Raw genomic sequence first — 57,671 nt, 5'->3', positions numbered from 1 at the left:
AGATTTCATTATACGGATAAATCGTAATTCCATCAACGACAAGTTTGCGGATGATTTCATTGTTTAAAATCGCATCATTGATATATAAACGGCAGGCTTCATCTGCGATCAGCATATATGACAGGAATACCGGATTACAGTCTATATCATTGCCCCGCAGATTCAGAAGCCACGCGATCTCGTCCAGCGCAGAGATCACCCGGACATCCGCGCCTGCGGATCTTATTGACGCTCTGACACGCGCAAGCTTATCCGCACGGGTTTCACCTGTGTATGAAAATGGTAATTCAAATACCGGCTCATGTGACAGCTCCGGTCTGTCCGCCCAGAGTTCATCGACCAAATCCAGTTCACCATTTAAAGTGACCTTTTTATCGCCCAGTTTGCCAAGCATCCTGTCAGCAAAATCCAGACTGACGGTTCTTCCGTCAAAGCCTACAACCTTTTCCGGTTCCAGATGGTCATACAAATATTCCTCGATCGTTGGAACGCTCGGCTGTCCACTCTTCATCAGTTCGATCGTACTGCCTGCAAGCTGTGCTTCCGCCTGAATGAAATACCGTCCATCTGTAAACAATGCCGCCGTATCAGGGAGCACAACCAGTGTTCCGGCAGATCCTGTAAACCCGGACATATATTCTCTTTCCCTGAAATATGCTCCAACATATTCGGACGCATGAAAGTCATCTGTTGTGATCACATAAGCATCTACACCTGTTTCATTCATTTTCTCACGCAGCCCTGCCAGCTTCTCTATTGTCGTCATCATATTCATATTCACCTTCTCATGTTCTATATATTCAGATCATTTTTTAAGTGTTCAAACAATGTTCTGTATATTTGCAACGGTCAAAACCATATCTCTGTCTAACGTTTCCGATTACTAATATCAAAATATCCAGGCATACACATGACCGTTCACGAATATCTAATCGACCGGTTTCAGGTAAATGCCGGAAAATGCCGGAAGGTCAAATCCGAAATCTCCATTTACACCTTTGATCGTCTTTTCTGTATCTTTTGTGCTTCCCCCAAATTTATTCCAGTCACTGTTGATCAGTACCTTCATTGTATCACCATTTCCATAATTAAAGTGATAATTTTTATATATAAGTCCCGACAGGTTTAATACAACAATCACCTTATCTTCATTTACTTCACGCTGAAAGATATAGACAACATCATTTTCCTTACCGCAAAGGATCCATGCAAATCCGTTCGGATCATCATCCCATGCAGATAATGCCGGCTCTTTCATATAAATCTTATTCAGTGCTTTCATGTACTGGTGGAAGGAATCATGGTTCGGATATTTCAAAAGATCCCAGTCCTGCCCGCGCTTCTCATCCCACTCGCGGAACTGTCCGATCTCATTTCCCATAAAGTTCAGCTTCTTGCCCGGATGCGCATACATATAAGCATATAACGCCTTTGCCTGTGGGAACTTTTCTTCATACATACCCGCCATCTTCTGAATGATCGTTGCCTTTCCATGTACAACCTCATCGTGTGACAAAGGAAGCAGATACCGTTCGTTATAGTTATACATCATCGAGAATGTCAGGTCATGATAATGCTCGCCGCGGACAAATGGAAGTGTACGGAAGAAATTCAGTATATCATTCATCCAGCCCATATCCCATTTGTAATCAAAGCCCAGTCCACCATATTTTGTTTCTTTCGTTGTACCCTTAAAGTCTGTCGAGTCTTCGGCACACAGGATGATCGAAGGATGACGATCCTTTAACCCCTGATTCATATTCCGGATAAAATCAACCGCCCGGTCATTTACACCACGGCTCTCATCGCCCATCCAGTAGATGATACGGCTGATCGCATCCATACGAAGTCCGTCAAAATGATACTCTGACAGCCAGTAATTCGCCGCAGACTGTAAGAAACTCCGCACTTCTCCTTTGGAATGAATGAAGTTCATGCTTCCCCACTCACTGTATCCCACATCGTTGCTTGGATATTCATACAATGCCGTGCCATCATATCTGGCAAGTCCATAGCCATCAAGTGCGAAATGAACCGGAACAAAATCAAGAATTGCGCCAATATTATGCTGATGCAGAATATCGATCATTTCCTTCAGGTCATCTGCTGTTCCATATCTGGATGTCGGACTGAAAAATCCGGTATTCTGATAACCCCAGGACTGATCGGACGGATGCTCGGAGAGCGGCATGAACTCTACATAATTATATCCCTGCTCTTTCACATATTCCGCAAGCATCGGAGCGATCTCCTTATAGGTATACCAGCTCTCCGCTACCCGGTTGCTCTCTGCGATCTCCTCCGATGTCAGCGGATTTCCCTGTTCATCAAAGACCGGTTTTGTGCGCCAGGAACCCAGATGAACTTCATAGATGTTAAGCGGACTGCCCTGACATACACTACGGTTCTTCATCCATTTGGCATCATGGAAACGATAAGTATCCATATCTCGGATAATGGATGCAAATGCCGGACGCAGCTCCATGCCGAAGCCATACGGATCACAATGCTCCATGCTGCTGCCGTCTCTGTGATAGATCTTATACTTATACATCATGCCCGGTCTTGCTTCCGGCACAAATACCTTGAAAAAGCTGCCGTCATAACAGCGTTCCATGACCGTCTCGTTCCAGTCGTTGAATTCACCAATCACATTTACCCCCAGTGCATTCGGTGCATATGTGACAAATTCCACACCACTGACAACTGTCTTCTTTCCTGTGACCTCTTTCTTCACATGCGCCCCCAGTTCTCTATATGCATCAAAACTTCTTCCGGAATAAAATTCGTAAATATCCATGTCATTCTCCTTTGTATTTGTACAATAGATGTTTCTTTATTGACTATAGTAAATTTATAGATTAAAATAGACATGTTTATTATATGAGATTACAAAAGCTGACACCATAGCCAATAATTGAATAACGTCAATTTATTGACCATAGTCAACAAATAGTAAATCAGGAGATCGCAATGGATTTAAGAATACAGAAAACCAAGAACAGCATTTTCAGTGCTTTTATAGAATTACGTGCGGCGAAACCGCTCGAAAAGATTACGATCCGGGAGCTGACCCAGAAAGCAAATATCAGCAAACAGACATTTTATCTTCATTTTAAAGATATCTACGATCTATCGGAATATCTGGAAAATGACGCGATCACGTCACTGGTTGCAGACATTCCAAATCCGGATCTTATCATCACAGATCCGGCTGCCGCAGCCAGACTGCTCTGTACCGCATTTATCACACAGGGACATCTGTTCAACATTCTTTTCCCGGATGATGACAGAAGCTGTGGCGTGCTCACCAACAAACTGGAAGCCCGCATTAAGGAACTGATCTTTATCACGCACCCGGAATTCAAAGACAATCTGGAGAAAAATATCACAATTTCTCTGCTGATTCAAGGAAGCGTACATACTTTCTTAAAATATAAGGAAGAAGATACCGAGCAGGTGATCGAGATTCTTGCCGATACCATCGGAAGGATTGCCGACCATTCTTAATATATTAACGATAAAGAGCTGCCACCAGTATATACGCCTATTATTCCGCAAAGCACTTGCGTTCTATTTTCACGTAACAGTACTAAACTCCCTGCCATTCGACAGATCGTTAAGGACTGACGTGAAAAAAGGTTTGCTTCATAATAGTATATATACTGGTGGCAATTCTCTATCTGTCTTATGAAATTAAACTAATTTTTCTAAAATTGTCTCCGTCGATTTCTTTACATCTGGTTGTATTATTGCTGTAACATTTGCTGTTTTACCTGCCATATTAAACACCACTCTTCAATCAAATTGCAATACAGAACAGTCTGAATAAACTAATACTTAATACCATATGTTATCCTTATTATCCACTTGTTTGTATCTAATATTTCTAATAAAACTCCTGGCGTCTGAGCTGTGTATACGGCTTTGATGCCCGTATCTTTTTTACGGTTGACAGATCTGCGTCTACATATACGATCTGCTCTGTATCATCAGCTTTTGTAAGAACATTTCCATGCGCATCAACCACGATCGATTCTCCGGAAAAGTGCATCTCATCCTCTGCCCCGACACGATTACACATAGCAGGCATAACACTGTTCTGAAATGCCTGAACCCGCAGCTCCCACTCAAACATCTCGGAAGTTTCTGCCTTTGTATTAACTGTCGGGATCAAAATAAGAACCGCACCTTGCCAACCCACACATGCTATTGTATATTTAAAATAACAATTTCTTGGAAATGGGGAATGATTATGAATTACGCATTTACAAACGGAAAAATCTTGAACGGAACAAAAGATATGAAGATACAGGAAGGGCTCTGTATTCTGGTACAGGAAGAAAAAATTACAGACATCGTACCGGACACAACTGATCTTCATGATTATACAGTCATTGATCTGCACGGACATTATATCCTGCCCGGACTGATCAATATGCATGTGCATCTGGCAGGAAACGGTAAGCCTCAGAAAAAACAGCGTGACAATGAGAAGCTGGTCAATACCATCATGGGCTCCTCTTTGATTCGTGCGATCGCTTATAACATGGTAGCAGGATTTGCACGCGATGAACTGTTAAGCGGTGTCACGACCATCCGAACCGTGGGTGGACTCGGTGATTTCGACACCCGTCTGCGTGATGAGATCAAAGCCGGAAAAAAAGTCGGTCCTCGTATTCTGGCTGCCAATCAGGGCATCTCGGTTCCGGGCGGACACATGGCAGGATCGGTTGCGATCGCTGCAGCCACAACCACGGATGCTTTAAAACATCTTGAAAAATCCGAGAAAGAAAACGTCGATCTGATCAAACTTATGATTACCGGCGGCGTACTGGATGCAAAAGGAAAAGGTGTACCGGGAGAATTGAAAATGGCACCGGAAATGGTTCGTGCAGTCTGCGATAAGGCGCATGCAGACGGCTACATTGTATCTGCTCATGTGGAATCTCCGGAGGGCGTTCGTATTGCTCTCGAAAACGGAGTTGATTCGATCGAACATGGTGCAAAGCTGGATGATGATATGATCCGTCTGTTCAAAGAACGCGGCGCCTTTCTGTGTACGACGATCTCCCCGGCTCTTCCATATGCATTATTCGACCGTTCCATTACGAATGCAACAGAGGTAGAACAATACAACGGAAATGTTGTTTTTGAAGGCATCATTGACTGCTCCAAAGCTGCCCTTGCAAATGACATTCCGGTTGTCCTTGGTAATGACGTTGGCTGCCCTTGGATCACGCAGTACGATTTCTGGCGTGAGCTTTATTACTTCCACAAATATGTCGGAGTATCAAACTCCTTTGCCATCTATACAGTAACCGGAAGAAGTGCGGAACTTGCAGGAATCGGTGATATCACCGGCTCTATTGAAAAAGGAAAAATGGCGGATATGATCGTTACCGCAAAGAATCCTCTGGAAGATCTGCGTGCTCTACGCAATCTGGAAATGGTTGTCACAGGCGGTACGATCATCGATCATCCAAAAATCAGGAAAAGAAAACAGGTAGAAGCCGAGCTGGACAAATTCCTATAGAGCATATGATTTCTAATCATTCCTCAAATATTTTGACCTATACTCTACCGCTTCATTGCCTTGAGCGCAGCTTTTTCCTCCGGTGTGATACGGAAGGATTCCTGCATCTTCTGGATTGCTTTGTTAAACGTGAAATCATCCAGATGGTTGTTATCTAAAAATGACTTTGTCTGCTCCGGACATTTTACATAAGCTTCTGCAAGTCCCCATGCAACACCCATTTTCAGATAATAGCCATCATTCTTCATATGATCGTATGCATATAACACCTTATCAATATAGGCATCATTCAGATAATAATTCAACATCATAACTGCTACAAACCGCAGTTCAAACTCACGATTTCTCTCGTTAGCAGGCTTACCATCGATTACTCCCTGCTCGTCCAGATATGGCATCAGGAAATCCCACACTTCCTGCTGATACTGGTTTGCAATCTTAAAGGTATTACAGCAGGTATCGCAGATCGACCAGTCATCGATCTTTGGTATGAACCGTCCCATGTATGTGAGAATGTCGTCGATCTTTCCTCTGGCATAGCCAAGCACGATGCCCTGTAGCATGACTTCTTCAAAGGTATCATCCCTTGCACCATCCAGATACTCCTTCCAGTTTACAGACGCGATCTCTTTCGCCATTTTGCGCAGCACCGGAATCCGAACGCCGATGATATTTCCTGCTCTCGGTGACAGACTTGCTGTAAATTTTCCATATTCAACATCCATATTTTTATACAACTCATCCCGTACCAGATCGTGAACTGTATATTCATTCGTATCTCCCATTTTTCCTCCTGCACCCATATCGTTTAGAATTTAAACACCTTGCCAACCTCCGGTGTATAGCCATCCAGATAAGAAAGGATCTCATCTATATCTGTCATCACCTGATAGATCTCGTTTGTTACATGATTCATAAAACCCTTCTCGACACATTCATCCATCATCTGAAACAAGGAATTAAAGAATCCATCCTGGTTATAGACAATGATCGCCTTGCCATGTCGTCCAAGCTGCTTTAAAGTCAGCACTTCAAAAAATTCCTCAAATGTTCCGATTCCACCCGGCACCATGATAAATGCATCACTCCGATCCTCCATGATCTGTTTCCGCTCACGCATCGTCTCTGTCCGGATCAGCTCTGTACATTTGTCATAGATGATACCATCCACATTAAAAAATGTCGGTGCAACGCCAACGATCTCACCGTTTCCGGCACTTGCTCCTCTGGCGGAAGCCCCCATAAGTCCTCTTGCACCCGCACCAAATACTAATGTGTGTCCTCTCTCTGCCAGCTTCTTTCCAAGATTAAAAACCGCATCCATGTATGCCTGATCAATGTCATTGCTGGATGCACCAAATATACATATATTCATACTGTTACTCCATTTTCCTTTTATCACTGTTCATCGCTCTGTGAGCAACCTTATCCTATAGTATGCTATAGAGTTCACTGAAATTCAAATTATATTCTTATAAACCAGTCCAGTTCTTCCACCCGGTCGAGATTCTCATCCGAATGTTCGATCTCTCTGGAATACCGGTACACCAGTTCGATCAGATCAGCCATCTCTAACTTCTCACTGCACTTTATCCATCTGGCGAGAAGCAGTAGGAAGATTACTGTCACATGACCCACCGCGGAATCTATTTTACCAAGAATATTCCCATCATAGACCGCACCTAACAAATAGATCGAGATAAAATAAACAACGATCTGCTCCAGCACGATCTCAAGTGAAGGCAGGCTGCTGTTTCCCCACCATGACAGAAATCGTTTCTTATTCTCTGTGAAACCGGATTCCCCCAAATCAAACAAAAGCACTTCGGATTCCACCAGCACATCATCCCAGTCCTGATATAACAGCTCCAGCTCCTCTGACAGGAATCTCATATGCTTCCGGAACAGTTCATATTCATCTTTCACGCAGACTTTATCTGTATCCTCACATTCATCCCAGTCGATCAGATCCCCTTCTTCATAATGTCTCTGTGCGGAAGCACCGATCTGCAATACTTTTCTGATCCTTGCTTTCAGACTTTCTTCCCGGTTCTGGGTAATCTTCAAAATCTCCTCCCGGATATCCTCAAGATTGGAAAACAGGAAATAATCATAATCCTCAAATACTTCTTCCTCATCGTCTTCTTCACAGACAAATGTTACCGGATCTGTCTTCTGCATCAATATCCTTGCCACCTCCGGGCAGGAAAGCGATAATGAAATCTCTCTTATATTTTCAAATTCTTCCGTATGCCTTGGATATTCCCGACAAGTCGTGCATAAGCTGTCTTTTCCCATATGCTTATACATGTCGCACAGTCCATCATCCCGCAAAAATGCACATTTGCCCTTCCGGTTATGTCCGAATACGCCTTCTTCCCACTGTATATTCCGGTGAAGTGTCTGCCTGTATTCTCCTGCGTAATTCCGATATTTTTCCAGTGATTCATCATCGATCACGATCTGCCAGTCAGAACAGCAGGTGTCCGGGCATTTGTCCGCTATACATCTAAACTTTTTATAATAATCCGGATAAGAATAAATCATATCTCTGCCTCACAAACATTTATTTATCGTCACTGAGAATGTTACTCTCCCATGTTCCCTTATGTCAGTGTTGAAATGCCAACGACCATTTTATCTATCCTTCAAACAAATGATACGAAACCTGAACACGGCAATTCCTATTATATTAGACCTGCATAAATGAATCAAGCTCGCAATCCAGAGAAATTATTGACAAACGATAATTTTAATGATATTTTGAAACTGTAATTATTGTTTTTCGATAATTTTTAGATAAAATTAGCTATCAGAAAGGATATAACCATGAATCAGATTTTTACAACTCCGTTTGAATGGATCGCAGTATGGCTTCGAAAGCTTTCATTATCCGGAAGCTCCGGTAACTGTATCGCGATCATACTTTATATCATTATCTGCTGTCTCCCGGCAATCGCATTTCTACTTCTTTGTCTGAGGAAAAAGAAGATCCGTGCAGACTATCTGTTACTCGTATGCTCCGTTGTCCTCTTTATCGGCATTTACCTGATGATAAATCCGGGGCTTATGGCCCCCTATTTTCGTTATTCGATACCTATGATCGATCTGGCAATATCGACAACCCTGTGGTCAATCTTTATCTGTTACATCATTCTCCGGGTTCTTGCCATGATCCGGCATGCAAATGAGATCAATCTGGCAAAGATCGCACAGGTTTTCATCATTCTTGTAATGATCATATCAATCATTAATATCTGTTTCATAAAGCTTCCAAAACTATGGGCTTCTGCAGATCAAACAGGTTCTGACCTGTATTCCCGGATCATATCATCAGAAGATGGTGCTGTTATGCTTGATAATGGCAGCATGGGATCATTTCAGCCTGACCGCATTCCGTTACTCCTCTGCGACCTGGTTCCATCCCTGTTATTCATCTGGGTATTGATCGCATCCTTCCGGCTGTGCCGTTCTCTGAAAGACAGTCATTTCTCCGATCAGACGATCCGGGATGCAGGGGCACTCTCCCATCTGTGTGTAAGAGTTCTCTGCATTACGGCAGTGCTTGAAGTTGCTCGGAACATCCTGCAGCTTCTTATGCTTCCGTCACTTTCAGATACGACCTTTACCGTACCTCTTCCTATTTTAGAGATCCTTCTGACCGTAACGGCATTTATCCTTGCAAAGAAATTCGAGACAGCACACACGCTGGAAGAAGAAAATGAAGCATTCATTTAACACGGAGGTTTCATATGGCAATTAAGATCAATCTGGAAAAAGTCTTAAAAGAAAATAATATGACTTCCAAAGAATTATGCAAAAAGATCGGCATAACCGAAGCAAATCTTTCCATTTTGCGAAGCGGGAAAGCAAAAGGTGTCCGATTTACAACCATCAATAAAATATGTTACTACCTGCACTGTGATGTAGGCGATATCCTGTCATTTGACGGAAATCTTGATGAGGAGGAAGAAGCATGAAGAAATTTTTATCTATAAGTATACTGACCCTTTTAGTTCTGACTGTCCTTTCCGGCTGTCAGCTTGCAAAGAAAGAAAATACCCCATCTGCAGTTACCAAGCATCTGGTTGGTATCTATTGTACAGCAACACCTCTGGATGATCAGGAAGAACCGATTTCCTGCACATATGATCAGAAAACAGATACTTTCAAACCGGATAATCCCGATATCTCCGGCTGCTATCTGGCTGCAATTAAAGTTGATGTATCCAAAGAAGAAGGAAATTTTTATTATTCGTTCTGTTCCGATATGATGGCTGAACCATCTATAAACATTTCCGGTTCCGATGGAACGAGCACTACCTCCTATGAGTCTTCATCCCATACACTAATCGGTCAAAGCAATTATATGTATCCACCCGATGGTACCACAGAAGCTTCCTTATCCCTTTCCGGCACTCTCTATGTTGATCCGGACAAAACAGATTATTCCACAGATTCAGATCTTTATTATATCTATCTGAATCTAATCTATCAGAAAGAAAATGGTGATCTCTTTATAACACCCGGCTCTCCTGTTTCAATCATGAGCGAAGGCGAATCAACGACTCAAACCTTCTCTGAAAGCTACACAGAATCGAGCATCGATTCCAATGCCACTACAACGAATACGATCTCCCTTATGGTACGATCCATTTCTGATCCTGTAGACAGCTACACCTTCTATGGTATGTCCGATGACAATACCGTACTTTGGAGCGACACACAAAAAGCAGCCACCCTCACCGATGAACCAATATCCTTAAAAGGTGCTTCCTATCTGCTCATAAAGGAAGTGTCCACCAAAGGCATCGTATCCTACGATGTCCTTGCTCATACGGATGATGACGCAGAAACCACAGATCCTGACTACCGCAACCGCTATATCGCAACCGACAGCTTTTACTATCAGCCTTCAGAGATCCATATAGTGAAATAGATGGGCGAAAAATATAGCCGACTGTCCGGCTCAGATACTTTTCATTCCGCAAGACGCTCCCGCTCTATTCTCATGTAACGGTACTAAGCTCCCACTTCCGTGGATCGCTAAGAACCGACATTTGAATAGGCTTGCTTCATGAAAATATCTGTTGCCGAACAGCCGGCTATATTTTATCCCTGAATTATGATATCATTCATAGCATAAACATAAAATTCAGAAAGGAGGATAAATAATGTTACATAAAGATTTTTTAAAATTATATTGGAAACAGTATCTCTCATTAGAAAAAGATCTCCTGCAGATGGATGATTATGTAACCATTGACAGCAAAAACTATGGATGCTTTTCCAATAACTTTGCGAAAATATTTATGATGGCATGTAGTGAGCTTGACTCACTGGTCTTAAAATTTGATGAAATTATCAGAAGGGATCTTTTTATAGAAAAGGCTTTGCCTAAAAGCTTTCCACAAAAATTAGATATGTTGCTTTACAAATATAAAAATTTACACAACATGAGAATTTCCACTAAAGCAGACATATGCGAAATAAATTTTGTTCCTTTTACAAATTTCACAGAGAATGAAACGGACGGCTGGTGGAAAGATTATAATCTCGTTAAGCACAACCGAACGGAAATCAATTCAGGCGGAAAATACAATTATGAAAAAGCCAATTTAAAGAATACCATGACTGCATTGTCTGCCCTGTATCTGGTTTGTTATTTATTTGATTCATACATATCTGAATCAGACGCTGAATTAATTCCAGAAAGCCGTCTATTCACTATTATGAAATAACTAGCTACAATTCAGCCACAAACAGAAAACACCACGGTATATATTCAAGGAACAGAACTCGGGCCGGGCTTATACTATTATGAAGCAAACCTTTCCGAGCGTCGGTACTTAGGCTGCGTCTTGCGCAGCCTTATGTACCGCTACGCCGAGGAATAGAGCGAAAGCGTTTTGCGTAATAATAGATATAAGCCCGGCCCGAATTCGTCCCTTAAACATACACCGTGGTGTTTTCGTCTGCTACTTTAAAGTCTCTCGACAACCTTGTTGAGGACCTCAATCTCTTTGGCCTTTGCGGTCATAATATACTTCTCAAAACGATCAAGGCAGTTCACATTTCCTGTGATGGATGTCTTGATCAGAAGGTTTCTTGCTGTCAGCATATTGTTGACAACCTCCATGTACTCGTCAAGAATCTCATTATCATAAGCCAACACACCTTTTGCCATCATATACTTCAGGCGTTCATTCATCAGAACCTTATGATCGTATAACAGGTGAAGTGCACGGATATCAAAATCAGGCTCATCTCCTGAAAGCTGCTTTTCGATCTGCTTATATACTGCATCGTATACATTTACACCGAATACTGTATCTGAGAAACGATTTCTCATCATACGGAAATGATTCTTGGAATCCTTTGCGTCCAGATATTCAATCAATGTATCCTTGATATATGCCACATCCAGATCATAATACATCTCAGCGGTATTCTTCTGGATCACATATAAACCACGTCTGCCTTTATAATCATCCTTAAACATATGATCTTCGGATGCTGTTATGATATCGTAACCCCGCTTAACATCCTCAAAGGATACAGTTGAATAAGAATAATGCTCACCAAACGTAAAATCACCAACATGAAATTCTTCCTTATCCTTATCATAGCCAAAGATAAATAACTCATGTGGGAATTTGTAATCTGCACCGGAATCGCACAGAATCTTTGCCTCGTCAAATACACCATAGACATATCCGTTCAGGTCGATCGTTTTAATAATGAAGTTAATGATATCTCCACAGTAGCTCTCTACCTGCTCTTTTGTCATCAGTGAGAACAGAAGATATGGACACTCCTTCAAAGAACTGCTTCCCGGCATCATATCTGCCAGAAGCATCTCATCTCCTGTGAAAATCTCCTCAATATTATAACATCTAAGCTGGATGTAATTGCTGAAGATCCAGTTCTTAGCCTTTTCGTCATCCCCCAGAATTGAGAATAATGTTGCATGCCACTGCCATGATGTAATCATTGGGTAGCTGACCGGCAATATCTTTTTATTGCTCATGATTATACCTCCCTTATCTTCTCTAGTTCAACTTGGCTGCAACAGCGGCAACCACATCATTCATATCATAATACAAACCCAATGCGAGTTCTGAATCCTGAAATTCAATATTGAAATCATTTTCAAGTTCTACGATCAACTGAATAATCGATACAGAATTAACCCCATATTCTTTTGTCAACTCGGCTGTCATGTCAAGCTTGCTGATGTCAATCTCCGGCATAACACAAGCTACAGCCTGTAAAACCTTTGCTTCCAAATCCTTTCTGTCCATTACTGACCTCCTATCTGATATTTTGGAACCCGAAAAATTATATCGTCAGGTTCTTTTTGTTAATATTTACCAAATACCGTTATAAACATTGTATATGTTTTAACATTTTTTTTCAATAACTTCTTATTATATTAATAGATTTTATTCTTTCCCTGCATCCAGAATCAACTGCCGGACTGCCTCAACTGCGGTCTTTACTGCCATGTCCGTATCGTATGCCAGTGGATTCTCAAGTCCCGCTGCTTTCCGCTCCTGATTTCCGACTACCAGATAACAGGCTCCGACCTTCACGCCCAGATAAGCCCCTACGATAAATAACGCCGCGGACTCCATCTCGGACGCCAGACAACCCATCCGCTTCCATGCCTCCCATTTGGCTTCCAGTTCATAGGACACCGGCTTGGTTCCCGGCTCATGCTGTCCATAGAAGGAATCCTTGCTCTGAACAACTCCGGTATGGTATCGGACTCCCGTCGTCTCGCAGGCTTTTGTCAGTGCCTGAATGACCGGATAGCTTGCAACAGCCGGATATTCGATCGGAGCATATTCCTTTGATGTACCCTCCATCCGAACAGCACCGGTTGCCACCACGATATCTCCTCCCATGATATCTAACTGCATCGCGCCACAGGTTCCAACCCTTATAAATGTATCTGCGCCACAATGCACCAGTTCCTCCAATGCAATCGCTGCTGATGGTCCGCCGATACCGGTCGATGTTACACTGACCTTCTCGCCCTCCAGATATCCGGTATATGTCACGAATTCCCGGTTGTCCGCAACCAGCTTTGCATCATCCAGATAAGCTGCGATCTTCGCTGACCGCTTCGGATCCCCCGGCAGGATCACATATTTTCCGATCTCGTTCTTCCCGGTCTTTATGTGATATTCCCGTCCTGATTCTTCCTGATAGATCATACTTCCACCTCCGTTTCTGTCTGCTTTTGTTCCGATCAATCCCTGTTTTTTTACAGCTATTTGTACAAAAGCAGATACATATCAACTGCTATTTACCTGTATTATACCGAAAATATACACCAAAATCACCAATTTCTCCTATTTTGTACAAATTTTTCATAGCAATTTGTAACACCATTACAGTTTTACTACATATAAATGAATATCCTTAACTAAAAAATGCCGATTTTTGAATTTCTTTAAGCTGAAATTTCTATTCACTTTAAAAAATTTTAGAAATTGGTAATAATTTTGCTTTTTGTTCACACTTTCATAATTTGACTTTAGCAAAAAAAAGGATTATAAATTGTTCAACAAATCAAGGAGGCGAGTTTTATGGCTAAATCAACTGACATTAAAGTAAAATTAAGCAGCGTTGATGAAGTAAAGCAGTTTGTAGATGTAATGAGAGGATATCATGGCGATGTCGATATATCAGCTACAAACAAAAACTATATGGTAGATGCAAAATCTATTCTTGGTGTTATCAGTCTCGATCTGAGAGATGAATTAACCGTAAAATTCTATGATGGTATTTCCGATTCATATATGTCAACACTGAAGCCTTTCATTGCTGAACCAGCAGTCGCATAAGGCAACTTACATTTAATAAAAGGAATATACGACAAACAGGAGCTATAAGAGCAGTCGTAAAAAAGGATATCCGGTCACAATATTCGGATATCCTTTTTTCATTTTCCTGCATTTTTTTGTGTAAAATAATAATCTCTTATCTGTTTTATATATTTTAAACGCACGGAGGCAAGTGTGCGTAAAACTCTTATTGACGTAGCCGGGAAACCATCATAAAATAAGTGCAGTTTCCAGTATAGTAGTAGTGTACTGCCACATAATATCAACAGTCTATTCTATAAGAAACAAATATAAAGAATGGTTTGGGAAATACAAATGAACTTATTAACTATGAAAAATATCCACAAGGCGTATACAGATAAAGTGCTTTTCAAGGGAGCTGATTTCTCCGTCAACAGTGGTGATAAGATCGGTGTAATCGGAATCAACGGAACCGGAAAATCAACCTTATTGAAAATGATCGCAGGCTTAGATACCTGTGACGCAGGGCTTGTAGTGCGTGGGAACAACATTGTTGTCAATTATCTTCCACAGAGCCCGACATTTGACGACAATGAAACAATATACGAACATGTTATAACCGCCAACAGCACGGAAGAAAATAAATGGAGCATTGAAGGTGATGCCAGAGCAATTCTTGATCAGCTCGGCTTTAACGATACCGGTATTCCGGTTTCCACCCTCTCCGGCGGTCAGAAGAAAAAAGTTGCACTTGCTGCCGCTCTGCTGTCCAACTGTGATATTCTGGTCTTAGACGAACCAACGAACCATCTGGACAACGATATGACGGAATACCTGGAAGAATATCTGAACAATTATAAAGGTGCGCTGGTCATGGTCACTCATGACAGATATTTCCTTGACCGTGTAACAAACCGGATCGCAGAGATCGATAAAGGATACATCTATCGTTATGAAACAAACTATGAAGGCTTCCTTGCCCTTAAGGCAGAACGGGAAAATATCGCTCTGGCCACTCAGAGAAAACACCAGACAATCCTTCGTAAAGAGCTTGCATGGATCCAACGCGGCGCAAGAGCCAGAGGCACCAAACAAAAAGCACATATTAAGCGATTTGAAGTTCTATCCGCCGAGAAACCGATCGAGATGGATAAATCCGTAACCTTAAATTCGATCACGACCCGGCTAGGGAATAAAACGATCGAGCTGCACGACATATCAAAGAGTTTTCCGGGAATGTCTCATCCGTTGATTGAGCATTTTTCATATAACTTTTTAAGAACCGACAGGATCGGTATTACAGGTCCAAATGGCTGCGGCAAATCCACACTAATGAAACTGATCACGGGTATTCTGGAACCGGACAGTGGCTATATCGAGGTTGGAGAAACGGTAAATATCGGTTATTTCTCTCAGGAGAATGAACCTTTAGATGATAATAAATGTGTATTGGAATATGTAAAGGAAAAGGCAGAATTCATCCGAACAATTGACGGATATATGCCTGCTTCTACCCTATGCGAAGAATTTTTATTTGACTCGACCCTTCAGTATCAGAAGATCGGTAAATTATCCGGTGGTGAAAAACGAAGACTCTATCTGTTAAAAGTACTTGCCGGTTCTCCGAATGTTCTGATCTTAGATGAGCCTACCAATGATCTGGACATATCAACTCTTTGCATTCTGGAAGATTATCTGGACTCATTCCCCGGTATCCTGATCGTTGTATCGCATGACCGTTATTTTCTGGATCGTGTTGTCAGACGTTTATTCGTCTATGACGGAACAGGACACATCAACCAGTTCGAAGGAAGTTATACCGATTATTATCTGGAACATGGTTCATTTGCAAATTCAGCGAAATCTGTAAGTGACACTGAATGTGCAGGCAAAGCAAATATTACGGCTTCACGAAAGAATACACCATCAGTCACAGAAAGATCAGATACTTCCAAAAAAGAAGCTGCACCAAAACGCACAAAGACCAAATTATCCTTTAATGAGCAGCGTGAATATGACAATATTGAAAACGATATCATGATCTGCGAAGAAAAGATAGACGGATTAGATCGTGAGATTGCAGCTGCCGCAACTGATTTTACAAAGCTGAATCACTTGATGGCTGAAAAAGAATCGGCTGAAATGAAGCTGGAACACCTGATGGATCGATATGTATATCTGACCGATCTGGTGGAATCCTTCAAAAAGTCGCCGGAGGATCACGCGTGATCACAGATCAGGCGCTCTCTCATTTCAGACTGCATCCGATTCTTATATAAAAAGCACACATTGTCTGATAATATATTTTATATATACTCCTTCAGCCAACGTGTGCTTTTCTTACATCTGCTTTCGAACTACTTTATATTCATCATCCAACTGGAAATACGGACAACTTTCATATGAACTGGTTATAAATCTGGCATAATCATCCTCATCCATATTCACCATACACTCTGAAAAATCATCTTCATCATCATACACGTAATGTGCACATAAATCACAACTTGATGCTCCCATATCAGTACTCCTTCTGTAACATACTCATTATTTTTACTCTATGTTTAGTCAATATTACACATTTTTCATTCCCATTTCAAGCGTTAGTCCGAAATCTATTGGGCAGGCTTACAGAAAAGCGTTTTTTACTGGTAATAGTTTCCACTCTGTGGTAAAATGACAAAGTATAAATTTATAATCTTTTCATCGTAAAAGATATGGATCGGGGTGTGTTTATGAGAAAGAAATTACTACTATTTCTGATGACAATTATCCTTGTATTACCGAATATGACCGTACTTGCCGCGGATAATACAACGGATGATACGACAGAAGAGACCAATACCTATGCAGATATTGATACAACGAAGTATTATTATAACAGGTTTGACAATGATGCATACAAAAATGTATATAATCAGTTACAAGAAGCAGCCAATGCTTACCACGAATCCAATCAGAATGCGGAGTATCGTGAATCAGGCGAAACTCATTATTACAAAGCATTCACGATTAATGTAACCAGTAAAAACTGGGAAGTTATTGGCGCATCCGGTATGCAGAGTGTTGTAAATGCAGTTCTTGCAGATAACCCAATGTATTTCTGGATGTCACCTGATTTCAAATGCAATGCTAAATCCCTAGATGGCGGTTCGGTTTGCTATGAAGTACAGATCATCTGCTATGATGATTATGCAAACGGGAATACCCGGGAGATTATCCGAAATAATGCAAATATTGTCATCTCCAATTATGCAGATAATTTAGATAAAGATCTTCCTGACTACCAAAAAGAATATCTGATCCATAATGCAATTATTGATGATACTTATTTTGATACGGAAAGCGAAGCTTCTCACTCCGGAGATTCATGGTGCTACAGTGTAGACGGAGTATTTAACTCCAAACATAAAAGTGCGACTTCATTTGGATATGCTAAAGCATTTAAAGCCGTTATGGACTATCTCGGTGTTAAATGCATCTATGTAGAAGGAAATGTGACATCATCTTCTGAAGAAGACAAGGATTCTGAAACCTATAATTCCCACGCATGGAACATGGTATGTCTTGATGATGGCTGGTACATTGTCGATCTTGCATATGATGATCCTGAGACAACGTCCGGTAAAAATGTCCTGATCTACGATTATTTCAATATTACAAGTGAACAGGCAAAGAATCTGACGCCAGCATCTGACTGGCTGCCGGGAATCCCAACCTGTAAAGGAACAATGCACAGTATAAACAGTATCCAGTCAACTCTGGAACAGGAGAATATCTGGCAGGAAGATAATTACAATCTTTTTGATAAGATTTTGGATCGTTATGGCTTATCTGTTGTTCTGATCAGTATCGGTGTTATCTTATTATTGATCATCACTCTGATCAAACATATCCATAAGCGTCGCCGGAAGAGACGTATAGAAAAAATCAAGAATACAAAGACGATCGCTATCGATCAGTCCGAACTGGACAACGAACTTCGTCGTCCACCATTATCATAATATATAAAAAAATATCAGGAGCGCAAAGCTATGGTCACAACCAGCCTGATGGTATATTGACATTAACGAAAATTTTGTTATGAAATACATATTGCCGGTAGATACGAGTGCATGTCTGAGTCCGAAGGACGAGTTTGCACAAAAGTATTTACCGGCAATATATATTGAATAGAAATTGCAGTACGTCAATATACCATCAGGCTGGTTGTGACCATAGCTCTGCGCTCCTGATATCTTTTTTATTTCAACTTTGGCATATAGTAGAATTTTGTAGTTGTATCTCTGGTCTTATCTTTTACTTCATTTTTCAATTCAAAGCCTGCCTTATCAAATAATTCACTGAATACCGGATGATAATATGCGATCCAGATATCACGGTTTCTTGTCTTCTGACTTTCCTTGATTTTCTCTATAACCTGCTCAAAAACGCTTCTCCCAAAAGGATTGTAGAAATAGAAAACATCGAAATCAGCATATCCGTCAAAATCCACAGCATTTGCATTTATCAATCTTACATCCATTTTTAAAATAGACATATTCTTCTTTGCGATACCTAACAAGTGCTTATCCAGATCCAGACCGGCAACCTTGCCATATCCGCTTTCAACCGCACATTTCATACAGATTCCTTTTCCGCATCCTACATCAAGGAATGAACATTCACTTGGATTGACCGGGATGGCCTTCAGCATACGTTTCATGTCTTTCTCATCTGTCATACTGTAGCCATGAAATTCTGCTACATTTTTCTGGATATCTCCGACATAGACCATACTGAAATCGAGACCACGCATTCTTTCTTTTATATAGTTAATTGAAAATCTGATCCATCTCTTAGTGCGCACTCCAAAACTATAGTTACTCATTTTAATTCTCCTTTGTTTTGCTTTTTATTTATCATCCATTTATCCGATCAACATCTTCAGACCGTATAACACCAAAAGGTGAAGCGGGTAAAAAAGATAATATCCATACTGTATCCATTTGCTTTTCTTACCAAGCTTGCCGTTGTACATCAGCAACAATGGGATTGCCAATAACGATACCAGTCTGATCCATGGTATTCCGTGTGAACTTATAACCCAGAATTCTGCAAGATAGCACAGTGTAACGATGAAAAACGCTGTATATTTCTTCCAGTTACTGTCTCTGAATACGCCAAATGCCATTATCCACAGGACAATAATGCAATTTAAGTTGCCGGGGAATGACAAAATGCAGCAAATACCGACACCGAACAGTCTTAAGATCAGTGGTATTTCTTTCTTATTAAATATCACTAATGCCAGCAAACCTAAAAACAGACACCACATAATACTTGTCACTTTCCAGAACTCATATGGTGAATATCCAAATGCCAGTGCATGAGGTATATGTGAGATCAAGGTTGCTACAAACAAACGCATCAAATACTTTTTGATATTTGATGTGTGATAGTATCCTTCTACTATCATGAAACACATAACAGGCGCTGTTATTCTTCCTACCGCATACAAGGTCCAATGTAGTGCGTTCTCTGTTGGATAGAACACAATCGTCGCATGCTGTATGACCATGGCTATTACCGCGATCAGTTTCAGAATATTTGCATTCAATCCGGTATTCTTTTGTAAATCATCTACTTTCATTTTCTCCTCCGCATTTTTCACTTATATGTTGTAATACTACACATATACAGGAACTTTTCTTCCTGCCATTATACAGTTATAGTTCCTGTTTGTCAATTTAAATAAGAAGTATAATTCCTATATATAGATTACAAGGAGGTAATTCTGTGATAATATCCGATTTTCATGTGATAGGAAACAAACTGCTTCAATTCAGAAAGAAAGTACATTTGACACAGATAGAAGTTGCTGAATTAGCAGGATTGTCAGATCGAACCTATGCTGATATTGAACGTGGAAATGTAAATATGAGACTTGATACTTTGCTGAGAATATGCAGCGTACTTCATATAACGCCAAATGATATTTTGACAGAAGAACCGCCGGCATTTCAAGAATATAAAGATGAGATTCTATCGCAGTTAAATGACAGCCCGCCTAAAGTGCAGGATACCGCACTTAAGCTGCTGAACATCTATATGTCATCTATAGAATAAAAAAATCAGGAGCGTGGGGCTACAGCCGCAACCAGCCTGATGGTATATTGACATTAACGAAAATTTCGTTATGAAATGCATATTGCCGGTATATACGGGTGCATGTTTGAATCCGAAGGACGAGTTTGCACAAAAGTATTTACCGGCAATACACATTGAATAGAAATTGTAGTACGTCAATATACCATCAGGCTGGTTGTGGCTGTAGCCCTGCGCTCCTGATATCTTTTTAATTTCCTATAATTAACCATGAAGTCAGAATTCCCAGCAGACGTTCGTCCGGGTGTCCTGTCTCGGTCAGGAAGATCAATCCGATACGTTCATGATCTCTCCTGCTTTCTTCATAGTATTTTTTAATATTGGATACCTTTTCGTCATATGCGACAAATCGGAAGCGTTCTGATGGGTGTTTCTCCAATTCGATATATTCCTGCAGATCTCGAAACCGAGTTTTCTCATCGATGTGGCAGTTTGTATCACCCAGCAGATAAGGAAAGATACAGTTATCACTGAAATCTCCCACCACTCTTTTATCCTTTAAGATTGGCACATGGGAAATATTTCTGTCATTCATGATCCGTATAACCGGCATAACCGGATCATCCAGAGATCGCCATACCAGATCATTAAATGGTACTGCGATATCCATACACCGTACAGGATTCTTGATGCGATCCAGAACCATATCCAGAAGCTCAATCATTTTCTTCCCCGGCTGCACGGCGAATTCCTCATCCAAGCGTTGGTTATGCTGCAGAAGATTTCGAACCTCTCGACAGTAGTTAAGTTCAAATCGAATATCTTTGAACTCACTTCTCTTTTCCAGCTTTGCAACCGCCGAACCATCCGGCGGAAGCTTGAATTCATTGATTGCCGCATTCTCAAGTTCCTTATATTTGTCTAAAAATAACTCTGTATTATCCATACGATACCCCTCCAAAAGAATACTATAGCGTCTCTGCCACCAATGATTATTCCTGTATATTGTAATTGAAGTAGGAATAGCCGCCTATCTCCATCCATGAACCATTGCTCTGGATTGACTGGATCAGATTCTCATCTGCCTCGATTCTGGTGCAGCTGTTATCAGCACCTGCTTCATATACATTATCACTTCCGATCAACACATAACCGGTTGTATCATCTTTTTCCATATAATATACACCGCTGTCTGTTACAGCACTGCTAAATTCCCGGTTATATTCCCTTACCGCCAGCGCCACAGCCCTCTGATCATCTGTAAAATCAAATACACCGATCGTAATCGTCTTGGATGCTGAATTATTTCCCCAGTCAATCACGCGGAGAGTATACTCTGCATATCCGCCTTCACTGGTGTCTATTTCCTGATCGATCGTGAGCTTATCTGCCAGATTCGGTTCAGAATCATTTACATTATAATATTTCAACAGATCGACCATCTCCCCTTTGAGCACGCCAATTTTCTCAGGTCCCGTTATATCCGGGAAATCATGATCCACAACCTCTATCGTAACTATATTATGTTTCTTTAGCCTGCCGCATCTAACTGTATATTTCACCTTATAAGGTCCGACCTTATCCGGCTGAAAATCAGCTTCATCACATTCTACTGTTGCTTTATCATTTACCGGCTGCACATAATTCTTTATATCAAACGGTGTTCCAAGTGCATATTCACTTCCTATCTTTGTCACCTTCATATAGCGATTCTGCATGATCTTACTGACTGTAAATACCAGAATGATTCCGACAACAACTGCCATTATCAATATAAACTGATTTGCCGTCATGCCTCTGCGTCTTTTTCTACCCGAGGATGGCCGCCTGCCGTTTTTTGCAGTGTTTTGATTTGCTTTCTTTTTTCCTGCTGCATTTGAAACTCGCTTTTTTTCTCCCATTATCATACTGCTCCTTTTCTTTTATATATCAATATCCCTTTGTTTTTAAATCATGAACCAGCTTCACATAAAATTCCCGGACATCAAATCCCGGAATATTTTCCCGGTTTAGATCAATCACATCTCCATGCGAGATTCCACGCTTCCCCTCCACAGTCAGGTATTTGAAATCTGCTCCCCATGGGAATGATTTTTCGCCTACCAGTCCATCATTTGCTCCATCAAAATATTTTACCAATCGATATGTATAATTCAGCGGAAATCTGCCATTTCCTGCCACATTCTGCCTCGAACCAACGCTCTGATATAACACGCCTTGTGCATCATGTAATTTATCATTTAGGGCTTTACATGCCGAAGCTGTCAGATCTTTTACTCCCAACAGAAAATCCGGCGAATCATCGCCCAGTTTTTTAAATACTGCATTATACGCTTTTGCCACGCCCTGCTGCTCTTTTTCCGGAACAATATTTAACAGATAATCTGCAAATTCACATCCCCGGTGCGGTGTATTTATCGTTGTTAGTGATGCAACATACCGATCTGTACCAAGTTCTGATAAGGCATAGCGCATATCCAGACCACCTTTTGAATGTGCGATCACATTTACTTTTTCACAGCCCGTTTCAGTTACGATCTCCCGGATTCTTGTATCCAGCTCCTGCGCACATGCCGGAACCGATGCTGCCGACTGGTGATTGCCATAAAAAAGAACTGCACCATTTGTCTCCAGTTCCTTTGGAATTCTTCCCCAGTAATTTAACAATTTGAAATCCCGGAAGAAGATACCATGCACCAGCAGAATCGGGTATTTTGTTTTGCAGATCTGCTCTTTATTCCGTTCCCGATTCAATCGAACCTTATCATTTTCAAATGAAACCTCTCCTATCGTCAAGCGAAGTATCTTCCCAAGTACGACCAAATTTACAACCGGTATCATGCCACATACAGCTCCGATCCCTCTCCATTTGATACCAAGCTGTTCTGACGTCAGATATATCCGGATCATTCCATTCCAGAACACAACTGCTTCCACAAGAATCGCTGTCAATATATGAAATACCCACATTTTCCCATTTGTCGGTATATATTCAGCCGGAAGAACTTTTGCCATACATAAAACGGTATATATAATTGTAAGCACTGTGGATACACAGAATACAAATAGCTGCATACAGCCGTTTCTGCATTTGCTAAGTCTTGGTGTTTCCAGTTTTCCGCACAATACCGTCGGTATTACACAGACCATCCCCGTAACAAGCCATGGAACAATATCGTACAACACGCTATTATAAACTCTGCCTGACAATACCGTACAGGCAGCAAGCCCGACTGCAAGGCTTCCAAAGACTGTAACAACCGCCAATCTCCCTTTTCTCATGTATATCCTCCGTTTTACACACTCTCCTTTTTTGTAACCATACTAATTATACCAAAGCATGTGCTGCCTTGCTACAATTATTTCATTGCATTCTCTATAAAAAAATGCGATAATGACTTTTAGTATTATCCTATTCACAGGAGGAAATTGAAATGTCAATTAATAATATCGGCCCTTTCACAAAGAGCCATCTGGATATGTGTATCAAAAACAACAGCATTGATGATGCCTTATATGAAAAATATGGTGTAAAACGTAGTCTCCGTGATTTAAACGGTATCGGTATCAATGCCGGAATCACGAATATCTCTCTCAGTAAATCATTTACAACAGATGAAAACGGCAATCGTGTTCCATGTGCCGGAGAGCTCTACTATCGTGGCTACGAAATTCATGATCTGATCAAAGGATTTTTCCTGGATAATCGTTTTGGTTTTGAGGAATGTACATATCTCCTGTTATTCGGCGTTTTGCCGGATGAAAAGGAGCTTCAGAACTTCAAGCAGGTTTTAAATATCAGTTATGATCTGCCGCATCATTTCATTCAGGATGTGATCATGAAGAGTCCGACTGCCGATATTATTGCAAATATGACAAAGAGTACACTGGCTCTTGGTTCATACGATAAAAAGATGGGTGACAACTCTCTGGAAAATGTATTACAGCAGTGTATCCAGTTGATCAGTATGTTCCCTCGTCTGGCTGTTTATTCCTATCAGGGATACCGCCATTACGAACTTGGCAAGAGCTGTTATATCCATAAGCCGCTTCCTGAATTATCGTTTGCCGAAAATATATTAAGTACCCTGCGTTCCAATCGGAAATACACCCGTCTGGAAGCCCGTGTACTGGATCTGGCACTGGTACTTCATATGGAACACGGTGGTGGAAGCAACTCAACCTTTACAACGCGTGTTGTAACCTCTTCCGGTTCCGATACATATGCAACAATGGCTGCTGCCCTCTGTTCCTTAAAGGGACCTTTAAACGGTGGCGGTGACTATCAGGTTATGGGTATGATGAAAAATATCCGTGACAATGTATCCGATATCACAGATGAGGAAGAAGTTGGCGAGTACATTCGTAAGATCGTCAACCGGGAAGCATATGACAAGACCGGTATCGTATATGGTATGGGACATCCATTCTATTCCATATCCGATCCCCGTGCTCTGGAATTCAAGAAATATGTAAAGCTTTTGGCAGCCGAAAAGGGTATGGACGAAGAATATGCCCTTTATGAGATGATTGAGCGTATTGCACCTGAGATCATTGCCGAAGAACGTAAGATCTACAAAGGTGTTTGTATCAATATTGATTATTACAGCGGACTTCTCTACAAAATGTTAAAGATTCCTGCTGAGATGTTTACTCCGTTATTTGCAATCGCACGAGTAGTCGGTTGGAGCGCACACCGTATGGAAGAGCTTGTTAATTCCTACAAGATCATCCGTCCTGCCTACACCAGCATTGCAGAGATTAAAGAGTACGTTCCTATCAACGAACGATAATATAAAAGAGACTGTAGCAGCTTACAGCTAATCAGTCCTGTCCAGGTGACTTTGAAACGAAATGGAAAATAGCATTACATATTATTCCGCAAGGCGTTTGCACTCTATTCTCACGTAGCAGTCCTAAATTCCCCACCTAACGGTGGCTCATTAACGACTGACGTGAGAAAAGGCTTGCTACATAACAGTAATGCTATTTTCCATTTCTGCTTAATCTGGCATTATCTGGACAGGACTTTATTAATTGTATGCTGCTACAGCCTTTTCTCTCTGTCGTTCATCTATCTCGATCCTATATTGTTATGAAGCAAACCTTTCCGAACGCCGGTACTTAGGTTGCGTCTTTTGCAACCTTATGTACCGCTGCGTTGAGGAATGTAACGAAAAACGGCGGTCACCTATGCGATACCAGATTCGGCCTTGTTTCAAGACATCAGCGAGGATTCCGTTATGAATTGCATATACCGGCAAATATGAGTGCTTGTCTGAGCCGTCAGGCGAGTTAGCACAGGAATATTTGCGAATCAGGTATATGCAGTTCATAGGAACCGCAGGGAGTCTTGGCACAAGGTCGAATCTGGCATCGCACAGGTGACCGCCGTTTAGACATTCTCTACCACTCGAGGACGATCGCGCCATAGGTTAAGCCGGCGCCAAATGCTGACATTGCAACCTTGTCGCCACGTTTTAAGCCGCCATCACGCACCAGACTGTCGAGCATGACAGGTACACTGGCAGCACTCATATTTCCGGTATATCCGAGTGTCATCGGAAACTTCTCGATCGGCGCTTTCAACCGCTTTGCTACTGATTCGATAATACGGACATTTGCCTGATGAAGAACAAAATAATCAATATCATCGGCTGTCATATCTGCCTTTTCCAATGCTTCGAGCAGGCACTTCGGGCACTGTCTGACAGCGAATTTGTATACTTCCTGTCCATCCATATGCAGATAATCATGTTCAATCCCGGCTTCTGTAAATATATTGTGAGTACGTCTGCTCTCGCAGTTCAGAACCATTCCCTTCTTACCGATTGATCCCTGTACTACACTAATAATTCCCTTGTCGGATTCTTCCAGATACGCTGCACCTGCTCCATCACCAAACAACACGCAGGTTCCACGATCGTTCCAGTCGAGGATCTTGGATAATGTCTCCGCACCAATTACCAGTGCATTCTTAACAAAACCTGTCTCGATATACATTTTTGCTACATTGAGTGCAAATACAAATCCTGAACATGCAGCATTTACATCAAATGCAATGGCATTGTCTGCGCCAAGTTCCGCCTGAACCTGACATGCGGCACTCGGTGTATAATAATCCGGTGTTACTGTTGCAAGCACAATCAGTTCTACATCAATTGCTTCTTTTCCTGCCATCTCCAAGGCTTTTTTTGCAGCCTCTGCTGCCATTCCTGCAGTTGTCTCATGTACTGCAATTCTTCTATTTTTGATTCCGGTTCGACTGGAGATCCACTCGTCCGAAGTATCTACATATTTCTCAAGGTCTGTATTTGACACATTTTTTTCCGGCAAAAAACTTCCGGTTCCCATTATTCTGATTGGCATAGGTTTTCCCCTTTGTATTTTTTAGTTGTGCTCACTCAATGCATTCGAAAAATCGACTCTTGCATGCAAGCGATTTTTCATTATTATATCATACATTATTATTTCCATCAATTTCCTTGTTCATTTCATACGCAAATTACATCTGTAACATTTTTCCTCGTTTTTAATGCCCATTTTGTAACATTTTTCCTCGTTTTTTGTTGTCTATCTGTAACGTTTTTCTTGTTTTAAGAAAAACAACTTGTTTTGATACATTCCGGCTCTTGCAACAAATGCTTACGATATCTTTCCTATATGCTGCAAAAAACTAAAAAAAGCTGCTGCTCTACGAATGATTCTTCGTAAAGCAACAGCCCCATTTATGATTATTCATATCTGACATTTCTATCAGAAGGAGACAAAATGATTTACTTTAATAATTTTCATACAGGAAGTGAAAGGATTATCCTTCAATTGAGATATATTTGCTTTCCTCAACCTTTGGCTTCTCTTCTTTCTTTGGTACGCTGATCTTTAAAACACCATCTTCGAATTTTGCCTTGATGTCTTCCTTTTCAATTGCCTTACCAACATAGAAGCTACGGCTGCAAGAACCACAATATCTTTCACGGCGGACATATTTGCCTTTCTTGTCCTGATCGCCTGTTTCTTTCTTCGTTGTACCTGTGATGGTCAGATAACCATCCTTCAATTCTGCCTTTACATCTTCTTTCTTGTAACCAGGCATATCAATATCCAGTTCAAATGAACCTTCGGTCTCTTTTACATCTGTCTTCATAATATTAGCAGGCTGTGTATAACCTGTTGTCACTTTATAAGGACGTGCAAAATCATCAAAAAAATCATCAAATAAATTTTCTCCAAAAATACTAGGCATCAACATAAGTCATTCCTCCATTCAAATACATACATTTTATTCTTTTGTGTGCTGACCATTGTCAGAACACGTAATTGTTATTTTTCCGGAACTCCGGAACCTCCATCAGTCTCTATCTGATGTCCTCTCCTTCGTTCTGATTATGTTATACCACTTGTATTAGCACTCGTCAATAGTGAGTGCTAATAATTTTTGTGAAAAATCTGTGAAGTCTTGTAGATTATTCTCCTGCACACATTCCCCGCTCTGCCTTAAGCTTTTCATTTGCCGTGTAAAACACACCATTTAACAATGTGTATCTCCTCCTAATTAACCCCTCACAAACGGTACCAGTGTGAAATCAAACCGGAACTCTTTTTCACTGAACCTGTATTCATCCAAGACAACCGGGCCACAGCTGTTCGAACCGATTCCATTCTGTGCATGATCAATACAGAGCACCGTACTGTCGGCTTCCGTAAGCTCATAATTGTGTTTCGTCTGCGTAAGCACTTCCTGAGTGTAATAAGAGGCATTAAATGAAAATGTATGTTCTGCTGCAACAGCCATTCCATATCGTTGATTTGTCAGTTCCACATAATCACAGTCATAGTGGCTTCCATTCTCCTGCGGCATGATATAGTCCTCATGAAGCTCCTGCACAGAACTTCTGAACAAGCCGTGGCTGGCAGCCCTGTGCTTGTCGCGGTAGCTTTCCTGTGGCCCCATGCCATAATAGGCAGCCTCAGAAAGCTTCTTATCCAGAAACATTCTTATACCAAATCTTGGAAGATCCGGGAGTTCTTCATCTTTTACTGCTGTTATTCCCGCAGCAATTCTGCCTGCGCCATCTATTTTCCACATAATCTCTACATCGATCAGCTTTTGAACGGTTGGAGCTACCACACCTGCATGGCACATGATCATTACTCCGAATTTGTTCTGAAGGATCTGTTCACTATATGCTCTTGTGTATGCCTCATCATAATGGGCCTTCTCCCATTCTGCCCGGATGTACATATCGTTATCTGTAGGCGCACGCCAGATGTTAAGCTCCATTGGATGATTCAGATATTCCCTGCCTGCATACTGAAGTCCGCTGAACAAGCCGGTACGCTTATCCAGCCGATATGTGAAGCCATCACCATTTAACACGATCCATGCATCGTCTTCCTCTACCCTGATATCGGATACTTCCACATCCGAAGCCGTCCATTTGGCAGCTGTCTGATTTCTTCCATCTTTATTCTCAAGCAAAAGTTCATCAAAGCCCAATACATGACCCGCAGAAACTAACGGAAGCTCTTTCTTTAACTGATAAGAAAGCTTCAGATATACTCTGCCTGCCGTAGGAACATCGATATCAAGCCCCACGGTGCAATCACTGTGCGGAGCAGCCGAAGCACCCACTACCTTGCCCTTCTGAACACTTAAGCCATTCTGAGTTACCTCATAACAGATATCCACAAAATCCTGAATATCATCAAAATCCATATAGTTATGAAGGGTAAGCGTTCCTCTCTCCTGATCAAATGACCGAACTCTGACCGGGCGGTAGACATTTTTGTATTCGAGCAGTCCGGTATGCGGAGTTCTGTCCGGATACACAAGACCATCCATACAGAAATTACCATCATGTATCGCCTCTCCATGATCTCCGCCATAGTAATACTTCGTCTTTCCGTTTTCCGCTTGATCATGCGCAACTGCATGGTCGCACCATTCCCATACAAATCCACCGCACATGCGGTCATCACTGTGGATCATTTGGAAATAATCTTCAAAATCTCCGGGACCATTTCCCATACTGTGGCAGTATTCAACCAGCAGAAATGGTTTGCTTCCGTCCTTTTCCAGATATTCCTCGATCTCTGACAGCGCTGGGTACATACGGCTGTACAGATCCAGATTCTCATAATTATAGGTCACATCATAATTTCTGTATCTTGCACTTTCATACTGGGTAATACGGGATGGATCATACTGCTTCGTCCATGCAAGTGCCTTTTCAAAATTGCAGCCATATGCACTTTCATTTCCCATCGACCACATCACGATACAGAAACGGTTCTTATCTCTCTCGACCATCCGCTTCACCCGGTCAAGAATAGCCGCCTCCCATTCCGGATTGTCTGCAATCTTCTCATTCCACTTTTTGAACCGGTTGTAGTCAGTATCCTCTTTGCGATATAACATATATGGGCCATGTGCTTCTATATCCGCCTCGTCGCATACCATGAAGCCATATTTGTCACACATCTGATAAAAATACGGTGCATTTGGATAATGACTGGAACGGATCGCATTGAAGTTGTGCTGTTTCATAAGGGTAAGATCCTTTTTTATCTTCTCCACATCCACTGTAAAGCCGGTTACCGGATCAGAATCGTGCCGGTTGACACCGCGGAATTTGATCTTCTGTCCATTGAAGTAAATAACTTTATCCTTTATCTCTATCGTTCTGACAGCGATATGATCAACGATCGTCTCATTTTCACTCTGCAAAATGAGGGTATACAGATATGGATTCTCGGTGTTCCAAAGTGTCGGCTGTATAATCTCAAATGTGAAAGCTCCGTCATGCTCTGCCTGTTCTTCCGCTACAACCACACCATTCCTGTCTTCGATCGTAACCTTAACCGCTGTCTCCTGATAAAAGCTCAGATCGAGCTTCACCTCAGCCTTTTCCTTTAAAACAGAGGTCGTGATACGGTAGTCGCGAATGGCGCACTCCGGTCTTTTCAGAATATAGACATCACGAAAAATTCCACTCATCCGAAATTTATCCTGATCCTCCAGATAAGAACCATCACACCATTTCATGACAAGGACAGCGATCGTATTTTCTCCCTCTTTTAAAATGTCTGTCACATCATACTCACTGGTCATATGGGATACCTGACTGTATCCGACATATTCCCCATTTATCCACACATAGAAGCAGCTATCCACACCTTCAAAATTCAGAAATGCCTTTGCCGCATCCACATCCTTTGCATAAGAAAAGGTATGCACATAAGCTCCACACGGTATATCCTGTGGGACATATGGTGGGTCAAATGGAAATGGATAGCGGATATTTGTATACTGGTGTGTATCATATCCTGCCATCTGCCATACGCCCGGAACCTCGATCTCGTCAAATGCTCCGGTGTCATATCCCATCTCATAAAAAGCATCCTTCACATCATAAATACTTTTAAAATATTGGAATTTCCATTTTCCATTTAATAACTGTAACCGATCTGATCCTTCTCTGTGCTCGACCAGATCATCCATCCTACAGGAAGCCGGTACATAGTATGCCCTTGCAGGCTGTGTATTCTCATGTAATACGTTCAAATTCTCATAGTAACGTGGCACTATCATAAGTTATCCTCCCTTATATGTACTTTTTTGTTTTCGACTGTTCTTATGTCTCTGATATTATTTGCAAATATTATCTTGTTATTTCGTTTTGTCTGTATTTATCATACACTTTAACAGCATTTCTGTCTATGAACCGGAATGGACAGAATATGGACAAAATGATACAATATCAATAAATCTTTTTAATTACAATCCTACAAATAAAGGAGAGCTTCATCATGTATATAAATACCGGATACCTGAATCATTCCTATCTTGATTTCAAGGACAAGCGCAGACCGCTTATTGTCGGAAGCTGCGGAACATACCGCTTAAGTGGCGACCCGAAGATGCCTACCTATCGTCCTAAGGGCAGACAGGACTACCAGATCATCTATATCGCATCCGGGCTTGGACATTTTCATTTTGATAAAACTGAGAATGAGACGATCGTTCCTGCCGGCAATATGGTACTCTACCGCCCGAAGGAACTACAGAAATATGAATATTACGATGCAGATAAAACAGAGGTTTACTGGATTCATTTCACCGGCTCCGATGTGAAGAATCTTCTGAGGAAATATGGATTTAAAGATAACCGGAGAGTATTTCCTGTCGGTTCTTCTCTGGAATATGAACATATATTTAAACAGATCATCCTGGAGCTGCAGCGTTGTCAGGATGATTATGAAGAAATGCTGGCTTTACTGCTGACCCGCCTTTTAATCGTATTCAAACGGGAGCTGTCACGCGAACATATCCTGAAAAATGAATATCTGGATCGTGAAATGGACTATGCAGTTTCCTACTTTAATGAAAACTATAATAAAGACATCAGCATAGAACAATATGCCGAATCAAGAGGAATGAGCGTGAGCTGGTTCATACGGAATTTCAAGAAATACACAGGCATGACCCCAATGCAGTTCATCGTGTCCCGCCGGATCAACAACGCCCAGCTTCTCTTAGAACAGACGAACTATTCCATAAATGAAATAGCCAGGATCGTAGGATATGATGATCAGTTATATTTCAGCCGGCTGTTCCGGAAACAGAAAGGCTTCTCTCCCTCTCAATACCGGAAAAGAGGGGCTGGTAATAAATGATCGCATCATCACACACCAGCCTACTAATAAAATACCGAATATAAAGCTGCGCCATCTGTACAGGTTCAACTGCTGTCTCTGCCTGTAATAAAATATTTCAAGCACGTCCTTATCAGCATATAATCTTCTCTCCGACATCTGCTTCCATTCACTGGACGCCTCCGCCCAGAAATCAAAGTCTGACCACTTTGCAGGCAGATTTATATTCGGTAAAATATTCAGGTAGTCCGTTACATAATAACAGTCCGAACTATAACCATGGTGTTCACCGACCTCCGCGGCATACTCCCCTCTGTAGTTCTCCTCCGATATATCGATCACCAAACCACTTATTTCTCTATGCTCAACAAGCTCCCAGTCTTCTCCACGTTCCTGTTCCGCCTGTATCAGTATAAAGTTATCCTCTGAATCCGTTACTGACCGCACAACATGATCAACACCTTGGACTGTCACAGTAAACCCTGTAGCATAAATACTTCCGAACATATGATATGCCAGCCCGCTGCTTATAATACATCCACCCATATCATTTTCTGCCAGTATTCCACTTATACCGAGCATATCCTCCACATCAAAATCTACAGTTACTATATCTGTCATGATCTGCTTATATACGCCATTACCTGTTACAGACACATCCCTGTCGATAAGATATGTGCCTTTTATATAGTCTTCATTTTTCATTTTGTTATATGTAACCTGTCCTGTCGTAAGATATGCATAATTTCTGTCATTATCATAAGTTTCGCTGATATATTCCGCATGTATGATATTCCACACCGCCATACCTGATAATAAAGCAGCTCCCAGTATACCAATCACAAATCGTTTCATCGTCAACCCCTCTACTTCTCCCGAACCGTATCTCCTGCTTCGATCTTCTTGTCCGAACTGGCTATGATCCTGTCGTCGCCTGTCAGGGAACTTTTCTTAATTCCCACTTCATAATTATTTGTATCTCCTACTGTCACATATACTTTTGCAGCCACAAGCTCTGTTCCAAGAATCGTATCCTTCGATCTTTCTACAAGCACATACGAACCTACAACATCTGCATATATCGCAGACACAGGAACGACAAAATCATATTTCTCAGACTGATGGGAGATATCTGCCAGAACACTGTCACCTACATTTACCAGTTCACCGGATATAACCGTCTCCACGATATGCCCCTGCTCATTAGTGGCATCACTGTATACTGCCGTTACCTCCGTATTCACACTGGTATCATTTATATGAAGAATAACTTTATCTCCCTTTTCTATATAACGCTTCTGCTCGCTCGTCACCGGGATTCGTACTGTATATTCATCCGAGCTCTCCATAACCACAAATGCTGCCTCCTCTGTGGTTCTGCTTCCTACATCCACCCGGATCTCTGACACAAGTCCCTCCACCTCGGAATATATGACACCCTCATTATCGATCAGCTTTTCCAGATAATTCAGCTGTCTGTCCACATCCGCAATATTTGCTTCCACTAACGCCCTCTCATCTCCCCATGCATACACATATTGTTCTTTCAGATTCTTTCGCTCAAGCTTTTTCGTCAGATATGTGGATGAAAGCTCCTCTGCCTTGATCTTCATAAGCTTGTCACCTTTCTTTACATAACTTCCCGTATGCACATATATTGCCTGAACCAGAAGATCAGGATAACTGTATACAGGTGTCCTGCTGTCGCTCTCGATCATCACATCCTGTACGACATCCCTTGATATACTGCCGGATGATGCATACATAATTTCTACCTTGGGCGTCAAGGTGTTGCTTGCAAATCTTGACATAACAGTTCCGGCAATAACGATTACCAGAAATATTATTATAATTCTTACGATCTTAAATCCTTTTTTCCGTTTCATATCATTTTCTCCCTGTAAATTACCCTGCGATCAGCCATCCGCAGATCCTATGGATATGCCCTCTGCCAGAATATCCTTTCCAATATAAAATATGATCAGAGAAGGAATACAGCTGAACAGGGCAAATGCAAATGTTTTTCCTGCGCATCCCTCAGTCACATCCGGCAGATATACCGACAGTGGCAGTAATGATTTGTCCTTTAAAAATACCACCGGCTGCTCCACGATATTCCAGTACTCAAGAAATCCCAGTATCACCGCTGCAAGAATCCCTCGTTTTGCTATCGGAACCGCCATATAGATAAAGATCTTAAAGCCACCCGCTCCATCCAGTCTAGCAGCCTCTACCACCGAATCAGGAATCTGTTCAAATGCACTGTACATAATAAATATGGGAAATGAAGAGAAAACAAATGGCAGTATGACCGCCCAATGTGTATTTATCATATTCATCCTGTTCAACACCAGATACTGGGATAACATCGTCACCTGAAATGGCAGGATCATGCAGAACATATATAAGCCAAATATAATCTTCGACAGTCTGTTCCGGCTTCTGACAAGTCCCCATGCCGCAGGAACAGCAAACACAAGCTGTCCGATAAGTATAACGCCCACGATCTTCACAGAATTCCAGAAAAGCACATAGTATTCCGGCGTATCAAACAACAGCTCGATTATATTCTTAAATGTCGGATATAACGGAATGAAATGCCAGGAAGCATAACCGGCCCCCCCGCTTATAACAGGAGATGCGATCTGTCCAAGCTCCGATTCTCCCATAAATGCGCCACTGATCAGAAATACCAAAGGCAGAACAGACAATACCGCACCTGTGAGCACCAAAAACTTTATCAGCAAATGCACACCCTTTGAAACCCATCTCATCTGCACCCTTCCCCTCTTTCTTGTTGCTTTGGTCTTCTTAATAAGAATCTTCTGCGGATTTTTAACCTCATACCATACCAGTCTGTAAGACACACACACCTTATGATCAGGATCACGCCAAAGAACACCAGCGCTGTCAGAACCGCGCCTGCTGTCAGCTTACTGATCTCCAGCTTCTCAAACCAGTTATTAAAGATATGCTGAATCTGATATATCGTCATATCCGGATATCCCCCTGCCATAAGATACTGTTCACGGAAGATCTTCAGCGAATTTACAACCGACAGCATAGCCACGATAAAAAACGGTCTCTTGATATTTGGAAGGGTGATCTTCCAGATCTGTGTAAACCTGCCAGCTCCGTCAACTTTTGCCGCATCATATATCTCCACCGGAATTGCAGACAAACCAGACAGCCAGATCAACATGTTATATCCAATATTTTTAAATATAAATGTGCATACGAACAGCCAGAAAACTGCCCTGCCGGAAAAGAAGCTTACCGGTTCGCCAATTCCCCACCTGACGATCATATTATTCACCACGCCCTGATCATCAAATAATATACTCCATACTACAGTGAGGGAATTTGACGGAATCGCCATCGGGATAAGAAATACAAATTTTATAATATTACTTTTCATCCCATGAACCTCTATAGCCACTACCAGCGAGATAACGATCAGCAAAGGTACACTCACAAGTTCAAAATGCAGAGAGTTGCCTGCTGCCAGCCGGAATGCATCATTCTCCATGACCAGTGCATAATTTTGCAGACCAGCAAAGTTTTCTGTTCCCGATTTCTGAAACGATGATATAAATACATCCACAAGTGGTACGATCACGAAGACCATAATACCCACAAAACCCGGTATGATAAATTCAGACGTTCCGTTCATTCCTTTTCTATGTATTCTCATGATTATAAAACTCCTCCCTGACCACATCCATTTCTATTCTTTTAGATATACATTCAACGATTTATCAATTATGTTCAGGGTGTCCTCAAGGCTCACATTACCTTCCAGATAGTCCACTGCATTTTCCCTTATCATGCCCCGGATTCTTGCATCCGGATTTGAAGGTACACAGAGCCTGCTCAACTTATCTATATAATCTTCCAGATACTCATCCGTCCGCCAATATGTCCAGTTCAGATAATTATTTCCACCGACTTCAACAGCACCTCCCGGCGTTCCCATACTGAGTGCATCCTCATTCCATGCCCGCACACCATCCATATTTACCGGATTTCCACATTCTGTTCCATAATATTTTTTCTGTACCTCTGCGCTGAATAACGCTTTTACGAACGCAACCGCACTATCTCGGTTATCCTTTTTGCTGTTGACCGCAAGGATTGTATTTGGCACATATATCATTCCCTCATTCATGCCCCACGGTTCATAGTCATAATCACGGTTTGCCGTGTTATCCTCCATTCCAACCATGGAATCTTCCTTTATGCTGTAAAACAACCATGCCTCGCTCATCGTCTTCATATCCACAAATGCCAGCTTCCTGCCAGACCATTCCCGGTTAAATAGCGGGCTCATATATCCTGAATAATTGTCTTTTATATTTTCCTCATAAGCTCCGAACCTTGCAGTCCAGTCACTGATCTGATCCTGTGTCGTCCTTGCCATCTCTAAGTCGTATAAAAGTCTGAGATCCTCCAGAAATTTCTTTAGCATTTCTCTGTCATAATGTCCCTCCATATCAACGATCTCTGATGCATACACCGGATACAGAGTATCAAAATAAGATTCCCAATAGTAAAATGACAGATCATTTCCATCGGCTGGTTTGTCCTGACTGTTTATATAAGCCACAAGGGATTGAACATCGATGACATCCCTTATCTCAGTCTCCGGCCCGATAACTGCTGTAAATGTCTCCATGGCAGGTATGGCATATACTGAACCATCCTGATTCTCATATGTATAAAGTACATTCTTAAGGCAGGATGTATTCTCCTTCTGTATATCATCAAGAACCTGTGACAGATCCATAAGTACTCCTGTACTCTCATAGCTTTTTACATTCAATCCATCCATGATAATGACATCAGGTCCTTCTCCTGCAAGAAGCTGTGTATTTAAAGAACTTATGGCATCCTTTTCTGATATTCCATTTTGGTCATCCACGCCCCATATGTACTGAACCGTGATATCAGAATGATCACTTTCATACCATGTAATCAGATTTTCATAACCCTCTGTGTAATAAAGAGAATATACGGTAACAATTTTGCTGTCTGAAGCTTCTTTTGTGCTGTTATAAGCTGCATATGCATCGGATGATGAGTATACTACGATCCTCTTGTTGCCACTCTTATCCCCTGTGACAGCCACAAATGTATCCGAATCCTCCACGACAAAGTCATATCTTATATCAGCACTTTTGAATGTCGTAAGTCTTATCCCCAGTTTGTCGGAAAGCTTATATGCAAATAAACCCGTTCCCAGCATAATGTATATCTGGTCAGACTTTTCATCATACTTCATTATATTGCTGCAGCTAAGTGCATCTTTTCCTTTCTCAGAAGCTGCATCTTCAAGCCCTTCCGTCATGGCATCATCAAAAGACGTAATCGTTTCCAGCACATGACCATCCGATATGTCATAGGTCTCTATATCCCGCACTGTGAGAACAACCAGTTTATCACCAGCTACACAGATATCCGTATAGTCAGAATTTTCTATTTCATATTTCATATGTCCTTCCATGGAAAAGCATTGCAGCATCCCGTCCGAGCATCCAATGATATATCCATCAGCAATCAGTCTGATATTTTTTACATTTTCTTCTATATGATCTGCCAGTATCTGAACTGTATCATCAGGCGTTACCTTCACAATCTTGCCCGTTATATCTCTTTTATCATCCATTCTGCTGACTGCCAGATACAGGCACCCGGCTTCGTCCATATCTGCTGCCGTGATCATATCTGTTTCATCCATAACAGAATCAATCTTAAGTTCTTCCTGCCGGAAATCTCCATCCGGCTTTTTCCCTGTCAGCCTAATATAGCCCCCATTATCAGCTTCTCCAATGCATACATATTCATCTTGAACCTTGCCAAATTCACAGATCTGTGCCATATCCAGCTGTGCCATCTTGTACTCCGGCAAACCCGCCTCTGTCTCTGTGGATTCTGTTATCTTATGGTCTCCACAACCCCAGCATAACATCATGCCAATAATCATTATTAGATAAAAACCGATACGTTTCATGTCTGCCTCCCTTATTACAAATACTTTTACAATCATTTTCACTTTCGATATATCGATTGTAACACCATCGATCTGCACGATTGTCTAAAAAACATCTAAATTACATATATTACTTTTAAACCTCTGGAAAATGAATTACTATACTTATTGTATTAACGATACTTTATACCGTAATAGGGAAATGGAGATTTATATGAAACTGCTGCTCGTAGAAGATGATACAGATCTTGGAAAAGTACTAAAAAGACAAATGGAATCACATGGTATCACCGTATACTTGTGTACAACCGGAAAACAATGTACCGAACTAATATATTCAGGTGTTGATATCGATATAATTGTGCTTGACTGGATGCTGCCCGATATGTCAGGTCTTGATATTTTAAACCAACTATATTTTGACAAAATCTCAATTCCCATCATAATGCTCACCGCCCTCGGCACACTTGAAAACAAAACAGCAGCTTTTTCACTGGGTGCTGATGACTATATTGTTAAGCCATTTGAATTTGATGAATTACTGGCACGAATAAATGCTCTTTACCGCAGATCCCACCAGATCCATTCATTTGACTATTCTTATGGTGATATCAAGTATCTCATAGACAGCCGTACGATCCAATGTGGCGACCGGTCTGTCCAACTCACAAATCGGGAATCCCAGCTATTTGAGCTTCTGCTCAGATCAGCAGGAAAGCTCGTCAGCCATGATGAGATTATCGAAGCTATATGGGGGCTTAATTCCAATGTTGGAAATGGAAATATTCTGAATTATGTTTATTTTCTAAGGAACAGGCTGAAAACGGTTCACAGCCGAATTACGATAAAGGGAGTGTACGGAAGCGGTTATACTCTTGTATATGAAAAGGAGGAATCACCAAAATGATAGAACAGCTCAGGAAAAAACTCACTGTATTCCTATCCTCTGTCATAGCTGTGATCCTTGCAACCATGTCCGTATTGCTGTTTTATGCTGTCGTGCAGGAATATTCAAACAGCACATATGCTTCCTACTCTAAAGATACAAATCTGTTATATTCCTATCTGAACCAGACAAATATTATCGACATGAACATTCTTAATGAATACAACACAAAAAACTTTAATATCGATATATTGCGAAATGATAAAAAGGTCTTATCGACAGAGGCTTTCAAAGAAGGTGATGCCATCTTTCAGTCCGCATCGCCTTATATGCAGCCTAAGTATTGGGATGACTATTACAGTACCATAAACAACGGAGACAGCCACCGCCGATTTTATACTGTCCGATATGACCATACGACTTATTGGAACAGCTACAGCATTATAAATATAGGCGGCACTTACTATACCATACATACGGTATACAACAATGCTCTCATCTCCGCATACAAAATAAAGATGAGTATTCTGTTTTTGATCGTAACGGTGATCGCAATTACCCTGTTGTCTATTGTATCATATTTTTTCACGAAAAAGATTCTTATACCGGTAAATGAAGCCTATCAGAAACAGGATCTTTTTATTGCTGTGGCTTCGCATGAATTAAAAACTCCCCTTGCCATTATAAAATCCTGTCTCAACGGACTATCCGGCAATCATCTAAGTCCGGCTGACAAAGACTATTTATCCACGGCAGACAGAGAATGTAACCGAATAACAGATATAGTAAATAATCTTCTCACATTTGCAGACATAAAAAAATCCGACCGGGAAAACTTTAAAGATACCCAGCCGGAGGATATTATTATTGAATGTTATGATCGTTTCGAGCCTGTCGCGATTCAGAAGAATCTCGACCTTATTGCTTCTCTGCCAGATGACCCGCTTCCTCTTTGCTATATGGATAAGGACAGAATACTTCAATGCATCTCTATTCTGGTTGATAATGCGATATCCTGCACAACAAACGGTCATGTCTCCCTGTCTGTATCCATGCAGAATAAACGGCTATGCTATACCGTGGCAGATACGGGTCCGGGCATAAGTGATGAAGATAAACCGCACATATTTGAAACCTTCTATTCAAAGCGCAACAATCACAAAACACACTTTGGTCTGGGTCTCAGCATCGCAAAAAGCATAGCAGATCTTCATGGCGCTGAACTTACAGTATCAGACAACTCCCCTCAAGGAAGTATATTTTCACTGACCTGGAATTACAGCTTACCTCCATATACCGGGAAACCACCGCTCTTACCATAGCTTTCGATATGCTTGAAATGCTTCAGAAGTTCCATGTCTTCTGCGCTGATCTCAAAATCTACCTGTGCATTGCTCTCCATATGTGCCGGATTTGCTGTCTTTGGTAATGAGATCGTTCCAAGCTGTAAGGTATAACGGATACAGAGCTGTGGAACAGATACATTGTATTTTACAGCCATAGCTTCGATCTCCGGTTCATGAAGGATCTCACCATGACCGATCGGTGAATATGCCTCAACTGCGATTCCGTTCTTCTGGCAGTATTCTAACAGTTCCAGTGAAGGCTTCTTCGTAGGTCTTATGTTCAGCAACGACCTTTGATACAACAAACAGCTTATCACACTGAATACCGCAGGTTCTGATTCCTTCCCCTACGCCTTGCTCGTTGCCATATGCCTGTGCTGTATCAAAATGACGATAACCAAGCTTCACAGCCGCCTTAACTGCATCTGCCATGTCTCCATCGTCTATAAACCAGGTTCCAAGATCTAACTGTGGAATTTCTACACCATTTGCCAATGTTAAAGTATTTGTATACATATTGTCTCCTTGTTAAACTTTATGCTAGACATATTCTACAACTTAAAGTGAACTTAAGGTCAAGCGTTTTTATATATCTTTTTAGTAAAATGTAAAACTTAATTTCCGATTATAAGACTTAATTCCTGATTATAAAACTTAATTCCCGATTGAAAGATTTAATTCTTTATAAAAACAGATATTTCTCTACTTCGGTCAGGGAATCCAGAATGACATCCGACAGCTCCTGCATTTCTTCCGTGACCGGTGCAAGATCCGGCACCATGATCGGATGCAGTCCCGCTGCATGTGCAGAACGGATACCATTATAAGAATCCTCTATGGCGTATGCCTGCTCCGGCATCACATGGATCTGTCTGCATGCTTCCAGATAGATATCCGGCTCCGGTTTGCTCCGCTTTACCATATCTCCGCAAATAACTCGATCGAAATACGGAAGGATACCTGCATCCCGAAGCTCCTGTTCGACAACTGCTTTCCTGGTAGAAGATGCCAACGCAACCTTTCTTCCATTCTTTTTTAATGTCTGCAACAGACCGGTAACTCCCGGCTTCATCGGAAGCTTTCCTCCCGCCGCCTGTTCATGGAACAGTGCCGACATCTCCGCCTTATACTCATCATAAGGAAAATCTGCTCCATACACCCCAAGCATCAGTTCTTTTGTAGCATCCTTATTCAGTCCCAAACATTTGTGACAGGTGTCTTCTATGTTCTTGATTCCATATTTATCTGCAACGACCTGCCAACACTTTATGACCAGCAGCTCCGAGTCGAATATAACCCCATCCATATCAAATATAACCGCTTCAAATCGTTTCATCATTCTCACCAAACCTTTTCAATATTTTACTCATTCCAGTAATCTAATGTTTCCTGCTGCACAGTCTCAATCCCAAACAATTTCCACATAAAATCTTCCCTTTCATGATAAAGATTAACTATACAAATACATTCATCCTCTATACGATAAAATACATAATTATGAGAAATAAAAAGGAACCGATAATCTGTATCTACACCAAACATCTGTGAAACTGCCGGTCCCTTTTTTTCATTCGTGCCAAGATCCCTTATAGCATCTGTTATTTTCTTAACTATTTCTATTGCTTTGTCCGCCCCATAACTTTGTGTAATGGCTTTTTTTAATTCTCTCAACTTGTCTGCTACGTCCGGCGTATATTTTATTTTTTTCAATCACGCACCCCCAATTCTTTCTCAAGATCATCTGCATCAATCCAGCCTTCCGCATCCGCACGAGCTTCTGCACGTTTCAAATCAAGCATTACCATAACCAACGCCTGTTCCTTTAACGCCTCCTTACTGTTCGTAGTCACGATAAATGGCAAACCCTCGACATTCAAGGACTGTTGAATAAATGTATTAAAAGCATCTGTCAGTGTCATACCTGTTCTTGCATAAATATCTTCAACGGCTCTCTTTATCTCAGAATTCATTCTCACCTGAAAGGTCGAATCCTTTGGTGCCATTGCAACATTTAAATTTGTATTCATATCATACACCTCCTTTGTTTCAACATATCACAGCTTTTATCATCTGTCAATACATTGTCATTACAGATTAAGTTTTATAATACCCAATGTAAATTTTCCTGTAACACAACGAAAAAAAAGACAAATATGTAAATCCTACATACTTGTCTGTTTTTCATTCGATCGGCAACAGATAATTACTGCGCCTTTGCTGTTTTCTTCTTCTCTACTGCTTTCTTATTGTTCTTGCCATTCGCAGCATCCTTCTTCTTACCAAATCCGGTCTTGAAGTAGTACCACAATGGACCAGTTACACAGATAGAAGAATAAGCACCGATTACGACACCGGCCATCAGAGTAAATGCGAACTCTTTGATCGCTGCTACACCCATTACATATAATACGAAGATCGTAACAAATGTTGTTAAGGATGTATAGATATTTCTGGTGATCGTCTGATTAATACTTAAATTAACAATCTGCTTGTAATCTTTCTTTGTTCCTGCATTTGCGATATTCTCACGGATACGGTCGAATACGATGATCGTCGCATTGATCGAGTAACCGAAGATTGTCAGCATACATGCGATACAGGTATTACCAACGGATAACCGAAGTAAGATATACAGAACAAATACCATAGCTACATCATGGCAAAGGGCTAATACCGCACTTACACCAAACTTCACATCCTTGAAACGGATTACAATGTAGATCAGCATCAGAACGGCTGCAAGTGCTACAGAAAGGAATGCATCCCTTGTCATATCGCTGCTGGCTGAACCACTGATATTATCGGAATTTGTTACTGTCGCACCGAGCTTCTCGCTGAGTGCAGCTGTTACCTTTGTCAACTGAGAATCATCACCCTGAGTCGTAAGCTCTGTGGTCTTGAATACGATCTCATTTGTACCGGAAACAGTCTGAACAGAGATATCTGCCTCACTGATGCCTGCTGCCTCAGCGATAACAGGAACAATGTCCTTCTCTGCCTCAGATAATGAATATGCTTTGTCAAATTCTGCTGTGATTGATGTACCACCTGCAAAATCAATACTTAAATTCAATGCACTTCCCTTTGTCTTTGCAAAGATCGGCATAAAACAGAAGCCGATCACGATGACAAGAACAGAAGCGATAATACAATATTTACCACCCTTTACGAAGTTGACCTTGCCTGGCTCTTTTGCCTTGCCAAAGAACTTCACATCATTTACACCAAGTGTAACAAGTGCATTTAATACAAGCTGTGAAACAACAAGTGCTGTGAATACGGATAATACGATACCGATTGCCAGCGTGATCGCAAATCCCTTGATCGTACCGGTTCCGAAGATACCAAGCACAAGTGCTGCGATCAGGGTTGTCACGTTACCATCGATGATCGCTGATAACGCATTATGGAATCCGGCTTTTACAGACTGCTTAACAGAAGCACCTGTTGCCAGTTCTTCTTTAATACGTGTAAAGATAACGACGTTCGCATCGACCGCCATACCTACAGAAAGGATGATACCTGCAAGACCCGGAAGTGTCAATGTAACATTGAACAGGTTCATAACAAGTAAGATCATAAATGTATAAAGTGTCAATGATAATGATGCGATCAGACCCGGAATTCTGAATACGCAGATCATGATAATGAAGATACAGATAATACCAATGATACCTGCTTTGATCGTTGTTGATACTGCTTCTGAACCAAGAGTTGCTCCGACGATATTAGAACGTACCTGCTTCAGTGTCAGTGGCAATGCACCGATACGGATCGTAGTAGCAAGGCTGTCTGCCTCTTCATATGTTGAAATTCTGTTGATAACAGCGTTTCCGTCTGTAATTGCCTGCTGTACAGTTGGTGCACTTACAACTTCACCATCATATATGATATAGACGATCTTTCCTACATTTGCTGTTGTTACATCTGCAAACTTCTGAGCACCTGCTGTTGTGAATGACAACTGTACTACATTGTCATCACCGGTCTCTGTAGAATCAATCTTGGCATCTGCACCCTTAATATCATCACCGGTAAGAGCTGGAGTATAATCCTTGCCCTGTGACCATAATTCATAATTCTCAGGATCTAAGAACTCTAACTTACCTTCGATACTCAGGTCTTCCAGAATTGCATCTGCATCTGTTACACCCGGAATCTCGGCAGTGATCTTACCATTTCCCTCTGAATATACGTTATGCTCTGTTGTATGGGAATCAATACGTTTCTGCAGCTTATAGATCGTATCCTGAACATCTGCATCACTGTAATCCTCATCCTGAATCTCATAGGTTACACTTAAGCCACCCTTCAGATCAAGTCCAAGGCTGATATACTTTGCTTTTCCTCTGTCGCCTACACCAAACAATGCAACGTAGATGGAACCCGCAAGCACAAGCAGGAACAGGATCAATACCCATATGGCTTTTTTTCTTGCTTTCTTCATCTTATTTACCTTTGTCCTCCTTATTGATTTTCTTCTTCATCTGCTAATGCGGCTTTGATCATGATCGCACATTCGATACGCTTTTTCTGAAGTTCACATCCGATATCATACGCATCTAATATATTCCCATGGAATTTATATGAGTTCGCCGCACAGCCACCGCTACAATAGAATCTTGCAAAACAGTCCTTACACTTGTCCTTTGCATAGACATTGCAGAGCTTAAACTCATCAACAAGTTCCGGTTTCGTAATACCTTCATTTACATTTCCGATGCAGAACCCATCCTCACCGACAAACTGATGGCACGGATAAAGGTCGCCCCATGGTGTAACTGACAGATATTCTGTACCTGAACCACACCCCGACAGACGTTTGGCCACGCATGGTCCCCCTGTCAAATCTATCATAAAGTGGAAGAAATTGAAGCCCCTTCCTTCTTTATGTCTTTTGATCATCTCTTTTGCAAGGATATCATACTGATCTAACAGATACGGAATATCCTCTTCCTTTATCGCATAAGGCTCGTCCGGCAGAGATACAACCGGCTCAATGGAGATCTGGTCAAATCCAAGATCTGCCATGTGTAATACATCCTTTGAAAAATCCAGATTGTTATGCGTATAAGTGCCTCTTACATAATAACTCTTTCCGGCACGCTTCTTTGCAAATTCCTGGAACTTTGGAAGTAACAGATCATAGCTTCCCTTTCCATTTCTGGTCGGACGCATGTAATCATGAATCTCTTTTCTTCCGTCGATGGATAATACGACATTTGCCATCTCTTTATTGGCAAATTCCATTACCTCATCATTTAACAACACACCGTTTGTTGTCAGTGTGAAACGGAATTTCTTATTATGCTTCTCCTCCAGGCTTCTTCCATATCGAACGGTCTCTTTTACGACATCCCAGTTCATAAGTGGCTCACCGCCGAAGAAATCGACCTCAAGATTTACACGGTTACCGGAATTGGCAACGAGGAAATCCAGAGATTTCTTTGCTATGTCAAGTGGCATCAGACCTCTGTCACCCTTGTACTCACCTTCTCCTGCAAAACAATATCTGCATGCAAGATTACAGTCATGTGCAATATTGATACACAGAGCCTTTACCACTGTTTTTCTCTTTTTAAAATCAATGATATAATCTTTGAATATGTCTTCTGTAAATAGTGTTCCGTCTTCTACCAGGCCGGTTACCTCGTCATAGGCTTCCGATACTTCATCCTTATCATAGGATGGCAGCAATTCCATTACCTGCTCTTTTGTATGATTTTCGTAATTTGCAATAATATCATACACAAGGTCATCCACTACGTGAACAGACCCACTACATACATCGAGTACGATATTATATCCATTACTTTTGTACTGATGTACCATACAAATTCTCCCATCTTGTGAATTAATTTTTCTGACACGCAACGAAAGAGGACTGCCATTTGTTTGACGGTCCCCTTTGTGGTTGTCTGTCTACAATGATCTCTTACTTGTTCTCAGCATTCTCACAGCTCTGATTTCCGACTGTGCATGATGTCTTACAAGCTGACTGACATGATGTCTGGCATTCGCCGCATCCACCTTTAACCATTGTGTTCTTCATTGTTCTGTTTGTGAGTGTCTTTATTCTCTTCATAGGTACACTTCTCCTTTTTATGTCATATAGCGAAATTATAACACAACATGCTTTAAAGTCAAAGTATTTTTACGAAAAACTTGTCTCTAACCTAGCATTCCGCCAAGCATTCCGGCTGCGAGACACAGGATCACATTCGTTAATGTTCCTCCGGCAGAGATGTGGATCGTACCGTTCATAATGAAAGATACAATACCGATCACCAGCACATAGCACACTCCGAGCATCAATCCCCAGATATACTTTTGCTCCTTCACCATCTTGCCGGTAAGAAAACCGCCAAGGAACACAGAGATGCCATGAATGATGATAATACTCAGATGAATCGCCGTTTCACCCAGCCCCAGCTTGTACATGAGGAGTGCCGTTACAAGCAGCAGGATCGCTGTTATTATGTAAGATACCGCAAGTGCCTTTAACAGGCTGAAAATTTTCTGTCCTGTAATCATAGAAAAACCTCCTGACACTACTATATGCCGAAAGGTTTCCTTTCATTCCAGAGATCAGCCTCTATTCTGCTATATCGATCATTTTCAGATGTCATTTTCGAAGTCAAACTGCTTCATCAGTCTTCAAATAATTCCGTCAGTTCAAATATATCGTTGCTGATACGGTCTGCTTTCTTCTTTGTTTCCTCATCCGGCTGGATCAGATCGATCACCATAAGGGTATACAGTCCTGCATCGTGGGAGGCTGTCACACCATTAATGGAATCCTCTACTCCAACTGTCTCCTCCGGCTTCGTACCAAGCTTCTCACAGGCTTTCAGATAGATGTCCGGGTATGGTTTTCCACGCTCGATCTCATCCCCACAGATCACATCATCAAAATACGGAAGCAATCCGCTTCGAATCAGTTTATCCTCTGCCCGTTCCCGATCCGTCGAGGTTGCAACCGCCATCTTGATTCCTCTTGCCTTTAAAGTCTTTAGTGTCTCGATCACGCCATGCTTTAATTCAACGCCATGCTCATTCAGATATGCTTCGACCATATCCACTGTGCGTTGTCTGAATGCAAGATAGTCAAAATCTTCGCCCATTTTTTCTTTCATCACATGCGCATTTGTCTTCTTGGTTCCACCTGCCATCCGGTCACAGATCTTCGACATCTCATTCTCCGGGATACCGATGGACAATCCATTCTTCAACCAGCACATTCTGTATACCTTCTCGGAATCGATCAGGACTCCATCCATATCAAATGCTACCGCTCTTAATGCCATTTATGTCACCTCATTGAAAGACCACGCCTGTTTGGGCGTGGTCCCTTTCTTTCTATGTTTTAATTTACTGCTGTGCTTTCTTGCGCTTTCTGAGTATGATCCAGATTATGATTCCTGCAAGAATAAGAACTGCAAGAATGATCAGAATGATAACAACCGGTGAAAGCTTCTGTCTTAGCTGGAAGGAGAATACTTCTCCCGTCTCAGCATCAAAAGTTGATGATACGTTACCGGCCGCATCTGCTGCTGTTACCTTCACTTCATATTTTCCATAATCAGATACCTGGAAGTCATATGAATTTGTATCCTTATACAACGTTGGATCAATAGTCTTGCCATTGATCACAATCTCCGTGATCGTATCATCCGGGTCTTCCAGTCCGATCGACATTGTAAATGGATTTCTTACAACGCTCTTATCGTCCACACCACTTATAATGATTCGAGGTGCAGTTCCGTCATAGGTGAAATCAAATGTATTCGTAGTCTTATGTCCGACCTCATCTGTTACTTCAATCATCATCGTATGATATCCGTCTGTCAGATCGGAGAAATCAACGAAGTCGATTCCATCCAGCTTAACACTTGCTGTAAATACAGAAGTATCATTTACAGTCCAGAATGCATCATAGCCTTTATCCTTGATATCCGAGAAATCTTTGCTGTTCAGCAACAGATCTCCATTCTCATTTCTACGGGCTGCAAAGCCTTCCATCTTCTCTGTATTCTCAACCGATGGCGGGGTATTATCTACCGTGAACGCCATACTGTAATCCTTTGCCTTATTACCAATCGCATCCTGTGCTGAGATCTCAACTGTATAGACACCATCATCTTCAAACCGCTGGCTGCCTCTGCTGACCTCAGAACTGCTGCTGAAGTTCTTAAAGTAGCCGGATGATACATCTTTACCATCCTTATGAACGGTGATCGATACTTTATTTGTAGCAAAGAATGTCTCCTTTACTTCCAGATTCATATCTACATAGTCTTTTGAATCATCAGAAGCACCACCGACGATCTGGTATTCGCTTATATTTGACTTCTTGCTGTTTACTGCCGTTACAAATAACTCAGGCGCATTCTTATCTACCTTGAATGTCTTCGTTACGGCAGCCGCTGTATTGCCAACCATATCCTTTGCATTAAATGTGATCGTATATTCACCATCTTCTGTAAAGGAATATGTAGCTGTATGTGGATTACCACTTGAGAAATTGCCTGTATTCAGTGTAGCTATATTTGTTGTTCCTGCTCCGTCTGTCTTCTTTGTGATAGTTGCCGTAACATCTGTACTGCCAAGTGACGAACCATCATAAGAAAATGGGAATGCCTCATTTACGGAAAGAGTCGCTGTACAATCCGTTGTCTGAGAATCCGCAACACCTGTAATTGACAGAACCGGTGCGGTCTTATCGATTCGGAAGGTTACATTTTCTGCAATCTTCTTATTTCCGGCTTTATCCTCTGCAGATACGGAAATCTCATAATCACCTTCATCGGTAAATACAAGATCCGGATTTGCGGTAGTTGTCTTCCAGATTTCTTTTCTGTAATCCTTATTATATACAACTGCTCCGGAAGCATCCTTCCTTATCACATGTACGATGTATTCTTTTCCTTTATAATTATCTGCAATATTTACATTTAAGGCTACATTCCCATTGTTCAGCTTGCTTACGGTCGCTATACCGATCGTCGGAGCCGACTTATCAACAATGAAGCTAACCTTATCTTCCGCAAGGTTTCCGAATGCATCCTCTGCTTTAATCTTCAGGTTATAGATGCCTTCTGCATTTCTCTTAACCTCGAATGTACCATCTGTACCATTTAAGACAAATACATCATCCGCATCTCCGTTCACAGATTTATTCTTATCAGAAACTGTTATCTTATGCTTCTTTTCAAACTGCTCTTTTACATTGATCTTGAATCTTACGCCCTTGTTATAATATCCGTCATTCTCATCCGGATAAGGTGTGATCGTAATCTCCGGTGCTGTTCCATCCACTTTGAATTTGGATGCATTCTGATCATAGATCACTTCATTTCCGGCCTTATCTTTTCCGACCACTGTGAAATAATATGAACATGCCTTGCCATCCATCTCATCACAATTAGCGGTTGCCGTCAGCTCATTTGCACTGGTCTGCTTTACTTTAACGGTTTTCTTCTTATACTTTGTGCCATTGTAGTATTTATAATGCTGAATAACAGTGAAGTCATCCTTATCAAGTGCCTCATTATCTGTAATTGTGATCGCAACCTCTGTACCTGTCGACAAACCATCTTCCGGCACACCATCAATCTCTGCCTCCGGTCTTTCCTTGTCGATCGTGAACTGCATCTCGGTTACGGCATCTTCATTGCCTGCTCCGTCTACTGCAACGACAGTCCAGTCATAGAAGCCTGCCTTGCTTGCAGAGAATTCAAATGTCTTCTCACACAGATCGTCAAGTGTATATGCCTTGATCGCTTTCTTCTTATAATCAGAAGCCTTTGTTGCAAGATCATAGTCTTCTGTATTCAGAAGATATACAACCGTTCCAAGTGCAAATTGCTCTTTTACATTTGCTTTAAATGTAACCTTATCATTGTAATAATAATCTTTTTCCTCTGATACGATATCCGGTGTTACTGATATCTCCGGATTCATATCATCGTAATAGAAGGTCTTACTTGTCGTGCTTGAAACATTCCCTGAATTATCAGTTGTTTCCACATTGAAATAATATTTCATCGGCTTACCGTCAATAACCTCACAGGAATTAACAGTTGCCTTTGTTGTCTTAATATCTGTATTTTCCGAAAGAACAGTTAGCTGTCCCTTTGTACCGTCATAAGTTTCATAGTATTCAGTAATCTTTACCTTATCAGCGCTGATTCCATAATCATCTTTTACATTGATCGTGATCGGATGTTTTGAATCATTTCTGTATATTCCATTGTCAGGAATACCGGTAAAGCTGATATCTGCAGGCTTTCCGTCGATCACAAAATGACAGGTCGCTGTATTCACATTTCCGACTTCATCATATGCGTATACTGTCACTTCATACGTGCCGGCTTCACTATATGTAAATGCTGCAGATGCATTCTTACTTGCTGTTACCTGCTGTTCCTGCTCAGCAACTGCCTTTCCATCGCAGATTGCTTCCGCGTTAAATGATGTAATGAAATGGTTATCCTCCGCTGATGCACTTACCGTAACCGCCGAACCATTCCAGTAGCTCTTAAGATTCAGGCTTCCGTCATCTGCCATATTGGCGATCGCAACGCTATCCGGATTGATGCTGTCGATCTCAAACCGATATGGAATACCTTCATCAGAGGTATCCTTTGATATACCGTTTCCAGCCATATCATCGATATAGAATGTGATCGTATATGGTTGATTCTCCTGAATACCTGCTGTCAATTCAAACGTCTGCTCTAATTCTTTTTTCGGATCCGTCGATAAGTTTTCAGACACGATCTCCTGTCCGTGCTTATCTGTAATCTTATAACTCCTGATTGCAATGCTGTCCTTTGCAGCTATCTTGATCTTAGGAACTGTAGTTTTTGAATAATAATATACATTATCGATACCGGCTTCATAGTCTACAAATTCCATCGTTGTAACAGATGGAGCACTCTTATCGTACGCGATCGTACAGCTCTTTTCTGTTGTATTTGCATCATTCTCAAGATCTATATAATGATGCTTTGTCTTGATATTGAAAGAATAGACTCCTTCTTTTTGTAATGTATAAATAAGAGTAAGGGTTGTATTTATACCGGAACTATTCTTCGCAATCGTCGGTGTGATCTGTTCACCTGTAGTACCTGTTACATCCGAATCCCTTCTTACCACATTACTGATCACATCGTTCTGATCAAGATCAAGTCCTGTAACCTTGTATGTTACTGTAACGTTATTGCCACCTGTATATACAAGATCAGAGAGATCTAACGGTGTACCATCCGCATTTGCCGTAATTTCGTCCGTAAGTGTTTCATTATTTACGATAACCGTAAACTTCTGTGCAGCTTCATTTCCGGCTTTATCTGTGACAGTCACAACGACATCATATACGCCTGCATCTGCAAGTGTCAGAGTGTTGTCTGCCGCTAATGCTTTCTCACTTCCGTTTACTGTAACCTTTGTACTTGCTACGCCACTTCCTGTTCCGACATCGCTTCCCGGATCTGTAGCTGTAACAGTCAATGTCTCTCCTGTTGCCCCGCTTACTACATATTTCTCATCCTGTGCTACAGCTGCATTCTTAACTGCACTCGTTACTGTTACTACAGGCTTTGTTGCATCCAGATTAAATGTGACATTTTTGATGCTGTCCAGTTCCATACGATTCGTTACTGCATAAGAGATTGTATGTACACCATCTTCCAAATCTACTGTATCACTATCCCAATCTGTATATGTATAAGTATATTTATTTCCATTTGCGGATACTTCTATATTCCTATCAAACGGTGTGCCATCAAATGTTGCTACAACAAAGTCAATCGGTGAATGATTTTCTTCTGTCTTTACATTCTTAACTGCAAGTCTGCTATACCATCTATCAGAATTATAGCTGTATGAACCAAGGCTTGTAGATGCGGATACTGATGTTCCCTGATATGCGTTTACAACACCACTTACGAAATCCGGTTCATCATCATCGATAAATACGATCGCACCGTTTTCGTCAAATGTATATGTAGAGACTTCTGTATAGTCTGAATCGCATACACTGATCGCAACTTTATAATCTTCTCCGGTTGCTGAAGACTTCGGAATCGATACACTTGCTTTATAGAAGCCTGCATCTACATCCTCTGTCATATCTGCTTTCTGCCATTCTCCCCATACAGCACCATTTGCCAGTCTGTATTTCAGGGTCAGCGGCATAAGGCTTCCATCTACTGTCTCCTTTGCAGAGACAGTTACTTTGATCGAAGCATCTACCTTATTCAGAAGTTCCTGAATCTTGTCTCCAACCTTCTTTACCGTTGTATTCTCACTTGCTGTTACATCTGTAATCTGAACTGTCGTTGGATAAAGGATCTTTACAGCCGATACACCGGACTCTCCGCCGCGGTTTGTAACCGTGAATTCATAAGTTCCGGCTTCATTAACTGTTAATGCATAATTACCATCGTCATCTGCATCTATGATCGTCTCTGCACCACCATCCACAGTATAAGCTACCTTTGTGATATCAGCAGGGTCTTCTGATTCCTGACGGATATATGTATCATCTGTACCATCAGCAATCGCCAGCTTAATATTGACAGATGATCCCGGTTTTGCATAATAATAACCTGTTTTAGCGATCAGCTCATCGCTCTCTGTTACAGACGCCTGAATCGTCGGAACCGGTACTGCCGGAACCGGATCATTACCTTCATCACTATATACGGCAACGATACCGGCAAAGTCATATATACCCTCTTCCTTCGTTGTCTTATATACAGCGAACCGGTATTCATCATCCACCGTTTCAACCTTTACTTTTTTGATCTTGGACGCTTTCTTTGGTGCATCCTTCTCATCTGCATCACAGGAAGTTGCTACCTTCTGATCCTTATTAGCATCGTCAGCATCGAGTGCTTCCATCAGATAGTCACCCTTAAATGTAACTGCCGACTCTAACGGAACCGTAACCTCGATCTCCTTAACACTGTCAATCTTAACGCTTCCGTCTTTTGCTTCTTTATACTTTACTTTCTTTGGAATATAATCTTCCAGATCAATGACCTCTTTTGAGAACTCATCTTTCGCCGCTATTCCAAATCTGTTATCTATCGCCACCAGTGACAACAGCATAACAGCCGTCATGACCAACGCGATCAATCGATGCAAATACTTATTCTTTTTCATATTGGTCATTCCCTCCTTATATTGATTCATCTGTATGTACTACGACGATATCTGTTACTATCTTGAAACCTGCACGATCCTTTACTTCCGGCTTCGTTCCATGAACCGCCTCATTTAAAAGAACGTTCGTTGCTTCTTCATCCGATGTCAGAACATTAGTTGCTTCCTCATCATCCGCCGCTGTCAGAATATCGGTTGCTCCTTCTGCATCATCTTCCATCGTCAGAACATCGGTTGCTCCCTCCATATCATCTTCCATCGTCAGAACATCGGTTGCTCCCTCTGTATCATCTTCCATCGTCAGAACATCGGTTGCTTCATCTGCATCATCTTCCGGTGTCAATACGTCAGTTGCCTCATCGTAATCTACATCCGCCGATAATATATCGGTTTCTCTCTCGTAATCATCCGGTTCTGTTAAGATATCTGTCTCTTTCTCGTAATCATCCGGTCCCTGTAAGATATCTGTCTCACGCTCGAACTCATCCATCCGGCTCTGCTGTTCTTTCTTAAGCTCATTGACTGCCTTTTGATACCGTTCATTACCTTTCTTTTCCAGTTCTTCTGAACGGGAGGTCTTCCGTTTGATATCTCTTACCTCGATCTTTCCGGTACTATCCTTAGACTTGATCGCGTCCTTCTTGGAAGCACCGCTTCCCTGAACACTCTCATATCCCTTTTCCCGGATCTCCCTGATCTGCTTTCTCGCGGTACTTCCGGACAGATCACCGATCACCTTTGGTATATCTAACTTTACAAACAAAATAACTGCAACAACCGCAAATACAACTGCAAGAGCTATGCCACCGAATAACATTATATTGCATATAGTTTCATTCATTGTTATCACCCTCACTCTCACTTAGCAGCTGCTGTGCCATCAATTACTCCGGCAATTGCAGAATTCACGATTAACGAGTTCCATTCATTGTTACCACGATTTGCAAGTATATTAATCTTCTTACCTGCATTGTAAACTGCCTGTACCTTGGATATTCCTTCACTTCTCCACTTCTTTGGATTAGATCCGTATTCTCCCGAATATCTGTCGTACAGATAATTCAGATGACTTACATATATGTCTGCCGCAAAATCCTCTGTACCCATGCTGTCTTCTGCCGTCTTATATATCTTTTCAGCTGAATCATAATAATCTTTCTTACCGCTAGAAACTGCAAGTGCTATATATGTCTCAGCTTCTTCCTTCATATATTTGACATAAGATTTCTTTGTATTGTCAGAAATATTCTTGTCTGTAATATCGATACTTGCAAGATAACGATTCAATGCGTCAACTGCTTTCAGATAGAAGGATTCCCTCTGATCATCAGTTGTTGCATTTTCTGCTTCATAGGAATATACCGAATACAGGATCCTTGCGTACTGTGCTGTATAATACTTTACGTTTCGATCCTCAGGGAACGCATTTGATAATGCTGTACTGTTCTCGTCCAGCTTCTCATTTGCTTCCTGCAACAGGGCGATCGTCCGTTGTGGCATATCGTCTGCTTCACTTCCAAGATTATCAACATATATTGAAGCGATATTCAGATAATTCACATATTTACTTGTATTGGTATCTTCCAGATTGCTGCTATTATATTCTTCAAAATTAAACAGGTTCTCTTGGCTGTTCGCAAAGTTGGAATTCTTCTTGATCTTATTCTCACAGATAGCGGAATAATAAGATGCCTGTGCAGCTTCATCCGGGAAGTTCTCTTTATCGTTTACCTGATTAAAATACTGCATTGCAGCTTTGTAATCCTGAATTTCATTGTAATAAAGGATTGCTACCTCATAAACAACATCATCCTGAACCTTATCAATATACTTGGTTACATACCGCACACCAAGCTTCGCTCCACTGTCCATGCCTTCGGATGATGTCTTCTCAGCATCTTGTGTGGCATCGTAATAATAAGCATATGTATCTAACAAACCAAGATATGCATCTGAAGATGTCTCATCCAATGCGATCGCATCTTTATAGATTTTGATTGCATTATTTACATCATTATCCTGTAATGCATTCTCTGCCTCTAAGATCTTATTGCTGTAATTCTGTTCCTTGATCTCATTCTTCTTCACGCCGCCGATCACTGCACATGCAACAGATGCCAATGACAATCCACCCATCGTACAAAACATGATCAGTTTCTTCTTTGCCTTTGCCCGGTACTCATTATCCAATTCATTGTAATGATCCAGCGCATACAGCAACTCTGAACAGGACTGATATCTGTCATTTGGATTTGGCTGACAACATTTGATAATGATCTGCTCAAGTCCTGATGAAAGCATCGGATTCCACTGTCTGATCGGCTTGATCTCATACGGCGGTTCACATGGATTCTTTCCGGTTACCAAATGATATAATGTCGCACCCAGATTATAAATATCTGTTCTTGCATCTGTATTATAGATACCATGTCCCTGTGCATCACCGAACTGTTCCGGTGCAGCATAACCTCTTGTTCCAAGGGCTGTCGTATCTGCATTATTCTCTATTACATATTCCTTTGCTGTTCCGAAATCAATCAATTTTACAGATCCATCCGGCTTTAACATAACATTGGATGGTTTCATATCTCTGTAAATAATAGGTGGATTCATAGAATGCAGGTAATCAAGTGCACTGGCAAGTGCGCGTCCCCACTCAATTACATCCGACTGCTCCTGCGCTCCCTCTGCCTTCAGGACTTCATTCAAAGGTTTTCCCTCAACAAAATCCATGATTACATAAATCGTTCCATTTTCATTTATGATGTCAACGATTCGCGGCAAAACCGGATGATCTACATTTTTAAGAATATTTGCCTCTCGTTCAAGACCCTTTAACAGAGTCTCAACGCTTTTGGAACCATCATTTTTGATCTCCTTAACCGCCCACTGTTTATTCAGTCGATTATCCATCGCCAGATAAACAATTGACATTCCACCCTGACCAACTTTTTTCAGTATTTCGTATTTTCCATCTAATACTGTACCTAATTCTGTCATCTTATCTCCCCACTACTCTGTCTTAATTAACAATACCGTGATATTATCAGTTTCCTTTCTGTACTTATCCAGTTCTGTAAGGAAAGCGCAACCCTCACGCATGGCATTTTCATCCAGCACCGCTTTCGGTCCGATACGATCCAGCATCTCATTCTCTGATATCTTATGTCGGAATCCGTCTGAGCATAACATGTAGCAGGCATTTTCTTCGATATATCCTCTGATAAAATCAGGCTCTACCACAGGTGATGCACCGATACACTGTAATAAAATACTTCTTCTGCTGTCCTTCTCTGCCTGCTCCGGTGTCAGTCTTCCGGCAGCAACCTCACGCGCTACAAGCGTCTGATCCTTCGTAAGCTGTGTGACCTCTGTTGTTAATTCATATACACGACTGTCTCCTACATGGATAATGTAGTAATGTTCTCCATACATCAACATTGCAGACAGAGTGGTACCGATCATGATCCCCTGTGCTTCTCCGTATGCTTTTAATTTCTCATTTTCATTAATTGCTATCATATCCCACTGTTGTTTCAATATGGAAGCATTAAATGTTCCGGAAAGCACCAGTTCCGGAAAATCCTTCTCGAACCAGTCGCAGTATGCACATATCACTTCTTTACTGGCAAGCTCGCCTTTTGCAAGTCCTCCCATACCATCACAGATAATTGCAAATACCGCAGATCCCTTCGGCGTCTCTGCAATCTTAATTGCCAGAGAATCCTGATTATTTTTCTTTTTTATTCCTACGTCTGTGTAATACGCTGCTTTATACTTCATACTTCTCTCCTGCTCTGTTGTCCCCACGCTTATCTTATATGATATACAAATTCTTCATCTCCCAATGAAACCTTTGCATTGTTTGTTAAAAATACATTTTCCTGCCCTGCTATATTTTTTCCGTTTACATATGTACCATTGGTTGACTGATTGTCTTTAATATAGCTGACACCATTCTTTCTCTCGATAATACAATGGATTCTGCTGACATCTGAATTATCGGTTACAGTATAGTCTGCCTTTGTTGCCGATCTTCCGATTGCAAATTCCGGCTTATTTATATAGATTTTTTCATTTGTTGCTGTTCTTAACAGATAAGGCACCGGTGCCTGTGGCTTCGGCGCATCTGTCTTCTGTTCCGGCATCGGTGGTACCGGTGCTGCCTCCGGCTTCTTCT

52 protein-coding genes (1 of these 52 running past the window's edge) are annotated in these 57,671 nt (G+C 41.4%); 14 read left to right on the top strand and 38 right to left on the bottom strand.

All coding sequences use genetic code 11. From position 1 onward, the window contains the following. Together DWW43_RS06725 and glgB are read right to left on the bottom strand one after the other, a co-directional pair. Positions 1-769: the beginning of an aminopeptidase P family protein gene (locus tag DWW43_RS06725; protein WP_119963133.1), read on the bottom strand. Its footprint begins 1,106 nt before the window's first position; 769 of the gene's 1,875 nt are visible here — the first part of the coding sequence; the start codon lies at positions 767-769; its stop codon lies off the left edge, out of view. A 159-nt stretch (positions 770-928) separates the two neighbouring features. After that, positions 929-2,830: a 1,4-alpha-glucan branching protein GlgB gene (glgB, locus tag DWW43_RS06720; protein WP_279221092.1), complete on the bottom strand. Its 1,902-nt coding sequence runs from the start codon at positions 2,828-2,830 to the stop codon at positions 929-931. 143 nt (positions 2,831-2,973) lie between these two features. Between glgB and DWW43_RS06715 the strand changes: the two genes are divergently transcribed. Continuing rightward, positions 2,974-3,510 carry a TetR/AcrR family transcriptional regulator gene (locus tag DWW43_RS06715; RefSeq protein WP_008400525.1) on the top strand — a complete coding sequence of 179 codons (537 nt, stop codon included), beginning with the start codon at positions 2,974-2,976 and terminating at the stop codon, positions 3,508-3,510. 379 nt (positions 3,511-3,889) lie between these two features. Here DWW43_RS06715 and DWW43_RS06710 read toward each other — a convergent pair whose 3' ends face one another. Continuing rightward, on the bottom strand, positions 3,890-4,177 hold the full coding sequence (locus tag DWW43_RS06710; protein ID WP_243104414.1) for a carbon-nitrogen hydrolase family protein: 288 nt from the start codon (positions 4,175-4,177) through the stop codon (positions 3,890-3,892). A 78-nt stretch (positions 4,178-4,255) separates the two neighbouring features. Between DWW43_RS06710 and DWW43_RS06705 the strand changes: the two genes are divergently transcribed. Next, entirely contained in the window at positions 4,256-5,536 is a 1,281-nt protein-coding gene (locus DWW43_RS06705) for an amidohydrolase family protein (RefSeq protein WP_119963132.1), read from the top strand. Between the two features lie 44 nt (positions 5,537-5,580). Here the strand turns inward: DWW43_RS06705 and DWW43_RS06700 are convergent, their stop codons facing one another. From DWW43_RS06700 to fliB, 3 genes are all read right to left on the bottom strand, one after another. Continuing rightward, complete coding sequence (locus DWW43_RS06700; protein WP_243104413.1) at positions 5,581-6,321, bottom strand: DNA alkylation repair protein; 741 nt, start codon at positions 6,319-6,321, stop codon at positions 5,581-5,583. Positions 6,322-6,344: 23 nt separating this feature from the next. After that, positions 6,345-6,911 carry a TIGR00730 family Rossman fold protein gene (locus tag DWW43_RS06695; RefSeq protein ID WP_119963098.1) on the bottom strand — a complete coding sequence of 189 codons (567 nt, stop codon included), beginning with the start codon at positions 6,909-6,911 and terminating at the stop codon, positions 6,345-6,347. An 89-nt stretch (positions 6,912-7,000) separates the two neighbouring features. Beyond that, positions 7,001-8,083: a flagellin lysine-N-methylase gene (gene fliB / locus DWW43_RS06690; RefSeq protein ID WP_119963097.1), complete on the bottom strand. Its 1,083-nt coding sequence runs from the start codon at positions 8,081-8,083 to the stop codon at positions 7,001-7,003. A 282-nt stretch (positions 8,084-8,365) separates the two neighbouring features. On the opposite strand from fliB, the gene DWW43_RS06685 reads away from it, so the two are divergent. The 4 genes from DWW43_RS06685 to DWW43_RS06670 all read left to right on the top strand — a co-directional run bounded on the left by DWW43_RS06685 (position 8,366) and on the right by DWW43_RS06670 (position 11,277). Next, entirely contained in the window at positions 8,366-9,274 is a 909-nt protein-coding gene (locus DWW43_RS06685) for a DUF2975 domain-containing protein (RefSeq protein ID WP_119963096.1), read from the top strand. A 14-nt stretch (positions 9,275-9,288) separates the two neighbouring features. Further along, the gene (locus DWW43_RS06680; RefSeq protein ID WP_008400533.1) at positions 9,289-9,516 is read left to right on the top strand and encodes a helix-turn-helix transcriptional regulator; all 228 of its coding nucleotides are present in this window, start codon (positions 9,289-9,291) and stop codon (positions 9,514-9,516) included. Then, positions 9,513-10,475 (top strand): hypothetical protein, encoded by a 963-nt coding sequence (locus DWW43_RS06675; RefSeq protein ID WP_119963095.1) that lies wholly within the window; start codon positions 9,513-9,515, stop codon positions 10,473-10,475. Before DWW43_RS06680 ends, DWW43_RS06675 begins: the two co-directional genes overlap by 4 nt. Positions 10,476-10,710: 235 nt before the next feature. Further along, a complete protein-coding gene (locus DWW43_RS06670; RefSeq protein ID WP_119963094.1) occupies positions 10,711-11,277 on the top strand; it encodes a hypothetical protein in 567 nt (188 codons plus the stop codon). A gap of 242 nt (positions 11,278-11,519) precedes the next feature. Here the strand turns inward: DWW43_RS06670 and DWW43_RS06665 are convergent, their stop codons facing one another. The 3 genes from DWW43_RS06665 to udp all read right to left on the bottom strand — a co-directional run bounded on the left by DWW43_RS06665 (position 11,520) and on the right by udp (position 13,758). Then, positions 11,520-12,566 (bottom strand): hypothetical protein, encoded by a 1,047-nt coding sequence (locus tag DWW43_RS06665; protein ID WP_119963093.1) that lies wholly within the window; start codon positions 12,564-12,566, stop codon positions 11,520-11,522. 22 nt (positions 12,567-12,588) lie between these two features. After that, on the bottom strand, positions 12,589-12,840 hold the full coding sequence (locus DWW43_RS06660) for an acyl carrier protein (protein WP_008400537.1): 252 nt from the start codon (positions 12,838-12,840) through the stop codon (positions 12,589-12,591). Between the two features lie 141 nt (positions 12,841-12,981). Continuing rightward, complete coding sequence (gene udp, locus DWW43_RS06655; RefSeq protein ID WP_008400538.1) at positions 12,982-13,758, bottom strand: uridine phosphorylase; 777 nt, start codon at positions 13,756-13,758, stop codon at positions 12,982-12,984. A gap of 375 nt (positions 13,759-14,133) precedes the next feature. Between udp and DWW43_RS06650 the strand changes: the two genes are divergently transcribed. Together DWW43_RS06650 and DWW43_RS06645 are read left to right on the top strand one after the other, a co-directional pair. Further along, positions 14,134-14,391, top strand: coding sequence for an HPr family phosphocarrier protein (locus DWW43_RS06650; RefSeq protein ID WP_008400539.1), 258 nt, complete (start codon positions 14,134-14,136; stop codon positions 14,389-14,391). A 315-nt stretch (positions 14,392-14,706) separates the two neighbouring features. After that, on the top strand, positions 14,707-16,581 hold the full coding sequence (locus DWW43_RS06645) for an ABC-F family ATP-binding cassette domain-containing protein (protein ID WP_165853032.1): 1,875 nt from the start codon (positions 14,707-14,709) through the stop codon (positions 16,579-16,581). A 111-nt stretch (positions 16,582-16,692) separates the two neighbouring features. Here DWW43_RS06645 and DWW43_RS06640 read toward each other — a convergent pair whose 3' ends face one another. Beyond that, positions 16,693-16,872, bottom strand: a complete 180-nt coding sequence (locus DWW43_RS06640) for a DUF6472 family protein (RefSeq protein WP_008400542.1) — start codon at positions 16,870-16,872, stop codon at positions 16,693-16,695. Between the two features lie 215 nt (positions 16,873-17,087). On the opposite strand from DWW43_RS06640, the gene DWW43_RS06635 reads away from it, so the two are divergent. Next, positions 17,088-18,356: a transglutaminase domain-containing protein gene (locus tag DWW43_RS06635; protein ID WP_119963091.1), complete on the top strand. Its 1,269-nt coding sequence runs from the start codon at positions 17,088-17,090 to the stop codon at positions 18,354-18,356. 239 nt (positions 18,357-18,595) lie between these two features. On the opposite strand, the gene DWW43_RS06630 is transcribed toward DWW43_RS06635, so the two are convergent. Then, positions 18,596-19,222 carry a class I SAM-dependent methyltransferase gene (locus DWW43_RS06630; protein ID WP_008401613.1) on the bottom strand — a complete coding sequence of 209 codons (627 nt, stop codon included), beginning with the start codon at positions 19,220-19,222 and terminating at the stop codon, positions 18,596-18,598. A 39-nt stretch (positions 19,223-19,261) separates the two neighbouring features. Then, the gene (locus DWW43_RS06625; RefSeq protein ID WP_119963090.1) at positions 19,262-19,984 is read right to left on the bottom strand and encodes a TraX family protein; all 723 of its coding nucleotides are present in this window, start codon (positions 19,982-19,984) and stop codon (positions 19,262-19,264) included. Positions 19,985-20,130: 146 nt separating this feature from the next. Here DWW43_RS06625 and DWW43_RS06620 point away from each other — a divergent pair, with 146 nt between their 5' ends. After that, complete coding sequence (locus tag DWW43_RS06620) at positions 20,131-20,460, top strand: helix-turn-helix transcriptional regulator (protein WP_008401615.1); 330 nt, start codon at positions 20,131-20,133, stop codon at positions 20,458-20,460. A gap of 229 nt (positions 20,461-20,689) precedes the next feature. On the opposite strand, the gene DWW43_RS06615 is transcribed toward DWW43_RS06620, so the two are convergent. From DWW43_RS06615 to DWW43_RS06605, 3 genes are read right to left on the bottom strand one after another with little or no spacing between them, the layout of a single operon-like run. Then, entirely contained in the window at positions 20,690-21,385 is a 696-nt protein-coding gene (locus DWW43_RS06615) for a hypothetical protein (protein ID WP_008401616.1), read from the bottom strand. Positions 21,386-21,431: 46 nt separating this feature from the next. Beyond that, a complete protein-coding gene (locus DWW43_RS06610; protein ID WP_119963089.1) occupies positions 21,432-22,340 on the bottom strand; it encodes a hypothetical protein in 909 nt (302 codons plus the stop codon). A gap of 28 nt (positions 22,341-22,368) precedes the next feature. Next, positions 22,369-23,721 (bottom strand): triacylglycerol lipase, encoded by a 1,353-nt coding sequence (locus DWW43_RS06605; RefSeq protein WP_119963088.1) that lies wholly within the window; start codon positions 23,719-23,721, stop codon positions 22,369-22,371. A 152-nt stretch (positions 23,722-23,873) separates the two neighbouring features. On the opposite strand from DWW43_RS06605, the gene DWW43_RS06600 reads away from it, so the two are divergent. Next, on the top strand, positions 23,874-25,232 hold the full coding sequence (locus DWW43_RS06600) for a citrate synthase (protein ID WP_119963087.1): 1,359 nt from the start codon (positions 23,874-23,876) through the stop codon (positions 25,230-25,232). Between the two features lie 613 nt (positions 25,233-25,845). On the opposite strand, the gene DWW43_RS06595 is transcribed toward DWW43_RS06600, so the two are convergent. The 3 genes from DWW43_RS06595 to DWW43_RS06585 form a co-directional block, all read right to left on the bottom strand. Next, positions 25,846-26,808: a beta-ketoacyl-ACP synthase III gene (locus DWW43_RS06595; RefSeq protein WP_008401620.1), complete on the bottom strand. Its 963-nt coding sequence runs from the start codon at positions 26,806-26,808 to the stop codon at positions 25,846-25,848. Between the two features lie 442 nt (positions 26,809-27,250). After that, on the bottom strand, positions 27,251-27,691 hold the full coding sequence (locus DWW43_RS06590; RefSeq protein ID WP_119963086.1) for an Hsp20/alpha crystallin family protein: 441 nt from the start codon (positions 27,689-27,691) through the stop codon (positions 27,251-27,253). Positions 27,692-27,994: 303 nt separating this feature from the next. Further along, positions 27,995-31,033: a glycoside hydrolase family 2 TIM barrel-domain containing protein gene (locus tag DWW43_RS06585; protein ID WP_119963085.1), complete on the bottom strand. Its 3,039-nt coding sequence runs from the start codon at positions 31,031-31,033 to the stop codon at positions 27,995-27,997. Between the two features lie 218 nt (positions 31,034-31,251). On the opposite strand from DWW43_RS06585, the gene DWW43_RS06580 reads away from it, so the two are divergent. Then, positions 31,252-32,118, top strand: a complete 867-nt coding sequence (locus tag DWW43_RS06580; protein ID WP_119963084.1) for an AraC family transcriptional regulator — start codon at positions 31,252-31,254, stop codon at positions 32,116-32,118. On the opposite strand, the gene DWW43_RS06575 is transcribed toward DWW43_RS06580, so the two are convergent. Genes DWW43_RS06575 through DWW43_RS06555 form a run of 5 tightly spaced genes read right to left on the bottom strand, consistent with a single transcriptional unit; the run spans position 32,038 to position 38,107 of the window. Then, positions 32,038-32,952 carry a hypothetical protein gene (locus DWW43_RS06575; protein ID WP_119963083.1) on the bottom strand — a complete coding sequence of 305 codons (915 nt, stop codon included), beginning with the start codon at positions 32,950-32,952 and terminating at the stop codon, positions 32,038-32,040. The genes DWW43_RS06580 and DWW43_RS06575 overlap by 81 nt on opposite strands. A gap of 11 nt (positions 32,953-32,963) precedes the next feature. After that, the gene (locus DWW43_RS06570; RefSeq protein ID WP_119963082.1) at positions 32,964-33,983 is read right to left on the bottom strand and encodes an efflux RND transporter periplasmic adaptor subunit; all 1,020 of its coding nucleotides are present in this window, start codon (positions 33,981-33,983) and stop codon (positions 32,964-32,966) included. Between the two features lie 30 nt (positions 33,984-34,013). Beyond that, complete coding sequence (locus tag DWW43_RS06565) at positions 34,014-34,871, bottom strand: carbohydrate ABC transporter permease (protein ID WP_119963081.1); 858 nt, start codon at positions 34,869-34,871, stop codon at positions 34,014-34,016. Continuing rightward, the gene (locus tag DWW43_RS06560; protein WP_165853031.1) at positions 34,868-35,791 is read right to left on the bottom strand and encodes a sugar ABC transporter permease; all 924 of its coding nucleotides are present in this window, start codon (positions 35,789-35,791) and stop codon (positions 34,868-34,870) included. The genes DWW43_RS06565 and DWW43_RS06560 overlap by 4 nt, the downstream gene beginning before the upstream one ends. Before the next feature lie 33 nt (positions 35,792-35,824). Then, positions 35,825-38,107: an ABC transporter substrate-binding protein gene (locus tag DWW43_RS06555; RefSeq protein ID WP_165853030.1), complete on the bottom strand. Its 2,283-nt coding sequence runs from the start codon at positions 38,105-38,107 to the stop codon at positions 35,825-35,827. A gap of 193 nt (positions 38,108-38,300) precedes the next feature. Here DWW43_RS06555 and DWW43_RS06550 point away from each other — a divergent pair, with 193 nt between their 5' ends. Together DWW43_RS06550 and DWW43_RS06545 are read left to right on the top strand one after the other, a co-directional pair. After that, positions 38,301-38,993: a response regulator transcription factor gene (locus DWW43_RS06550; RefSeq protein ID WP_165853029.1), complete on the top strand. Its 693-nt coding sequence runs from the start codon at positions 38,301-38,303 to the stop codon at positions 38,991-38,993. Next, positions 38,990-40,294, top strand: coding sequence for a HAMP domain-containing sensor histidine kinase (locus tag DWW43_RS06545; RefSeq protein WP_119963077.1), 1,305 nt, complete (start codon positions 38,990-38,992; stop codon positions 40,292-40,294). The genes DWW43_RS06550 and DWW43_RS06545 overlap by 4 nt, the downstream gene beginning before the upstream one ends. Here DWW43_RS06545 and DWW43_RS12450 read toward each other — a convergent pair. The 15 genes from DWW43_RS12450 to DWW43_RS12180 all read right to left on the bottom strand — a co-directional run. Continuing rightward, the gene (locus tag DWW43_RS12450) at positions 40,249-40,605 is read right to left on the bottom strand and encodes an aldo/keto reductase (RefSeq protein WP_347475255.1); all 357 of its coding nucleotides are present in this window, start codon (positions 40,603-40,605) and stop codon (positions 40,249-40,251) included. The two genes, DWW43_RS06545 and DWW43_RS12450, sit on opposite strands and share 46 nt — an antisense overlap. Beyond that, the gene (locus DWW43_RS12445; RefSeq protein ID WP_347475254.1) at positions 40,529-40,834 is read right to left on the bottom strand and encodes an aldo/keto reductase; all 306 of its coding nucleotides are present in this window, start codon (positions 40,832-40,834) and stop codon (positions 40,529-40,531) included. Before DWW43_RS12445 ends, DWW43_RS12450 begins: the two co-directional genes overlap by 77 nt. Before the next feature lie 166 nt (positions 40,835-41,000). Continuing rightward, positions 41,001-41,657 (bottom strand): HAD family phosphatase, encoded by a 657-nt coding sequence (locus tag DWW43_RS06535; RefSeq protein WP_347475253.1) that lies wholly within the window; start codon positions 41,655-41,657, stop codon positions 41,001-41,003. A 23-nt stretch (positions 41,658-41,680) separates the two neighbouring features. Beyond that, on the bottom strand, positions 41,681-42,028 hold the full coding sequence (locus DWW43_RS06530) for a type II toxin-antitoxin system RelE/ParE family toxin (RefSeq protein ID WP_119963076.1): 348 nt from the start codon (positions 42,026-42,028) through the stop codon (positions 41,681-41,683). Then, the gene (locus tag DWW43_RS06525) at positions 42,025-42,345 is read right to left on the bottom strand and encodes a type II toxin-antitoxin system RelB/DinJ family antitoxin (RefSeq protein WP_119963075.1); all 321 of its coding nucleotides are present in this window, start codon (positions 42,343-42,345) and stop codon (positions 42,025-42,027) included. The genes DWW43_RS06530 and DWW43_RS06525 overlap by 4 nt, the downstream gene beginning before the upstream one ends. Before the next feature lie 176 nt (positions 42,346-42,521). Beyond that, positions 42,522-44,765 (bottom strand): protein translocase subunit SecD, encoded by a 2,244-nt coding sequence (gene secD, locus DWW43_RS06520; protein WP_119963074.1) that lies wholly within the window; start codon positions 44,763-44,765, stop codon positions 42,522-42,524. Between the two features lie 20 nt (positions 44,766-44,785). After that, positions 44,786-46,150: a thioether cross-link-forming SCIFF peptide maturase gene (scfB, locus tag DWW43_RS06515; protein ID WP_008401633.1), complete on the bottom strand. Its 1,365-nt coding sequence runs from the start codon at positions 46,148-46,150 to the stop codon at positions 44,786-44,788. A 103-nt stretch (positions 46,151-46,253) separates the two neighbouring features. Beyond that, positions 46,254-46,403 carry a six-cysteine ranthipeptide SCIFF gene (gene scfA / locus DWW43_RS06510; protein ID WP_008401634.1) on the bottom strand — a complete coding sequence of 50 codons (150 nt, stop codon included), beginning with the start codon at positions 46,401-46,403 and terminating at the stop codon, positions 46,254-46,256. Positions 46,404-46,489: 86 nt separating this feature from the next. Beyond that, positions 46,490-46,852, bottom strand: coding sequence for a TIGR04086 family membrane protein (locus tag DWW43_RS06505; RefSeq protein WP_008401635.1), 363 nt, complete (start codon positions 46,850-46,852; stop codon positions 46,490-46,492). Between the two features lie 116 nt (positions 46,853-46,968). Continuing rightward, positions 46,969-47,625, bottom strand: coding sequence for an HAD family phosphatase (locus DWW43_RS06500; RefSeq protein WP_008401636.1), 657 nt, complete (start codon positions 47,623-47,625; stop codon positions 46,969-46,971). Positions 47,626-47,689: 64 nt separating this feature from the next. Continuing rightward, the gene (locus DWW43_RS06495) at positions 47,690-53,491 is read right to left on the bottom strand and encodes an Ig-like domain-containing protein (RefSeq protein WP_165853028.1); all 5,802 of its coding nucleotides are present in this window, start codon (positions 53,489-53,491) and stop codon (positions 47,690-47,692) included. Between the two features lie 16 nt (positions 53,492-53,507). Continuing rightward, a complete protein-coding gene (locus DWW43_RS06490; RefSeq protein WP_119963072.1) occupies positions 53,508-54,332 on the bottom strand; it encodes a hypothetical protein in 825 nt (274 codons plus the stop codon). 17 nt (positions 54,333-54,349) lie between these two features. Next, positions 54,350-56,491 carry a serine/threonine-protein kinase gene (locus tag DWW43_RS06485; RefSeq protein WP_008401639.1) on the bottom strand — a complete coding sequence of 714 codons (2,142 nt, stop codon included), beginning with the start codon at positions 56,489-56,491 and terminating at the stop codon, positions 54,350-54,352. A 12-nt stretch (positions 56,492-56,503) separates the two neighbouring features. Beyond that, a complete protein-coding gene (locus tag DWW43_RS06480) occupies positions 56,504-57,274 on the bottom strand; it encodes a PP2C family serine/threonine-protein phosphatase (protein ID WP_165853027.1) in 771 nt (256 codons plus the stop codon). 29 nt (positions 57,275-57,303) lie between these two features. Continuing rightward, positions 57,304-57,671 (bottom strand): FHA domain-containing protein (locus DWW43_RS12180; protein ID WP_207666004.1); only part of this gene is annotated, 368 nt, incomplete at its 5' end.

The sequence above is a fragment of the Clostridium sp. AF15-41 genome, assembly GCF_003604095.1.
Lineage (GTDB): Bacteria > Bacillota > Clostridia > Lachnospirales > Lachnospiraceae > Coprococcus.
Note: the sequence above shows the minus strand (reverse complement) of the source record. Positions and strands in the feature narration are given on the sequence as shown.

Bases quoted from the DNA above. Each gene is read 5' to 3' on its own strand.
- udp (WP_008400538.1), bottom strand. From the start codon at position 13,758: ATGATCTATCAGGAAGAATCAGGACGGGAATATCACATAAAGACCGGG.
- DWW43_RS06490 (WP_119963072.1), bottom strand. From the start codon at position 54,332: ATGAATGAAACTATATGCAATATAATGTTATTCGGTGGCATAGCTCTT.
- DWW43_RS06480 (WP_165853027.1), bottom strand. From the start codon at position 57,274: ATGAAGTATAAAGCAGCGTATTACACAGACGTAGGAATAAAAAAGAAA.
- DWW43_RS06570 (WP_119963082.1), bottom strand. From the start codon at position 33,983: ATGAAACGGAAAAAAGGATTTAAGATCGTAAGAATTATAATAATATTT.
- DWW43_RS06500 (WP_008401636.1), bottom strand. From the start codon at position 47,625: ATGGCATTAAGAGCGGTAGCATTTGATATGGATGGAGTCCTGATCGAT.
- DWW43_RS06560 (WP_165853031.1), bottom strand. From the start codon at position 35,791: ATGAGAATACATAGAAAAGGAATGAACGGAACGTCTGAATTTATCATA.
- DWW43_RS06525 (WP_119963075.1), bottom strand. From the start codon at position 42,345: ATGAATACAAATTTAAATGTTGCAATGGCACCAAAGGATTCGACCTTT.
- DWW43_RS06590 (WP_119963086.1), bottom strand. From the start codon at position 27,691: ATGTTGATGCCTAGTATTTTTGGAGAAAATTTATTTGATGATTTTTTT.
- DWW43_RS06685 (WP_119963096.1), top strand. From the start codon at position 8,366: ATGAATCAGATTTTTACAACTCCGTTTGAATGGATCGCAGTATGGCTT.
- DWW43_RS06680 (WP_008400533.1), top strand. From the start codon at position 9,289: ATGGCAATTAAGATCAATCTGGAAAAAGTCTTAAAAGAAAATAATATG.
- DWW43_RS06715 (WP_008400525.1), top strand. From the start codon at position 2,974: ATGGATTTAAGAATACAGAAAACCAAGAACAGCATTTTCAGTGCTTTT.
- secD (WP_119963074.1), bottom strand. From the start codon at position 44,765: ATGAAGAAAGCAAGAAAAAAAGCCATATGGGTATTGATCCTGTTCCTG.
- DWW43_RS06565 (WP_119963081.1), bottom strand. From the start codon at position 34,871: ATGAGATGGGTTTCAAAGGGTGTGCATTTGCTGATAAAGTTTTTGGTG.
- DWW43_RS06600 (WP_119963087.1), top strand. From the start codon at position 23,874: ATGTCAATTAATAATATCGGCCCTTTCACAAAGAGCCATCTGGATATG.
- DWW43_RS06675 (WP_119963095.1), top strand. From the start codon at position 9,513: ATGAAGAAATTTTTATCTATAAGTATACTGACCCTTTTAGTTCTGACT.
- DWW43_RS06605 (WP_119963088.1), bottom strand. From the start codon at position 23,721: ATGAGAAAAGGGAGATTGGCGGTTGTTACAGTCTTTGGAAGCCTTGCA.
- fliB (WP_119963097.1), bottom strand. From the start codon at position 8,083: ATGATTTATTCTTATCCGGATTATTATAAAAAGTTTAGATGTATAGCG.
- DWW43_RS06645 (WP_165853032.1), top strand. From the start codon at position 14,707: ATGAACTTATTAACTATGAAAAATATCCACAAGGCGTATACAGATAAA.
- DWW43_RS06650 (WP_008400539.1), top strand. From the start codon at position 14,134: ATGGCTAAATCAACTGACATTAAAGTAAAATTAAGCAGCGTTGATGAA.
- scfB (WP_008401633.1), bottom strand. From the start codon at position 46,150: ATGGTACATCAGTACAAAAGTAATGGATATAATATCGTACTCGATGTA.
- DWW43_RS06670 (WP_119963094.1), top strand. From the start codon at position 10,711: ATGTTACATAAAGATTTTTTAAAATTATATTGGAAACAGTATCTCTCA.
- DWW43_RS06700 (WP_243104413.1), bottom strand. From the start codon at position 6,321: ATGGGAGATACGAATGAATATACAGTTCACGATCTGGTACGGGATGAG.
- DWW43_RS06595 (WP_008401620.1), bottom strand. From the start codon at position 26,808: ATGCCAATCAGAATAATGGGAACCGGAAGTTTTTTGCCGGAAAAAAAT.
- DWW43_RS06535 (WP_347475253.1), bottom strand. From the start codon at position 41,657: ATGATGAAACGATTTGAAGCGGTTATATTTGATATGGATGGGGTTATA.
- DWW43_RS06580 (WP_119963084.1), top strand. From the start codon at position 31,252: ATGTATATAAATACCGGATACCTGAATCATTCCTATCTTGATTTCAAG.
- DWW43_RS12445 (WP_347475254.1), bottom strand. From the start codon at position 40,834: ATGTATACAAATACTTTAACATTGGCAAATGGTGTAGAAATTCCACAG.
- DWW43_RS06545 (WP_119963077.1), top strand. From the start codon at position 38,990: ATGATAGAACAGCTCAGGAAAAAACTCACTGTATTCCTATCCTCTGTC.
- DWW43_RS06640 (WP_008400542.1), bottom strand. From the start codon at position 16,872: ATGGGAGCATCAAGTTGTGATTTATGTGCACATTACGTGTATGATGAT.
- DWW43_RS06635 (WP_119963091.1), top strand. From the start codon at position 17,088: ATGAGAAAGAAATTACTACTATTTCTGATGACAATTATCCTTGTATTA.
- scfA (WP_008401634.1), bottom strand. From the start codon at position 46,403: ATGAAGAGAATAAAGACACTCACAAACAGAACAATGAAGAACACAATG.
- DWW43_RS06665 (WP_119963093.1), bottom strand. From the start codon at position 12,566: ATGAGCAATAAAAAGATATTGCCGGTCAGCTACCCAATGATTACATCA.
- DWW43_RS06485 (WP_008401639.1), bottom strand. From the start codon at position 56,491: ATGACAGAATTAGGTACAGTATTAGATGGAAAATACGAAATACTGAAA.
- DWW43_RS06625 (WP_119963090.1), bottom strand. From the start codon at position 19,984: ATGAAAGTAGATGATTTACAAAAGAATACCGGATTGAATGCAAATATT.
- DWW43_RS06695 (WP_119963098.1), bottom strand. From the start codon at position 6,911: ATGAATATATGTATATTTGGTGCATCCAGCAATGACATTGATCAGGCA.
- DWW43_RS06550 (WP_165853029.1), top strand. From the start codon at position 38,301: ATGAAACTGCTGCTCGTAGAAGATGATACAGATCTTGGAAAAGTACTA.
- DWW43_RS06630 (WP_008401613.1), bottom strand. From the start codon at position 19,222: ATGAGTAACTATAGTTTTGGAGTGCGCACTAAGAGATGGATCAGATTT.
- DWW43_RS06610 (WP_119963089.1), bottom strand. From the start codon at position 22,340: ATGGGAGAAAAAAAGCGAGTTTCAAATGCAGCAGGAAAAAAGAAAGCA.
- DWW43_RS06585 (WP_119963085.1), bottom strand. From the start codon at position 31,033: ATGATAGTGCCACGTTACTATGAGAATTTGAACGTATTACATGAGAAT.
- DWW43_RS06615 (WP_008401616.1), bottom strand. From the start codon at position 21,385: ATGGATAATACAGAGTTATTTTTAGACAAATATAAGGAACTTGAGAAT.
- DWW43_RS06505 (WP_008401635.1), bottom strand. From the start codon at position 46,852: ATGATTACAGGACAGAAAATTTTCAGCCTGTTAAAGGCACTTGCGGTA.
- DWW43_RS06495 (WP_165853028.1), bottom strand. From the start codon at position 53,491: ATGAAAAAGAATAAGTATTTGCATCGATTGATCGCGTTGGTCATGACG.
- DWW43_RS06555 (WP_165853030.1), bottom strand. From the start codon at position 38,107: ATGAAACGTATCGGTTTTTATCTAATAATGATTATTGGCATGATGTTA.
- DWW43_RS06575 (WP_119963083.1), bottom strand. From the start codon at position 32,952: ATGAAACGATTTGTGATTGGTATACTGGGAGCTGCTTTATTATCAGGT.
- DWW43_RS06660 (WP_008400537.1), bottom strand. From the start codon at position 12,840: ATGGACAGAAAGGATTTGGAAGCAAAGGTTTTACAGGCTGTAGCTTGT.
- DWW43_RS06705 (WP_119963132.1), top strand. From the start codon at position 4,256: ATGAATTACGCATTTACAAACGGAAAAATCTTGAACGGAACAAAAGAT.